The organism is Prosthecobacter algae (assembly GCF_039542385.1).
In the GTDB taxonomy this organism is placed as follows: domain Bacteria; phylum Verrucomicrobiota; class Verrucomicrobiia; order Verrucomicrobiales; family Verrucomicrobiaceae; genus Prosthecobacter; species Prosthecobacter algae.
Window position 1 is genome coordinate 342,660 of the sequence record NZ_BAABIA010000005.1, and the last position, 57,671, is coordinate 400,330.

Genomic DNA, 57,671 nt, shown 5'->3' on the forward strand with positions numbered 1-57,671 from the left:
ACTCTCCGTCCTCCCGTCACCGCCAGCTTCATTTTCACTTTTGACGTTCTTTTTGTTATGCCAGCCCCCCTTCCCTCCAAACGACTCGCCGGCCTCCTCGTACCAGTCTTTGCCATGCGGCGCACCCATGACATGGGCATTGGCGATACCCGTGCCGTTCTCGAAACCATTGATTTCTGCGCCTCCCATCAGTTCGCCATTTTGCAGTTGCTGCCCATCCATGAAACCGTAGGCGACCACAGTCCCTACAACCCCATCACCTCCCGCGCCCTCTCCCCCGCCCTGCTTACCCTGGAGCCCGATGACGTCCCTGGGCTGACGCAGGAAATATTGGATACCCTGGCCCCGCCCTCCTGGCTGGCCCAGCTCCGCGAAGGCCCCGTCAAACATCTCTCTGTGCATCCTCTGAAGCTGCAAGTCCTCCAGGAGGCCGCACGGAACTTCGAAACCATGACGGAGATCCCTCCGGAGTTGCAGCAAAACTATGCGGATTTTCAGGCCCAGGCCGCTGACTGGCTGCCTGGCTACACGCTGTTCCGCACCCTTGTCCAGGAATACGGCGGCAATGCCCACTGGGAACAGTGGCGACCCGAGCACCACACCCCGGCCAGTGCCGAGCAATGGCTGGCGGCTCACCCCGAACGGGAACGCCTGGAGGCGTGGCGTCGCAGCTTCACCTTCATCCAGTGGGTGGCCTGGCGGCAGTGGCGCGCAGTGCGGCAGCATGCCGATGAACGTGGCGTGCAGCTCATGGGCGAGATGTCCTTCGGCGTCTCCAAAAGCAGCGCCGATGTCTGGCTGCATCCCGCACTCTTTGACCGTGATTGGAGCATGGGCACGCGGCCGGTCTCCTACTTTGACACCAACAAAGATTCCGAACGCTGGGGCCAGAATTGGGGCCTGCCGCCCTATCGCTGGGAGAACCACCGCTCTGAAAATTTCGCCTGGCTGCGCGGGCGGCTCAGTTCGGAGTCCCAGTTCTTCCACCTCTGCCGCCTAGACCATCTGCGGGGCTACTTTCGCGGCTACATGTTCCCCTGGCAGGGCGGGGCACAGCATGCGGAATTTGCCACCCTGACGGAAGAGGAAGTGAAGGCCCGCACCAAAGGACTGCTGCCCCGCTTTGTCCCAGGCCCGGACGAGCAGGAAAACACAGCCCAGATGAATGACCTCCAAGGGCGCGAGATCATCTCCATCATGCAGGAAGCCGCGGGCCCCATGGCACTGGTGGCGGAGCTGATGGGCATGATGGCCCCCTACATGCGCCAGGCGCTGGATGACCTGCAAATGCCCAACCTCACCTTCCCACTTTTGGAAAAGGATGAAGACGGCCACCTGCTGCACCAGGAGTCCTTTCGTGAACTCAGCCTGGTGGCCTATGGCAACCATGACCATGCCCCCATCGCCGCTGTTTACTCCCGCCTTCACGAAGGCCTCAGCACAGGCGATGCTGCCCCGTCGGATGACCTGACCAACCTCCTCGCCTTTGCCAAGTGGGATGCTCCCGCACCCGAGGAGCTAAACAGCGAGCTTCTTTCCGCCCTGCAAAAGGCTTTGTTTGAGACTCCCTGCCGACTGGCCGTCCTCATGTGCATGGACCTGCTGGGAACCGCTCAGCGCTTCAATCTGCCCGGTAGCTACGGCAGCCTCACCTGGTGTGAAAGGCTGGAACTTCCCTGGCCTGAGCTGGAGCGCCACCCCGTCTACGGCCCCCGCATTCAGGAGGCCGAACGCTGGGTGCAGGAATCTGGCCGAGCCCCTGCCGTATAATTTTTGCACCTCTGGCGATTTTTTCCCCAGGGGATGCATGCAGGAATGCCCTTCCCTGCGAAGTGTGAGAAGGGCGGTCAGGAGACTGGCCACCCTTTATGGAATTTGCCCTCCAGCCATATTCTGACCATGTCCCCGGCATCTCATACTCCCATCCCCAGCGCGGTCAAAAAAACCGCCAATTCTCCGCCCCCAAATCCCAACCTCAACAGGCAGACTGGCAAGGAGCATTCGGCCTCCTCCCTCAGCGCCCCGCCTTTGGTCCTGGTGGTGGATGATCAGGCGCGCAACGTGCAGATGGTGAAAAAGGTGCTGTCCAGCGACGGCTTTCAGGTCGTCACCGCAGAGAGCGGGGAGGAGGCCCTGCGCTGCATCAGCAACCATTGGCCGGATCTCATCCTGCTGGATGTCGTCATGCCTGAGATGGACGGCTTTGAAGTCTGCGAGCAGATCAAAAGCAACCCTGCCACCCAGAACATCCCCATCATTTTCCTCTCCGGAGACACCGGGCACCAGTCCGTCATGACCGGCTTTGCCAAGGGTGGCATTGACTACATCTCCAAGCCTTTCAACAAGTCCGAGCTCCTTGCCCGGGTTCGCACGCATGTGGAGCTGCACCGCAGCCAAGTGCGCAACCTCATGCAGGTGCAGGAACGCCGCCGCACTCTGGACCTCATCGCCCACGAGTGGCACAAGCCGCTTCAGCGCATCTCCCTCTTCCTCTCCACCGTTTACCGCGACATGGAGGAGGCCGACCGGCCCGGCAGCATGCTGGCCCTCAGCAAAGAAGCCATGCGGGAAACTCACCGAATGCTGAGCTCCGTCGAAGGCTTTCTGCACCAGGAATCCTCCGCCGCAGGCGCTTTCCAGGAGGGAACCGCCCCGCTTGGCCTAACCACCGATGATTTAAAATCCATGGTGGGCAAATGGTACGTCACGGCGAAGCGCAAGCTGGTGGAGCTGATCCTCACCGCCCCTGTGAAACCGCTGCCTGTGGCCGGCCTCTCCTTTGCCATCAACCAGATCGTGGATGCCGTGCTTTCCAATGCGGTCAACTTTACCCCTCAGGCAGGCCGCATCGAGGTCCGCATCGCCGAGAAAAACGGCCATATCGTGCTGCGCGTGAAGGACAACGGCCCAGGCTTTTCAGACGAATACCTGCGCCGCCAGTTCCAGCCCTACATGCATCACAGAGACGGCAGCACCCAGGCCAGCCTGGGCGTGGGCCTTGCCTCGGCCAAACGCATTGCCGACCGGATCAAGGCCACAATGACCATCGGCAACCGCACCCGTGGTGCAGGCGGCTACGTCACCGTGACCTTTCCCAGCAGCGCTGTGAAACTCGCGGACTTGGAGACTCTGGAAGAGATCCCTTCCAACGATCTGTAAAGGGGGCTTGGCTTGCTCGATTGGGCGAGCCCTCGCTTTCGGATTCAACTCCCAAAGGGGTCCCTCTCAATTGGGCGGGGCCACCTGCACTCCCGTTGCATGACCGATCTCGGGCAGCTTGGCCCCTGCCTGGTAAGGCCATAGCGCGTGGCATTTGCGGCAATAAAACTTCTTCTCGAAAAGGCCGAAGTTACTCGCCCACTCCAGCAGCAGCGGTGTGATGAAATACTTGCGGGTAAACTGCGGATATTCCACCGCCAGGGAACCGCACTCCGGGCAACTGAAGATATGACGGCAGACCGGCTCATGCGTGCCCTGCATGTCCTGAATCAGGTTCACGGCGCGTGCATAGTCCGCATCATGGACTTGGACGATGGAAAAGGCCTTCGGTTTGGTGAAGAAAATGAAGCGCTGGATGTCTTGTTCGTCGTGGGTGCGGGCCGTGATACCATTGCGGCTCAGCGCCTCCGCCAGGTTTTCCGCCTCATACATGCTGTCCAGTGTCGCCAGATTGATATAGTTCATAAGCGTGGGGTCTAGTTCACTGTATTCGCAGGGCTAGCCCTCGGTGCGTCTGACCATTTTAGAGACGGCCAGGAGGAGAGGTGCAAACGATACGCATTTCACAAGATGCACGGTTTTCCCCGTGCATTTCGTCACTGGCACCCTCGGGTGGCAAAATGCGAAAGGATGTAACTCGTTGAAAATCAACAAATTTTCAACCGTGGCACAGCGGGTATGGGGTTTGCAATACAGGGAAGCAGCTCTGTGCACACCCATTTGAGCAACCCCTGAAACCCCTTTTGCCCACGCCCCCTATGAAAATCGCCCCCACCTCCTCCTTCACGAACCTGGATGACGAAGCCCTCATGGCCTGCCTGGCCAACAAAGAGCCAAACGCCCTGTGGGTGATCCATGAGCGTTACCACTCCATTTTGAAGTCCATCATCATCTCCGTTATCCATGATGAAACCGAAGCTGACGATGTTCTTCAGGAAGTGTTCATCCAGATCTGGACCCACGCCGCCAACTACTCTGTCGCCAAAGGCAAAGCCGCCGGCTGGCTCATCACCCTGGCACGCCGCCGCGCCATTGACCGCCTCCGCCAGCGCCACTCCTACCAGCTCGCCACCGAGCGGCTGGAAAAGGCCTCCCGGCCTTCGAACGCCTACGAGATCGAAAGCGCCCAGCACGACATTGAGAATCACGACATCCGCAATTACCTCAACAGCCTCCTGCAGACCCTGCCGGTGGCCCAGAAGGAAGTGGTGGTCCTCGCCCACCTGCATGGCATGAGCCAGCGCCAGATCGCCTCCGCCATCAGCCTGCCGCTGGGCACGGTGAAAACCCGCCTGGAACTGGGCATGCGCAAGCTCTGCCACATCGCTGGTGGCACCCAGCACAAGGTGATGTAATCACACTTCTTGTTAGTTTTTTCTGACCGGATCCTGGGAAACTGTCCCGGGACCCGGTCAGTTGTTTGGGCCTACCTCCACCAAATAATCAAAGGCACGCCGGGCGCGGACCAGCGTCTCGGCCACGGATTCGTTGGCGTTCCCCGCCAACTCCAGGATCAGGGAGCCTTTGAACTGATGCGTCTTCAGCTCTCCCAGCAGCCAGCGCCAGTCGATGACTCCTTCACCAGGATTGAGATGCGCGTCATAGTTGCCGCGGTTGTCGTTCGCATGCAGCATTTTCAGGTGGCCGGACAGCTTGTGGACCACGGTTCCCAGTTCCCCGGCCAGGTTCGCATGGCCTGTGTCTAGACAGGTGCCCACATTGCACTCCCGGATCTGGCCCAGGAGGTAGAGCATGTCGCTCGTGTGGCCAAAAAGCAGATGCGGCAGCATGTTTTCCAGCAGCAGGTTGACCCCCAGATCCTGGCATTTGCGGGCCACCATATTCAGGGAGTCTGCCGCATGGTTCATGTGCTGGAGGAATTCCTCCTGCGGCGGCCGCCCCTCCCTTTCAGGGCCAGGATGCAGCACAATGTTGCGCACCCCCATGGCCGCTGCCGCCGTGCAGGCCACCAGCAGCTCATTCACCGCGCCACGCCGGGTAGGCTCATGCAGGGAGGTGATGTCGATGTGGTCCGCAAACGGGGCGTGGAAGGAAAACGGGTGCAGGTCCAGCGCTCGCATCCGCTCGCCAGCCTCCCTCACCATGTCATGCTGGTGGTAGTCCAGATGTTTGGGGAAGGAGCAGATTTCAATCTGCCGGAAGCCGCTCTCGGCAATGCCGTCGAGCACTTCGAAAATGCTGCGCTGATAAAAGCAGCCGGTGGAAAGTCCGATGGGCCATTGGTTCATAACATGGGGTGGGTGAGCAGGGTTTGGCGCAGTGGTGCCAGGCAGGCCCCGGCATCGCAGGGCGAGTGGCAAAAGCCTTTCTCCCGGGTGGATACGCAATTGAAATCAATGAGCTCGTCCAAGCCGGTGGCCCTCAGGCCAGCAAAGACGCGCGTGTAAAAATCTGCCCGGATAGCGGCGCTGTAATCGCGCCAGTCCACGCCCCAGCCAAAGGCAGGGTTCTCAAACTTCGACCGGATGAGACCCGCTATGTGACGCGGATGCCACCCACGCGCCAGCAGGCTGCGGGTGATGAGCTGCATGCCCGCAGGCTTCAGCAGCCGGTCATTGGGATCCTCCAGTAGGCTACGCATGCACGTCGGCAGCGTGTGGACAGGCGTCTGGTCATACGTTTCAAGCCAGCGGTCCTTGGCATCATGATGGTCGGAGTAAAAGAACTCATGAAAACGGCGCAGAGGCGAGGCCAGATACTCATCCAGCAGGCGGGAAGTGCCGTGGGACTGCTCCGGAATCCGCACACAGGCTCGCCGGGCCAGGTCCCTCACCTCAGACTCCACCTGGCGCACCTGCAGGGCCAGCTTCACATCCATCTCATGCAGCGGCACCACCCGCACCAGCGGGATCTGATCCCGCACCTGCGGATCATCCGTCAGGCCCTGCATCCAGGGTTTCAGGTAATAGGTGAAGGGCTGGCGGATCATCCGCGAATACAGCGGGTCCCCATACTCGGAGATATCCACCGAGACGATCTCGCGCCGGCCTGAATGGCTAGGGCCCACATGCACGGCCGTGATCTCCACCGGGATGTCCATCAAAGGTGCCGCATCCTGCTTGATCCTCTGCGCCATGTACTCCATCACCAGCGATTGCCCGGCAAAGGCGCTCTGCGCGAGAGCCCCAATCTGCCCCGCAAACGGCTCCGGCACAGAAGCCACGCAGGCATCTCGCCACTCCGGTGCCGGATCCAGCAGGCTGAAACGCTGCGCCAGTTCGCTGTGACGTTCTATCCGCCAGACAAAATGATGCCCCTGCCCGGTGATGATGTGCAGTGGCCGGATGCCCCAGTGCAGCAGCAAGCACTCAATCACGCGCACCACCGGTTCCTGAATCTCAAAGGCCCGCTCTGGGTCCACATGGGCTTCCGCTGGTGAATCAAAGTTCACATATTCGATGTCCAGATGGAAAAGCAGTGACTTGGAATCCGAAAGAGAACGCGCCATGTCCAGGTCCCGCTCCAAAAACCAATCCAGCTCCGCCGGGGCACGCAACTGCGAACGCCGGAACTGGCAGCCGTCCGAATGCGTCAAATACGTGGCCGTCACCTGGTCCAGTGTCTCGCCGCCGAGAAACTCGATCAGCCGCTGCCGGATGGCGTCGTCCCGATAAAATGGTGTCATCCAGTTTAATCGTTCGGGCAACGGTCCGCGCGTGCGGTGATGACACCTGAACCCCGGAAAAAACGCGGGGCCAAAGGCAACAGCGAAAGCGAAGTCTCATGAACCCAAATCACCACCATGAACACCACTTCCCCCTGCGAAACCTGCGGCAATGTTTACGACAAAGCCTTCACAGTCACCCTCCAGGGCAAGACGCACACTTTTGACAGCTTCGAGTGTGCCATCCAGGCACTCGCCCCTGTCTGTGGCCATTGCGACTGCCGGATCATTGGCCACGGGGTCGAATCGGACGAGCAGATCTTTTGCTGCGTCCATTGCGCCACCAAGGCTGGCGAAAAAGGGCTCAAAGACCGCCAATAAAACCACGAGCATAACGGGGGTGGCTTGAGCTCATCTGGCACACTCCACGTTGCACTTTGCGAATTGCTACCATTGCAAAACGCCAAAATAACTGGACCTTGGTCCCTGAGTCTTACGCAAACTCGTGCCTCCGCCACCTCACCCGCACTGGCATGCAACGTGCATGGTGATCGCCATACGCGATCACGGTTGATTGTTCCCAGTGAAAGCAGCCCTCTCCCACTCCCTCATGTCTTCTGCTTCCAAAAACGATCCCACTTCGCCCCGATCCACCATCATGGTCGTGGATGACCAGCCCCAAAACGTCAAGCTGGTGAGCGATCTCCTGACCGTGGCGATGGGGTATGAAGTCATCGAAGCGGAAAGCGGCTACCAAGCGCTGGAACTGCTGAAAAAAACCGTGCCCGACCTCATCCTTCTGGACGTGCTGATGCCCGAACAAGACGGCGTAGAGACCTGTAAAATCATCAAGGAGAATCCCACTCTCACCGACATTCCCATCATCTTCCTCTCAGCGGCTGATGACAAAAACCTCATCGTCCAGGCCCTGGAAAGCGGCGGCGTGGACTATGTGACCAAGCCCTTCAGCCGGGCCGAACTGCTCACCCGCGTGCGCACCCATCTGGCCCTGAAAAAGGCCCATGATTCCCTCAAGGCCCTGGCCGAGGACAAGGACGAGTTACTGGGCATCCTTACCCATGACCTGAAGAACCACCTCGGTGGCATGCAGATGAGCGCCCAGCTCCTGCACGACCGGCTGGAGCGCCACCCCACCGATGACAAGTGCGAGCACCTCGTGGGCAACATCCTCCTCAACACCACCCAGATGCTGGCTTTCGTGAAGGAATTCCTGGCCAACAGCCTCACCGAACGGATGATCCAGTTCAATGCGGAGCCGGTCAACCTCGCCCAGGCCGCCAACCAGGCCGTGCGGCAGTATCAGCTCGCTGCCGAGCGCAAGGAGATCGAATTCGTCTGCCAGCTCAACACGCCCAGCAGCACCATCGAGGCCGATCCCACCGCCCTCAAGCAGGTCCTCGACAACCTGCTTTCCAATGCCATCAAATTCTCGGCCTCCGGTAAAAAGATTTTCGTCTCCGTCTCCCCCATGAAGGGCGACTGTGTGGAGTGCTGCATCCGCGATGAGGGACCCGGATTTACCGATGAGGACAAGCAACACATGTTCCGCCGCTATGCTCGTCTCACAGCCAGGCCCACCGCCGGGGAGCCGAGCACCGGCCTGGGCCTCAGCATTGTCAAAAAGCTGGTCGAAGCCATGCACGGCCATCTCCTGCTCGACTCCACCCTCGGCGAAGGCGCCACCTTCACCGTTCGGCTCCCCAAAAGCCGCCCAACCAAACGCCCGAACCACGAGCTCCGCCCCTGACCCCTTACCGACATGGATTTCCTAGTGATTGATGATGAAAAGAGCATCCGTGACGCCACGTGCATGCTCATAGATGACGAGGGCCACTACGCTGAGCCCGTGGTGAACACCGCCGGTGCCCTGGCCCGCCTGAAGGAGGAAAAGTACGACGCCATTTTGCTGGACCTCAACCTGGGGCCTGAAAACGGCCTGGATCTGCTGGATCTTCTGGTGAAGCACCACCCCCAGATCCCCGTCGTCATGTTCACCGCCCAGGGCACCGTCAAGATGGCCGTGGAGGCCGTGCGCCGCGGGGCCCTAGACTTCCTGGAAAAACCCTTCACCCGTGAGGAGTTCCGCGCCGTGCTCGCCCGCCTGGCCCGCTTTCGTCAGATGAGCCAGCGCATCGAAACCCTTGAAAAAGAGGTCAAGGAAGTGCGCCAGCAAAGTGGGCCTGAACCGCGTTTTGACTTTGAAACACCCGTCATGAAATCCGTCATGGATGTGCTCATGCGCGCCGCCCGCGCACCCGCTGCCATCCTGATTCTCGGGGAAAGCGGCACGGGCAAAAGCGTGGTCGCCAAGGCCATCCATCAGCAGAGCCACCTCAAGGACAAACCCTTCGTCACCGTCAGTTGCCCTGCCCTGTCCAAAGAACTGCTGCAGAGCGACCTCTTCGGCCATGTCAAAGGTGCCTTCACCGGTGCCATCCGCGACACCTGGGGCAAGATCAAGCAAGCCGAGGGCGGCACCCTCTTCCTCGACGAAATCGGCGAACTGCCGCTGGAGATCCAGCCCCAGCTTCTGCGCCTGCTCCAGGAACGTGAGTATGAGCGTGTGGGTGAAACCGTGACACGCAAGGCTGATGTCCGCATCATCGCCGCCACCAACCGCGACCTGAAGGAAAGCGTGCGCAACCGCACCTTCCGCGAAGACCTCTTCTTCCGCCTGAACGTCATCTCCGTCGAGATGCCGCCCCTCCGGCATCGCCAAAGCGACCTCCTGCGCATCGCTGAATATTACACCGAACACTTCGCCTCCCAAGTAGGGCGCAAGCTCCACGGCATCTCAGAGGCAGCCAAACGCCGCATCGCCAGCTACGGCTGGCCCGGCAACCTGCGTGAACTGCGCAACGCCATCGAGCGGGCCGTCATCCTGGCCAATACCGACCAACTGGAGGCCGATGACTTCCCCACCGAAGTGCATGGCGGGTCCTCCGTTTCCTCATCGCCAGCTTCCCTCGGCTCCAATGGGGGCAGCATGAACTTCGGTGCCTGGGAGGGCATGACCCTCCAACAGATCGAAGAAGCCTGCATCAAGCACACCCTCGAGACTGCCTCCAGCCTGGCTGAAGCGGCTGTCATCTTGGGCATTGATCAGGCCACCCTCTACCGGAAACGGAAAAAGATGGGGCTGGACGCCAAAGCCGTCCATTGAGTTCCTCGGTGGTGAGCCTCATCGTTCAAACATGAGGCTCAATGGCCACCACACCATCTTCCATCCCCCTCTTCATCAAGACCTGACAAGGTCAGTCATCAAAGCAGAGGGCCAGCCTGCCACCCTCGAAAGAGTTACGCAGGCTGGCCCAATGACTGAGTCAGAAGCGAAGGCCGGAGGGCCCGAACTTAGCGTGATGAAGAGGCCGCCTTTTTACGGGCTGGGACATCATCTTCCTCCTCCTCATCGGAGGCTTCATTGTCGCACTGGCTCAGGAGGACGGTGGCCACGCTGGTGAGTTCTTCATCAGCGGCGCCTTCTTCCTCAAGGGTTTCGGTGAGCAGGGCAATGTCATCGGCATGGCCCAGTTGCTCGGCAAAGGTGCGGGCATTGCCATAGCCCGCGATTTCATAGTGCTCCACCCGCTGGCAGCCTGAGATGATGCCCAGGTCCCGCAGGATGTCGTCACCTTCCTCCTCGAGCATGCCTTCGCATTCTTCGAGCAGGCCCTCCATGCCTTTGCACTTTTCGCTTTCGCGTTTTTCATCGTGGCTGGCGAGGATGTCATTGAGACGCTCCACGTGTTTTTTGGTGACTTCCAGGTGGGCCTTGAGGGCCTCCTTGAGTTCTTTGGATGACGCAGCCTTGATGACTTTGGGCAGAGCGGTTTTGATCTGCATCTCAGCGCTGTGCAGGTCCTGCAGTTCGTGAATGTAAAGCGTTTGAAGTGATTCGAGTTTCATGATGTGTTTTTTGGTTAGGCTTGAGGAAAAATCAGAGTTCCTCAAAAATCTTTTCCACCTCCGCCCGGTTCTTGCCCAGGCGCTGCTGCACCCGGCCATAGAGTTCGTCCTCCTTGCCTTCGACATAGAGGAGATCGTCGTCGGTCAGCTCGGCATACTTCTGCTTGAGCTTGCCCTTGGCTTCGTTCCAGGTGCCTTTGACCCGCAGCTTATTGGCTTGGTAATGGGTGGCGTCGGCGACCTTGTCACCGAGTTCCGCTGCAGCCGCTTTGGTTTCTTGGGCGGCTTCTTTGCTTTCCTGGCGGATGACGGCGCGTTCCTCACGGTCGCAGGCTGCAAGACCGAGGGCCAGGGCGAGAAGGGTGAATGTTGTTTTCATGGTGATGGCGATTGGGTGGGGTGGCTGTAGATGACTGCTGCAATCAGCGAGCCGTGAGGCCTTTTGCATAAGCGGTGCCACCATCTCACATCCCCGTCCTTCCATTCTGCCATCAGCAACGGGCTGCTTTCTGAACCGTACTTTTTGTTAGTCTGTCCAAGCATACATTACCATGCCTAGGTTGCACTCTGCGTGGCGCTTTGCATGTGACAGTGCATGGCAGGAAATGAGGGACCAAGATGTGCAGGAGAGAATTTGGTCGGCTGTAAAAAGCCATCCCAATCCCCCCGATTCTTATGAATGCCCATTCTCCAAACTGGCCCCCCGAGCCCGCTCCCAGTGCCCGGTCATCCCCGCTCTTCCCGGCTGCCCAGAAAGCCACCAGCCAGCAGGCGGCCTCCATTCCTGCCGCAGGGCTCACCGCCATTTTCCAGAACCTCATCAAGGTCACTCATGACGGCGAGCACGGCTTCCAGCATGCGGCCGCCCAGGTGCATGACCGCGCCCTGCGCGATGAATTTCACAAATATGCACGTGAGCGCCGCAGCATGGCCAGTGAACTGACGCAGCTCATGAACCTTGTGGGCGAAAACACCGCCGTCCCTTCGGGTTCCGCAACGGCGGTATTCCATCGTACCTGGATGAGTCTGCGCACCGTCCTCTCCGGAGAGCCGAACGACCAGGCCATCCTTGATGAAGTCGAACGCGGCGAAGAGGCGGCTGAAGAGGCCTTTCATGAGGTGCTGGATCCTACCGACCTACTTCCGGAAGCCGTTCGGTCAGGCATTGAGACCCTGGCCCAAAAAGTTCATCGCGCCCATGAGCGGGTGCGTCGTCTGCGGGACAGCGGCCTATACCAGCGGCCGCACCGCGGAGTTTAAAGCCCGCGCCGAAGTGCACTGGGCAGGATGCCAAGACGGTCGCGATATTTCACCACCGTGCGGCGGGACATGCGAATGCCACGCTCCGCCAGGCGTTCGACGATCTCCTTGTCATGCAGAGGATGGCCACGGTCCTCGGCCTGGATGATCTCCTTCAACGCTGCCTCCACTGTGCGGCCGCTCACGGCCTCACCGGAGAAGGTGGCCATGCCGGAGGTGAAAAAGGAGCGCAGTTCAAAAACACCGTGCGGCGTGTTGGCAAATTTGCCCGCCACCGTTCGGCTGACGGTGCTTTCATGCACGCCGATCTCGTTGGCAATGTCGGCCATGGTCATGGGCTTCAGGTAAGACGGCCCGATCTCAAAGAAGTCCTCCTGCCGGGCCACGATATGCTCCGCCACTTTCTGAATGGTCTGCTGCCGCTGCTGCAGCATTTCGATGAAAAAGCGGCCGCGCTTGATGTGGTCGCGGATGAAGTCGCGGACGTCCTTTTTGCCAGCGGATTCCGCCATCATGCTTTTGTAAAACTGGCTGATGCGGAGGGACGGCGTCACTTCCTTGTGGATCGTCACCGTCCATTTCCCCGCCTGCTTTTCGATGGTCATTTCCGGCTGCACATGGAAGCCGATGGCCGGGGTTTCATCGAAGTCTCTCGCTGGTCTCGGGTTCAGGGCTGTGATGCGCATGGCCGCGTCCTGCACATCGTCCAGCTCCACATCGAAATGCGCGGCGATCTCTTCGAACTTGCGGCGGGAAAGAAGCAGAAAGCACTCGTCCAGAATATGGTACTCAAGGGTCTTGGTCCGCTTTTCCCGCTCCAATTGCACCATGAGGCACTGACGCAGATCGGAAGCGCCCAGGCCGGGAGGGTCCAGCGTCAGCAGCATGTCCTGGGCAAATTCCAGTTCCTCCAGCGGCCGGTTCTCTTCATCCGCGATCTCGGCCAGAGGCTTCTTCAGCCAGCCATTGTCATTCAAGTGGCCCAGCAGGCGCAGGATGTCGCCCTTTTCCTCTTCATCAAAACGCATGCCCAGAAGCTGGCCTTCGACATGTTCGGCCAGGGTCACCGGTTTGGTGAGGGACTCCATGACGAACTGGCGGCGCTCTTCGTCCTCAGGAGTTACCACACCGCGTGTCGGTGCAGGATTCCACTCTTCATCCCGGCGGGCCAGCTTGCTCAGTTCCTCATCCCAGGCATCCTCCACGGGGTCCTCGGCAGTGGACTCCAGGCTGGCATCAATGCCGCCTTCCAGTTCCAGGACAGGGTTCTGCTGCATCTCCTGGCGGACCAGAAGGTCCAGCTCATGGGTGGGCGTTTGCAGAACCGCGAGCTTCTGCCGGAGTTCCAGCGACAGATGCTGCGAAAGTTCGGGGGCTTGCAGGAGGGTGTTTGAAGACACAACGCGGGAGAGGTGAATCGAAGGGACGGGGACCAGACGATGGCAATTTTTCTTGGGAGATCAAAAGCGCATCCAATTGACCACTTTTGCAAGAACCATGCCTGCCGGATAAACCTTTGGCAGGGGTAGCATACAGGCATCGGCATGTGACCTGCACCTCTTTCTTTTGCAAACTGCAAGAGCTGGACGAATGCATCCTGCAAATTCAGGGGATGTTTATGAGAAGCCAGACGGCACAGGTCTTGCAGCACCCTTTTGCACCCTCTCCTCCCATGACTTTCAAGATCACCTGCGAATTGGACTACACGGTCACCTCTCCTCTGACCTTCCTGCTGAACATCCGCGCCCAAAAGAACGCGCGTCAAAAGGTCCTCGAAGAAAAGTTCCACCTCACCCCGACGATGCCGCATGTGAAGCATGCAGATGAGGTGACGGGCAACCGCTTTGACCAAATCACCGCCCAGGTTCCCGGCATTTATCAGGTGCGCTATGAAGCCCTGGTGGAGAACAGCCCTGAAATCCTGTCCCGAAAAGACCTCGTTGATACGGAAGTACACGAGTTTTCACTCGAGGTCCTGGCCTGCCTGTACGCCAGCCGCTACTGCCAGTCCGACCGGCTGGGCAACCTGGCGGCCCAGCAATTCGGCCATTGCGAAACCCCGATTGAACGAGTGCTTGCTGTCATCGCCTGGATCTCGGAGCACATCGCGTATGTCAGCGGTTCCACCAATGCCAGCACCTCCGCCGTGGATTCCCTGGTGGAGCGCCAGGGCGTGTGCCGTGACTTCGCCCATCTGGGCATCGCCATGTGCCGGGCCATGAATATCCCTGCCCGGTATTTTACCGCCTATGCCCACGAACTGAACCCGCCCGACTTCCATGCCTGTTTTGAGACTTGGGTAGGTGGTCGCTGGCTGCTGTGGGATGCCACCGGTCTAGCCTCTCCCGACGGCGTGGTACACATCGGCACGGGCAGAGATGCCGCCGAAGTATCCGTCTGCACTTCCTTTGGCAATTTGCAATTGGAGCGCCAGAACATCACCTGCGAGGCGATGGATGAAAACTACCAAAAACTGACGGCGGAACAACTTCAGCAGGTCTTCATCTCCCACGCGTAACTTGGTTAACCCACAAGGTGGGCCTGCTCCCGCACCACCCCCTCTCCCATGAGACGTTACCACATCGAGCACCGCACCATTTACCGTTACTCGGAGCCGGTGCGCTTTGGCCTGCACCGGATGGTGCTGCGGCCGCGTGAAGGGCATGATGTGCAGGTGGTGAAGCATGACCTGGAGGTCTATCCTCCGGCGCACTTTTTCTGGCTGACCGACCTTTTTGGCAACAGCATCGCCCTGGCCGAAATGCCAGACATGGCCGACCGGTTAGAAATCATCAACAAGGTGATCATCGAGCGCGTAGGCGGCCCGGAAGACGCGGCACCACGCCAGATCACCCGTCCCTCCCTAGTCACCCTGCCTGTGGCCTACCCGCAAATCGAACAACCAGTTGTCAGCGGGTACTTGCAATCGGTGTATCCGGAGGATCAGCCGGTCATCAGCCAGTGGGTGGCCACTCAAATGGAAAGCCTGCCCGCAGGCTCAGCCGCTGAGGCTGTGGCCCATCTCAACCGCTGCATCCATGCCCAGATCCGCTATCGGCGGCGTGAAGAACGTGGTGTGCAGACCCCGGCCAACACACTGACCTACGCCACCGGATCTTGCCGGGACATGGCCACTCTGTTGATGGAAGCCTGCCGTTCCCTGGGGCTGGCCGCCCGCTTTGCCAGTGGCTATCTGGATGCAGCCGCGGCTACCGCAGGTCGCGGATCCACCCATGCATGGGTGGAAGTCTATTTTCCAGATAACGGCTGGTGCGGTTTTGATCCCACTGTGGGGGATGCCCTGTCACCCCGGCATGTGACCCTCGGCGTCAGTGCCCACCCGCGCGGGGTCATGCCCATCAGTGGCATCTATGAAGGGGCGCCCGGCTGCTACCTGGGTATGGAAGTGGCCGTCACCATCCGCCAAAGCCTGGACGATGCCAGCCCGCCCGAAGTCTTGGTTCCGAGCGGCATTTCATAAAAAACCACCCCTGGCACTGAAAGCACCAGGGGTGGGAAAAGGTCATGCCATACAGGCGATGACTCGGGGGATGAAAATCCGTGAGCCGTTACACCTCTTCGATGTAGCGGCGGATCGCTTCTTTCGTCTCACCCGTGCGCTGCTGCAGGCGGCCGAGAAGTTCATCCTCCTTGCCTTCTTCAAAGAGAAGGTCGTTGTCGGTCAGCTCGGCATATTTCTGCTTCAGCTTACCTTTGGTTTCGTTCCAGGTGCCTTTGATTTTGAGCTTTGTCATAATATGGAAGGGTTGTTCAGAGGCGGCTTCCCGCCCCTCATCTTCCTTTGCGCAAACTGTGCCACGCATGCGCAGGCAACCCCGTGCCTAGGGCCAGGGAGTCGTATCCGCCAAACGGTGATTCATCTGCACGATGCCACCTTTGCCAAATGCACAGCCATGGCTAACGCCCAGGCAAAACTGCCAGAGCTGCCTCCAGGGCCTCGATCCGCACTGGTTTGATGAGGTGAGTCACAAAACCGGCATTCCGGCTACGCACCAAATCCTGCTCCATGCCAAAGCCGCTGACGGCAATGCCCTTCAGAGGCAGTTGGGTCGCGAGCTCTTCCATCAGTTCGTATCCCGTACCATCCGGCAGGCCGAGATCGGAAATCAAAAGGTCAAAGGACTGGTCTGCCGCCAGCACCCGGGCCTCAGCCAGGGAGCCCGCCGTGCTCACCTCATGACGGCGACGGCGCAGGAGGGAGGAAAGGGCGATGCGCGTAGGCTCATGGTCCTCCACCAACAGGATGCGCAGAGGAGACAGAGAGGCGGCGGGCGCAGCAGACACATCCTGAGCGGGCAGTGACGGCAGCGTGAGGGGGCCTCCATCGGTGACACGGGGTAGCTTCACGACAAAGGTAGCCCCCTGGCCACGCCCAGCGCTGGTGGCGGAAATCTGGCCCTGATGCAGATCCACCAACATGCGGGTGATGGCCAGCCCCAGCCCGAGACCGCCAAAGTGCTGGGAGCCACCTTTGGCCGCATGATCTCCCTGAGAGAAGGCATCAAATATCCGGTGGATCTCATCCTCCGTCATCCCGATGCCCGTATCGCTCACCTCCACACAGACGGAGCGCCCTTCATCCTCCAACCGCGTGACGATGCGGATGCTTCCCTGAGCAGCCGTGAACTTGACTGCATTGTTCAACAAATTCCACAGCACTTGCTGCAGGCGCACGGCATCCGCTAGCACAGGCAGTGGCGTGGGCACCAGATCCAGATCCATCCGCACCTGCTTGCCATCCGCCTCGCCGCGAATGGTGGCCAGGGCATCGCGGATGATGTCGTTTAAATCCATCGGATGCAGGTCCAGCGCCAGCTTACCCCGTGTGATGCGGGTAATGTCCAGCAGGTCATCAATGAGCCGGGCTTCCAGATCCACATTTTTGCGGATGGTTTCAAAATCCGCGCGGGCGCTTTCCGGGATGTCCCGGCTCTTGCTGCCCTCACTGGCCAAAAGCAGCACCGGACTGAGCGGGGTGCGCAGCTCATGGGAGAGACGCGCCAGGAAATCATCCTTGGCACGCACCGCCTCCAAGGCACGGTCGCGGGCCTGTTCCAAATCATGCTCCGCCTGCTTGCGCATGGTGATGTCCGTCAGCACGGAGACGATGCCCACCACGTCCCCGTCTGCGCTTCTCTCCGGCACGAAGATCACGTGGCCCCAGCGCGGGCCCAGCGCCTCGTAAGGGATCGCCATTTCGAATTCCACACGCTCGCCCCGGAAGGCACGCTCGATCATCGGCAAAGCACTGCGGTAGGCGTTGTCGCTGACGACGTCACGGGCATGTTTGCCGATCACTTCCTGCGGCTCAAAGCCATACCGTTCCGCATAGGGCCGGTTGACAAACTTGTAGCGATGCTGCTGGTCAAACTGGGCCAGCAAAACGGGCGCGTGATCTGTCACCAGCCGCAGTTGCTCCTCACTGGCGCGCAGGGCATTTTCGGCCTCGCGGCTGTCCGTAATGTCCTGAGTGATGATGAGTCCCGCGATGACATCCCCCAACCCGTTGCGAATACCGACGACGCTGTTGCGCACCCAAACATAGGTGCCATCCGGCAGGATATCCCGCTTCTCGATGATGAAGGAGGCCCCGCCTTTGATCATGGCCTCAAAAACTGCCATGTTCTGGGTCCGGTCTTCGGGATGGGTAATGGCATGGACATTCATGCCCAGCAGCTCATCACGGGTGCGGGCGACGATCTCGCAGTAAGCATCATTGACCATCGTGATGCCGCCTTCGAGATTGGTCTGCACAATGCCGGAGCCCGCCTGGGCAAAAATGGCGGACAGCCGGGCTTCACGTTCGCGTAGGATGGTGTCCGTCAGCTTGATGTCTTCGATGTCCGTGTTGGACCCGTACCATTTGATGATTTTTCCGGCCTCATCCATCACTGGCATCGCCCGGGTCTTGAACCAGCGGTACTGCCCGTCTGCACGGCGGATGCGCACCTCCACATCGACGATGCTGCGGGTGTGGGCGGCCTCGTTCCAGGCTTTTTCCAGCACCTGCCGGTCCTCGGGGTGGACGGCCTCTGTCCAGCCATGGCCGCGCTGCTCTTCCTCCCGCCTGCCAGTGTAGGTACACCATTGCGGACTCACAAAATCCCAGCTCCCGTCCGCTACGCTAGTCCAGACCAAGTGGGGCATCGCCTCGGCCATGTCTCGCCAGCGCCGCTCGCTGGCCCGCAGCGCGGTTTCCACCCGTTTCACCTGCTCCAGCTCACGGTGGAGGGAGGTGTACAGCTCGGCATTGTCAATCGCGATGGCAGCCTGCGCGGCCATGCCCATGAGGAGGCCTTCAGTCGCCTCAGTAAACATACCAGGTTCATCATGGCCGAAGAACATGCCGCCGATGACCTGCCCGGAGCTTGAGACGACAGGCACCGCGAGGTAGCTCCTCACCGGCAACTGACCCGCCGGCATGCCATGATAGAGCGCGTTTTTGCCATACCTTGGATCTGCCAATACGTCGTCCACCCTCACCACACCTTCACCACGGAAGGTTTGGGCAAAGAACTCCGCGTTACTTGCCATCGGGAACTTGGAGAAGGCCTCTCTGGGAATACCTGAAAGGGTATAAAGGGTGTAAGCCTCACCCTTCTCGTTAGTCACGTTGTAAAAGAACGCCCCAAACTGCGCCCCGCTGATTTCACGGCTGGCATCTGTGACGGTCTGCACGATTTTCTCCAGGTTCCTTTCGGCCACCAGCGAGCTGCTGACGTGGTTCAGCACGGCCAGGATCTGGGATTGCTGGCGCAGCGCCTCTTCCGTCTTCTTGAAGGTCGAAATGTCGAGGTTGATCCCCGCCCACTGCACGATCTCCCCCTTCGGATTGCGAATGGGAATGCCACGCGAAAGCACCGGATGCCACTGACCGTCCACGCCTTTGTACCGCAACTCTTTTTCCCAGATGCCTCCCTGACGGCAAATCTCCTGCCACTCTGCCAGGGTGGACTCCGCATCATCAGGATGCAGCACCGCACTCCAGCCATCATTGGCGCACTGTTCTTGGGTGATGCCAACCAGTTTGAGGAAGGATTCGCTGGTGTAAACGCTCCGGCCTTCGGCATCGCACACCCAGATGCCATAATTGATGGACTCGCCGATGCTGCGGTAGAGCTGCTCCCGCCGCACGAGCTCCAGCTCGTTCTTTCTCCGCTCCGTGATATCGCGGCCAATCTTGGAAGCCCCAATGATGCGCCCTTCGGCATCCTTGATGGGAGAGATGGTCAACGAGATATCCACCAAGCCGCCATCTTTGCGCTGCCGGACCGTCTCATAATGATGAATGTATTCGCCACGGCGGATGCGCTGCAGAATGGTCGGCTCCTCATCCTGCCGCTCTGCGGGAACGAGCAGGGTGATCGGTTGGCCGATCATCTCATCTGCCGAATAACCAAACATGCGCTGCGCTCCCAAGTTCCAACTCGTGATGATGCCATCCAGATTTTTGCTGATGATGGCATCGTCCGAAGAGGTGACGATAGAGGCCAGCCGCTGACGTGCCTCCGAAGACTTGAGCTGCTCCAGCACGAGGGCGGCGGAATGTGTGACGATGCGGATGAACTTCAGCTCATCCTCATCGAAATGCGTGCGCACCCGGCTAGCAAAGGAGAGGGTGCCCAAAAGTTCGCCCCCCGCGATCAGCGGATTGCAGGCATAAGTCTGGATGCCGAGGCCGCGCACTAGGTTCGCCTTGTCGTAATCGCTGTTCTGGATGTCATTCGCGACGATGCTCTGGCAAGTCTGGGCTACCGTGCCGCAGACCGCCTGGCCAAAGTTCAGTCGATGCATGGCCCGGGCCGTCTCTTCATCAATGCCCGCACAGGAATGCAGCTCCAGCGCATCACCCGCAGGCGTGACCATGAAGTTAAAATAAGTATCCGCGCGCAGGTGCGTGGTCACCTTGGCAAAGAGTTCCCGCACCACCGTTTCCGGATTCCGGGCGCCGAGAAGCTGGGCCAGTGTTTCCGAAAGGAGCTGCATTCGCTCGCCACGGATTTGCACGTCCAGCGCGGCTCGCGCCTGCTCCACCAGCGGCCTCACCCGGCTGACGACGTTGTCCAAGAGCCGCAACTCATCCTCGCGCCAGTTCCGTGGCCGGGCTGAACCGACCGCCAGGAGTGTGCGCACGGGGCCCGAATTGGAAAAAGGGGCCACGGCAAAGGATCGCAGGCCGAGGGGCTCAAAGCGCGAGGCAAACTCGCAGGTCAGCTCATGCTCCGCTACATCCCCCACAGCGACCACCTGGCAGGTGATCTTTTGCCACAAGTCTAGAGAGGCAAAATCCTCTGGATGAAAGCGTCCTGCCAGCCGGGGTGCCCCCTCATGAGTCCAATCCTCCATGACGGTGAGCCACTCGAAACTGTCTGCCACCTCCACAAACCAGCAACGGTCACACTCGAGATGCTGGCCGACTTTTTCAGACGCCACCCGCAGGAGGTCCCGGGGATCATTCAGCAGACTGAGCTGCTGGCTGAGGGCGCTGAGAAAGGTGGCGTGGCGGACATCACGCTGGCGGTCCTCCAGTTCCAGTTTCAGGGCGCTGGCCGTCGCGCGAGATTCCGTGACATCCTGAAAGATATTGATGGCACCGATGATGCGGCCCTGGTCATCCCACAGCGGGTCAATGCTGACGCTGGCCGTGAAGCGGGTGCCATCTGGGCGCTCCACCTCCGCCTCCATATTGCGGAAGCTTTTCCCATGGAGCACTGCCTCCGCCATTGGGCTTTGCTCCGGTGCGATGGCGGATCCATCCTCCAGCAGGATGCGATGAAAGCCGCAGAAACGCGTCTCAGGATCGTTGAGATTGGGCGTGCGTTTCCAAAGTTCCGCCGCACGGGGATTGAAAAAGGTGATCTGCCCTTTCTGATCGCAGGTGTAAACACCGGCGGGCAGCAGCGTGAGCATGTGCTGCAGGCGCTCTTCCGCTTGGCTGGCCTGGCGGGCCGACTCCTGGCGGGACTGCGCCAGGGACAGGTGCGTGCTGACGCGAGCCAGCAGTTCACGGCTGTCGAAAGGCTTGATCAGGTAATCATCGGCCCCGGCATCCAGCCCTTCCACACGCGCCTCCTCGCCGGCCCGCGCCGAAAGGAGGATCACGGGTATCATCCGAGTAGCCGGGTCCTGGCGCAGGGCTTGCAGAAGTCCAAACCCATCCAGCCCCGGCATCATGACATCCGATAGCACCAGATCGGGCCGCCAAGTTTGCACGGTGGCCAGCGCCGCCTGCCCATCGGCCACGGTCTGCACCTCAAACCGAGTGGCAAGCAGATGACTCACGTATTCCCGCATGTCGGCATTGTCATCTGCCAGCAGGATACGCTTCCGTGAACTGCCCAAAACAGACCCTGAGGCGGGTGCCGCAGGCAGGTCGGTCGGCAGCCAGCGTTCCGTCTCGGCCAGGAAAGCCCCGTCTGAGCGATGGGCATGAGGTTTGACACCAGGCCGGACTTGCTCAGGTGGCAGATGATCCCGGCCACGGGGGAGGCGCACGGTGAAGGTGCTACCCAGGCCCGGCTGGCTTTCCACGGTCACGGTGCCGCCGTGCAACTTCACCAGTTCCGCCACCAGGGCCAGGCCGATGCCGGTCCCCTCATGACTGCGGCCCTCCGTTCCCTGGACGCGGAAAAAGCGCTCGAACAGGCTGGACTGGGCGGACTGGGGGATGCCCGCCCCCGTATCTGCCACGGCCAGTTCGACCATTTCCGGCCCATCTCGCAGGCTGATGCGGATGCTGCCTTCCAGCGTGAACTTGAAGGCATTTGAAATCAGGTTCAGGACGATCTTTTCCCACAAATCCCGGTCCACAAACACTGGTTCGCGAAGTGGCGGGCACTCCACGCGAAAATCGAGCCCGGCTCTTTTCATCGCCGGGGCAAAGCTTTCCGCCAAGTCGGCCGTCACAGCCGCGAGATCCAGCGGTTCAAACGCCGCCTCCAGTCGGCCAGCCTCCAGGCGGGAGAAATCCAGCAGCGTGTTGACCAGCTTCAGTAGCCGCAGACCGTTGCGATGCGCCACCGAAAGGAGTTCCCGGCCATTGCCGGCTGCCGCCTCCCCTGCCTGGCCCAAAAGATCCTCCAGGGGCCCCAGCATGAGGGTGAGCGGGGTGCGAAACTCATGGCTGACGTTGCTGAAAAAGACCGTTTTGGCGCGGTCTATGGCCGCCAGTTCCTCCGCCCTGCGGATCTGGCGTTCATAAGCGCGGACATTGGAAAGTGCGGCTGAAATCTGGCCTGCCAGCAATTCCAAAAAACCCTGGTAGGGAGCATCAAAGGGACGATAAGGATTCAACCCCACCACAAGATGGCCGGCAGGCTGGTCCGTCCCTTGTTCCAGAATGGGGATGATAGCGGCCCGGGATGACGGCTTGTCCCAAGCACTGCCCGGCAGGTCCTCAAAACGTGTATGCAGATCCTCCAGGCACTGGATGCCGGGGCTGGTCGTGCGGCAGGCCAGCGGCCAGACATTGTCCTCACCCCCAAAACGAAGGCTGGCCGGGGCGGCCCGATGCCCGGGCGACACCCCATGGCAGCAGGATAGCTGGGTCTCCTCGCCACAGGGCTGGGCGAGGTAGATGAGGGCAAAGGGGAGATCCTTCGGCTCCTGCTGGATGCAATGCTGAAAGGCAGCACAGAGATCTCCTTCCGTGGTGACTCCCGTAAGACCGGTGGCCAGATCGCGCAGCAGGCTCAGCCGCCGCTCGCTGATGATCCTCTCCGTCTCCTCCGTGACCACGCACAGCATCCCCCCAACATTTTCATCATCCCCAGGGATGGGGCTGTAGGAAAAGGTGTGGTACGTTTCTTCCGAAAAACCGCTGCGCTCTAGGAACAGTTGCAGCCCTTCATCCCAGGTGGCCACTCCGCTGCGGACCACGGATTCCGCACGCGGTCCCACATCCTGCCAGATTTCCTTCCAGACGATGGTCGCAGGCTCCCCGAGCCAGTCTTTTTTCAACCCCAGAGTGGGGAGGTAGGCATCATTGCAGAAAAACCAAAAGTCCGGCCCCCAGCCCATCCACATGGCAAAACGGGAATTCAGCATCAGGCTGATGGTCGTCTTCAGGCTCTGCGGCCAGGAGTCCAGAGGCCCCAGAGGGTGCTGCGACCAGTCAAACTCACGCATGCGCCGCCCCATTTCGCCGCCTCCCTTCAACCAGGAGCCGGAAACAGGCGAAGCTGGAGCATGGGGAGGGTCCGTCTTCATGCAACGGGGCCTGGCACGGGAGAGCCCTTGGGCAGGGTGAAAAAGAATCGCAGCCCGCCACCTTGCACGACCTCGCAACCGCAACGCCCCCCCTGCAACTCCACCAACCGGCGTGCGATGGGCAGGTCCAGGCTCTTGGCGCTGTGGCCCTGGTGCAGCTTCTCAAAAGGCCACCACAGGGCCTGGCGCTGTTCTTCCTTCAGTTCAGGCCCCTGGTCCTGCACACTGAATTCGTAGCTGTCGGGCAGCTCCTTCCACTGCATTTCGACGGTTCCGCCCTGGGGGCTTCGCTGCACGGACTGTTGCAGCAGATTGGCCCAGACGACCTGAAGCCAAGCCGGCACACAGGCCACCAGTGGCCAAATCTTGGGCTCCTGCATGCGCACCCCCATCTTCATGGCAGCGCGCTCCACCGTCTGGCGTCCAGCCCAGGCTACTTGGCCCACATCCGCCATCTCCATGGGCTGGGGCTCCACCGTGGCACGGGCCACCTGACTGGTACGCTCGATCAGTTTCAGGACCAACTGGGTGGAATCGTAAAGAGGCGTGGTTAGGGCGGCATCTTCTTCCGAATGATCTGCGAGGATTTCCTTCAGCAGCTCTGCCGTGGTAAAAATGCCGCTCAGGGGAGTGCGCAGGTCATGGCTGATGCGCCGTGCAAAGGTCATCAAATCACCTCGCAGGCGGGCATTTTCCTGCAGCAGCTCATGCCTTTGTAGGGCCGCGTGGAAAACTTGGGCCATCAAGGGACCATGCCAGTCTTCCTGAGGAATGACAGTCAGGGCACTGCTGTGAAGGGTGGTGGAAAGGGCCACGACCGGCCCGTGGGCCAGCCCGTTTTCCTGGCCTGCTGTCAGCGCCAACTCCAGTTCCTCCATCGTCGGCTCAATGAGGACGCGCAGGCTACCTGCTGAGGTTGGCCTGTGCAGAAGGACCTCGTCCACACTTGCGACCTCCTCCACCAGCATGTGCGGATAAGCCCGCTCGATCCCTTCCCGTGCAGCCTGGCGGGCCACGGCATTTCGCTCGGAGAACAGGAAGTAGGCAGTCGGCATCGGGATCGGTAAACTTTGGTTCGGTTCTATTCGGCTGCGGGCTCCTTTTTGCGCTTCATCATCGTGCAGAAGGCGACAAAGCCACCTGAATGGCCGCCTCCAAAGTTTGCACCTGGATAGGCTTGGTCAAGTGGGCCACAAAACCCGCTTCGGTGCTGCGGTCGATATCACGGTCCATGCCATAGCCAGTCAGGGCGATGCCTTTCATGCTGTGGCGGCCTGCCAGCTCCTGCATGAGGTCATAGCCGTTGCCATCGGGCAGGCCGATGTCGGAGATCAGCAGATCAAAACTTTCGCCCTTGGAGATCTGGCGCGCCTCCTCCAGGCTAGCGGCTGTGATGACTGTATAATGCCGTCTTTTCAGCAGATGCGCCAGGGCCGTGCGGGTGGGTTCGTGATCCTCGACCAGGAGAATCCGAACGGAAGCTCCAGTTCTGACTTCTGCCGTTTCCCCCGGATCTGGGGTGTTCAAAGTGAGGCAAATGTCCGGCACGAGCGGTAGACGGATGACAAAAACGGCCCCCTCCCCAGGGCCTTCGCTGCAGGCCTGGATCTGGCCAAAGTGGCTCTGCACCAGCATCTGACTGATGGCGAGTCCAAGCCCCAAGCCGCCAAAACGATGAGAGCCGCCGTCCCCGGCGTGGTCTCCCTGGGCAAAGGCATCAAACACCCGCTCCAGTTCAGCGGGCGTCATGCCGATGCCCGTATCCACAATGCCTATTTCGATGACGTCATCCTCCAGGATCGTGCGTGTGGTCACGGTAATGCAGCCACCTTCGGGGGTGAATTTGACCGCGTTTTTCAACACGTTCCAAAACACCTGCTGCAAGCGCACGGCATCTCCCAGAACAGTGTGGCCCGTAGCCTTCAGTTGCTGGCGCAGGGAGAGATGCTTGGCATGGATCTCGACGGCCACATTGGTCATCGCATCCGTCAGCACGGCATGAATGTCCACCGGCAGCCGGTCGAGCGCCATCTTGCCGCGGCTGATCCGGGTGATGTTCAGCAGGTCGTCAATCAGACGAGCCTCCAGATCCACATTTTTACGGATGGTCTCAAAGACGGACCGCACATGCTCTGGCAGGGACTCATCATCCGCCGCGTCGCTGGAGAGCAGCAGGATGGGATTCAGGGGGGTGCGCAGTTCATGCGACAGCGCCGCCAGGAAATCATCTTTCGCCCGCGAGGCCGCCAGGGCTTCATCACGGGCGTGTTCCAGTTCCATTTCGGCCGTCTTGCGGGCCGTCGTATCAGACATCACCCCGATCAACCCATGCACCGTACCATCATGCCCGCGCTCAGGCACATAAACGACGCTCATCCAGCGCAGGCCCAGGGTTTGAAAGGGGATTTCGATTTCAAACTCCACCCGTTCTCCTAACAGCACGCGGTCCAGATAAGGGAGGATGATCTCAAAGGCCTGCTTTCCCATGATGTCCTGGATGTGGTGGCCCACCACCTCCTCTGGTTCACGGCCAAAGCGGCTGGCATAGTGTCGATTGACGAACTTGTAGCGGTAGTCGCGGTCACACAACACCAGCAGGACGGCGGCATGGTCGGTGACGACACGGAGCTGGTTCTCGCTCTGCCGTAGCCGGGTCTCAGCATGCAGGCGGTCGCTCATCTCCTTTTCCAGCCGCTGCACGTGGATCTGCAGTTCCGCGTTTTTTTGGGCCAGCTCATGCCGCTGGGTTTCCAATTCGCGCTGGATGGCGGCTTTTTCCGTCGCATTTTCCACGGCCCGCCGCAGTACGATCGCATTGGTGCCGCCTTTGGGCAGGAAATCATGGGCACCGCTGCGCAGGGCCTCGACGGCCAGTTCCACCTCATGATTGGAGGTGAGCATGACGATGCCAAAGGCGTTTTCACCATGGGTGCCGACAATCTTTTTCACCAAGCTCACGCCATCGCTATCGGGCAAATTGAAGTCCAGAAGCACACAGTCGGGCCGGTTCGACTGTAGATGCAGCAGGGCCTGGGCAGCCGTCGAAACTTCGCTGACGACATACGGGTTTTGCACGCCACGCGTCAGATACCGGCGGAAGATCACACAGTCGGTCAGCGAATCATCCACAATCAGGATATGGAGCGGCGTGGAGGCGAGCATGGCTACTGGGCGGGGGGGACGGGGCTTGGTCAGACTAAGGAGACGGCTTCGTCCGGCTTTTCCAGAACCGTGCCAGTACGGACGGGGGAAGGCAGGCGTACGGCCTCCACCCAATAGTCCACCAGCAGCTCGACAGCCCGCTTGAAGGCCGCGTAGTCCGTCTGTTTCACGTGGTAGGAATTGGCCCCGTGCTCATAGCACCACTCGATGTCATGCGGGCTGCTGGAGGTGGAAAAGATGACCACCGGCGTGCGCTTCATCCGGGGGTGTTGCCGCACGGCGCGCAGCACCTCTTTGCCGTTGAGGCCGGGCAGGTTTAGGTCCAGAACGATGAGAGCCGGCAGTTCTGGAAGCGGCTTTTGCGGCAACAGCGGGGCATTGAGGAGGGCAAGCACCTGCTCTGCACTGGCACAACGCTGCATCTTCACCGTGATCTCCGGGCGAGCACGCCTGACGATGCGCTCCAAGGCCGCATAATCTTCATCGCTGTCCTCAACGATGAGGAAAGATGGATGGGGGGATTCGCTCATGGCACGTTGGGGTCCTGTTCAAGGGTGAAATAGAAGGTGGTTCCACTGCCAGATTTGGATTCAAGCCAGATGCGGCCGCCGTGCCTTTCGATGATTTTTTGAACAATCGTCAGGCCTGCTCCGACACCACCACCATACTCCTCACGACCGTGGAGTCGTTTGAAGATTTGGAAAACGAGCTGCCGATGCTCCTCGGCGATGCCGATGCCATTGTCCCTGACGTAAAAAACTGGCGGGCTGTCCAATTCCCCCGCCTGCCAGCCGATCTCAATCTCGGACTGCGGCTTGTCATTGTACTTGATGGCATTGCTGATGAGGTTGGACATCACCTCGCTGAGGCGGTCCGCATCGCCATTCACTTCAGGCAGAGGCCGTGGCACGGTGATGCGCGCTCCGCTTTCCTGAATTCGGGCGATGAGCATGTCCTGAGCATCCTGGACGATGGTGTTCATATCCACCCGCCGACCGTGGATCTCTCCACGGGAGAGCCTGGAATAGTAAAGCAGGGAGTCCAGCAGGGTCTCCATGCGCTCTGTGAGCCGCATCATCGTGCGCAGGTAGCTGATGCCCTGCTCATCCAACTGGTCGGCAAAGTCCTCAAGAAGAAAATTGGAATAGTTGCTGATGCCACGCAAGGGTTCCTTCAAATCATGTGAGGCAACGTAGGCGAAGGAGTCGAGCTGGCGGTTGCGCTCATCCAGTTCGGAGTTCAGCCGCACCAACTGTTCGGCCCGACGCACCTCCGTTTCCAAGATTGTCTGCCGCAGGATGCGGGCGGCATCGGTTTCGCAGGCCAGCCAGGGCCTGGATTTCCCCCGCACCTCCTCCTCCCAGAGCTCAAAGGATTTTCGCGGGGTAAGGCGATCGCCATGCGGGCCGGTTTCCACAGCTTTGGTCGGATCGCCCGCCCAGTTCATGGTCTGCTTTTCCTCAGGCCTGAACCAGAGGAGGTAAGCCGGTGCCTGCCGGGAAAGACGCGCGGCCAGCACCCCGCTGGCCACTGAAGCCTGGCCTGCCCAGCCGGGAAAGTGCTTGGCTACATGGTCGGTGGACCAGACGGCCGGCTCCACCTTCTCCGCCAGCAGCAATGCTAGAGCATGGACGTCCTTTTCATCCGGCGTATCGCCCCGCAAGTACACCGTGTCATTGAGCAGCAGCGCAGCACCGCCCGCCTCAATCCCAGCGAAGGTGTGGCCGGGACTCTGGATCAGCACGGGATGAAATTCCGCCTGCATGGCCATCGCATCGGCGAGCACACGATGCTCCCGGTGCAGCCGCAGCTTGTACTCATGCTGCTCATCTCTTTCCTTGTTGCTGACCTGGAGCGAGAGCATGTGGGCCAGGAACTCGCAGGCCATGCGGGTGGTGTGGGAAACGTAACGCGGCGAGTAATGGTGGCAGGCGAACAGGCCCCACAGCTCATCCGCAATGACAATGGAAATGGACATGGAGGCCCCCACGCCCATGTTTTGCAAATACTCTGCGTGAATGGGGGACATGGAGCGGCTGACGCAGTAGCTCATGTCCAGCGGGGCACCTGTATCTGGCCGCAGGGCAGGGACCAAGCCCACGGGCTGATACCTGACATCGGGATTCAGCCGGAGCTGGGACTTCACAAATAGGGCCCGTGCCTGCTTGGGAATGTCTGAAGCGGGATAATGCAGCCCCAAGTAGGACCCCAGATCCTCACGCTTCGATTCGGCGATGACGTGACCGGAGGCATCGTCGGCAAAGCGGTACACCATGATGCGGTCAAACCCTGTGAACTGTCTCACATGCTCGGACGCCCGCTGGCAGAACTCCACCACGGAGCTGGTGCCCTGAAGCTGATTGAGCGTGTGCTTTAGCGAGACATAGACCTCTTCATGCACCATCGAGCCTTGGTCCGGCCACAGCTCCAGTTCCAAGATCAGCACGCCCTGGTACCTGTGCACCAGAGCTTCAAAAACGAGTCCGCTGGGGATGATTTTCAGGGGCGGCAGGTAATGCGGTGCTGCCTCTAGCTGCTTGCCCAAAACATGCTTCTGCAAGTAGGCCAGATCCGCCTCGGCGATAAGCGAGTGCAGGGATCCATTCAGGATCTCCTCCAAAGACAGACCAAAACGTTCTGGGACGTTGGCGCTTACCTGCAAGACCCGCAGCGAAGGCTCCTCCAGCACCAGAATGAGGGCATGGGGCTGGATCGAACCCGGGATGTGGATGGGCTCGCGGTCGCAGTTGGTCAGGTCAACTTGGTCGGACATAGGAATCTATGAAGGAAGCCAGCGTGCAAAGACATCAAACGTTTGCCGCGCAGCCTGCACCGCTGCGGGATGATCCTGAGGATGGCGGGTGGACCAAGCCTCCGCCCAAGTGCCAAATTCGCGCCAGCGCCCCACGGTCTCCGGACCGTAACCAGCAAAGAAACTGCCGCCTTGATCGGGCGGAATGTCCAGATGCTGGCCTAACAGGCGGGTGATCACCTGACCACCGAGGGTGGATCCCTCCAGCACATACAGGCAACCGACGGCAGCGGCGGGGCAGTGAATGTCTGGGAGGTCCACACAACGGGAAAGCGCGGCGACATCCTGCGGCACCAGGCCGAGGGCAGCCAGGTCCTCCACCAGCCAAGGGGTCTTTCGCCTCCCCTCATAGTCCCAACCCTCAGCCGACCAGTCCATGGCTGTGGCGAGGCGCTGTTCCAGCGGCTCATAAAGCGTGAAAAAGCCTTCCAGCAGCTTCAGGTAGCTGGTCCGGGATTCAAAATGACGCACGATGTCCAACTGCGTTTCCAGCGCAGCATGAACTTCGGCCGTCTGAGTTTTGAGCAGGTGTAGAAAAGCCATGGGGCGCGAAACACTTCGTTCAGTCATCGGCTGGTCTCACGGAGAGCTTCCAGAAGCGGCTCCATCTGGCACCAGGGATAGGAAGGGGTGTTCATGCAGGGGGGAGAAGAAAGTTCGTGAACCTATCGGATTTCGGCCTTTTGGCGACCTTACAAAAGTTGGGAAATTTCCCCAGGGCTAAAAAACCCTGGGTAAAAAACAAAAAAACCGTGCCTCCACATCCGCCCAAAATGCTGGAAACGAAGAAACGGCGATGAATTCGCTTCCCGCCCTCGGCCACGGCACTCCCTACCCCCTGGGGGCCACCTTCAAGAATGGAGGGGTCAATTTCGCCCTCTTCTCTGCTCATGCTCAAAAAGTCGAACTATGTCTTTTCGATTCAGCCGAGGGGGGACAGGAAACCCGGATCGAGCTGCCGGAGTGTACCAACCAGATCTGGCATGGCTTTGTCCCCGGACTCGCCCCCGGGCAACTTTACGGCTATCGCGTACACGGCCCCTATGAGCCTGAGAAAGGTCACCGGTTCAACCCCCACAAACTGCTACTGGACCCTTATGCCAAGGCCATTGGCCGTCCGTTGAAGGCCTGGGATCCCTGCCTCTTTGGCTATGACTTGGAAGATGACTCCCAAGACCTGTCCTTCAATGAACAGGACTCAGCCACCCACGCACCGCTGGGCATGGTAATCGACTCCACCTTCGACTGGGAGGGCGACGCTTCTCCAGAGACCCCGTGGCACCGCACCATCATTTACGAGCTGCACGTCAAGGGCTTCACCCAAAAGCTCAACAGTCTCCCAGAGCATCTGCGCGGCACTTATGCCGGGCTGGCCTCCGACGAAGCCATGGATTACCTGCGCAAGCTGGGCGTGACCGCCGTGGAGCTGCTGCCCATCCACCATCACCTGGACGACTCCTTCCTACAGGCGCGCGGCCTAACGAACTATTGGGGATACAACACGCTGTCCTATTTCGCCTTTGAACCCTCCTACGCCTCCACCCAGGATCCGCACGCGGCCATGCGCGAATTCAAGGGCATGGTGAAACGTCTGCACGAAGCCGGAATCGAGGTCATCCTCGACGTGGTTTACAACCACACGGCCGAAAGCAGCGAACGCGGGCCCACCCTCTCCTTTCGTGGCATTGACAATGCTTCCTACTATCGTCTCTCCCAAGAGCACCCGCGCTACTACGAAGACTTCACCGGCTGTGGCAACACCCTGACGATGGAGAACCCCTCCGGCCTGCGCCTGCTGATGGATAGCCTGCGCTACTGGGTCACAGAAATGCATGTGGACGGCTTCCGTTTTGACCTCGCCAGCGCCCTCGCACGTGAGCTTTTTGGCTGGAACAAGCTGAGCTCCTTTTTTGATGCCATCGGCCAGGACCCGGTGCTCTCGACCGTCAAACTCATCGCCGAGCCCTGGGACATCGGCATGGGCGGCTATCAGGTGGGGAACTTCCCAACCGGCTGGGCGGAGTGGAATGGCCGCTACCGCGATGAGGTGCGCCGCTGCTGGAAGGGCAATGACCGCGCCAATGAACTGTCCAAGCGGCTGAGCGGCAGCGCGGATCTCTACAACCACAGCGGCCGCGGCCCCCATGCCAGCGTCAACTTCATCACCGCCCACGACGGCTTCTGCCTGCGCGACCTGGTGAGCTACAACGACAAGCACAACGAAGCCAACCTGGAGGAAAGCCGCGACGGGGCCAACGACAACGAAAGCTGGAACTGCGGTCATGAGGGTGAGACCGACGACGCCAACATCCAGAGCCTGCGCCTGCGCCAGGCTAAGAATCTGATGGCCACCCTCTTCCTCTCCCAAGGCGTGCCGATGATGCTGGCTGGCGACGAACGCTGGCACACCCAGCAGGGCAACAACAACGCCTACTGCCAGGACAACGACATCTCCTGGCTGTCCTGGGAGCTGGACTCCACCGCCGAAGAGATGGCGACTTTTACGCGCGAACTCATCGCCCTCCGGCAGGAGCAACCCGTGCTGTCGCGGAAGAACTTTCTCACCGGCCAAGCACTTGAAGAAGGTCAGCCCAAAGACGTCATCTGGTGGAATCCTGAGGGGCGGGAGATGAGCGACGACGACTGGGATGCAGGCTTCACCCGCTGTTTTGGCATGTGGCTGCCTGGCAGGGCACTGCGCGAAATCGGCCGCGACCACCAGCCCCGCACCAGCGACTCCGTCTTTGTCCTCATCAATGCGCACTATGAGGATGTCCACTTCACCATGCCAGCGCCGGATGAAGGCCCCTGGCATCTGCGCCTGACCACCGGACCCCTGAAACCGGACAAGCGCGCCCGCAAGGCCCTGCGCTTTCCCGTGTCCTCACGCTCCCTGGCCGTATTCATTTCGAAACGGGCCACTGATTGAAGACCCATTCAGCTCCACAGATTCCTGTCCAGGGTGCGGTAGTTCACGGCTTCCAGGATGCTGTCCGCGTCGATCTTGTCGGCCTCTTTCAAGTCGGCCAAGGTACGGGCCACCTTCAGGATGCGATCATGGGCACGGGCGCTGAAATTCATCTGGCCCATGGCGTGTTCCATGAGGCCGCTGCATTCAGGATCCAGCTCGCAGTGCTTCTTGATCAGGCGCGGGGTCATCGCGCTGTTGGTGTGGATGCCCTTCAACCCTTTGAACCGTGCGGCCTGGATGGCACGGGCCTTTTCCACCCGGCTGCGAATGCTTTCCGAAGACTCCCCAGGCTGGGTGCTGGTGAGCGCCTTGAAGTCCACAATGGGCACCTCCACATGCAGATCAATGCGGTCCAAAAGCGGGCCGCTGATGCGCTGGCGATACTTCTGCACCATCACCGAACTGCACCGGCAGTCGCGCCGAGTGTCCCCATAAAAGCCACACTGGCAGGGATTTGAGCGGCGGTGATTCCAAGCAGAAATCAAATGCTTCTCTGTGTTTTAAGATACTTCAACACTGTGTAGGCCGCCCATTTCTCCCCTCCCCCCGCAGAGAAAATTGAAGAAGGGCTGGTGGAGGGAGAGGCTCTTCATGCACGGGGTTTCATATGGCCTTCGCCGGAGCAAGCCTTGACTGCGCAAAAATTGCAACTTCACGATGGCTACTCACACCGTGCAATCAGTCGCATCTCTCACTGGAGTCGTAGCCGATTTCCCTTACCGCGTCCACACGCTCTCAGGCAAAAGGCCGGTTAACCAGGACATCGCTCCGTGGCGGGCAAGGCGTTTGGGCGTTGAGCAGACGTAGGCGAACTTAGCCCTTTCCCAACCATGCGGTTCTGTCCCTTCTCTATCCTCCTTCGCGGCTTCGGCACAGGGGATAAAGACCGGGTAGGGCCCTTGAACACACGGGGTTTTCATAGCCGAGAAGCTGGTTACAATTCGTTTTCGCGTATAGCTTGGACGGTCAAGGCTATTTGTTGGCGCGTACGTTCATTAGAAAGGATCCCGAGGAATTCTCTTTTCAAACGTTCATAACACGCTCTAACCCCAATGGTCTTTGCCTAACATCCAAAGTTGTTTCCAATAGGGGATCTTTTTCTTGCCAAATTTAGCGTAAAGAGCCGGCAGGAAAAACAAATTGAGCAAAGTGGAAGTGATTAGACCGCCAAGGATCACGAGGGCCATGGGACGTTCGATTTCGTTGCCAGGAACATCCCCTTTAAGCACGAGCGGAAGCAGGGCCAGGGCGGCAGTGGAGGCAGTCATGAGGATGGGGATGAGGCGTTCTTCAGAACCCTTCAAAATCAAATCCATGCCAAAGGGGTGTTTCTCCTCCTGTTCCAGGTGCCGGTAGTGGCTGACGAGCAGGATGCCGTTGCGAGCAGCAATACCAAGAACGGTGACAAAACCTACCAGGGAACCAAGAGAGAGAATGCCCCCGCTCAACCAAACGGCCAGCACGCCACCGATGAGGGCAAAGGGCAGAGTCAGACTGATGAGAACCACCAGACGCGGAGACTGGAAGTCCGCCAGGAGGAGAACCAGGATGCCCGCAAAAGATGCCAGGGAGAGCCAAGCCAGGCGGCTTTGGGCAGCTTGCCGTTCGGCCCATTCCCCTAAAATTTCAGGATGGTAGCCTGCAGCAAACGCCATTCCATGCACCTTCTGTTCGATGTCACGGGCCACTTCACCGAGCGCGCGTCCAGTAACATTGCACGTGACATCAATGCGGCGGGAGGCCCCTTCTCTTTTGATCCCATTGGGAGTTGGCACAATGGCGAGATCGGCAATGTCGGCGAGCTTCACATGACCTCCGGATGGAGTTTCAAGAAGCAGTTCACGGAGGGTGGTGTAGTCGGCCCGAACTGTGGGCACACTCCAGACAGCGACATCATGCACCCGTTGGTCCTGGTAAACTTCGCCGACTTTGCGGCCACTGATGAGCGTGCTGACCGCTGTCCGGACTTGTCCGGCAGTCAGACCATGCAGTGCGGCTGACTCAGGCCGCAGTTTTATGGTGACCTGGGGGACAAGGGTCTGAGCTTCGATCTTGAGGGCGCTAACGCCGGGGACCTCTTTGAGCAGGTCTGAAACTTCGGTAGCGTGGCTTCGCAGCTGATCCAAGTCAGGCCCGAAAATACGGACAACAATGCTCGCGCTGGCCCCTGTAAGCACCTCCTTGATACGCTCACGCAAGAAGGTGAGCAGATCCCTGGTCAAGCCTGGATAACCATCCACCACGGACTGCACTTTCTGGATGGTGGTGTCGTAATCGGCGGCAGGATCCAAACTGATCCACAGCTCGGTGAAATCAGGCCCCACGACCTCGTCCGCCACTTCGGCACGTCCGATGTGGGCTCCGTGATTGAGCACCCCAGGCACGGCTAGAAGATCCGTGGCGGCAGCTTTGGTGATACGAGTGCTGGCCTCCACCGAGGTATTTGGTTTTTCCAACCAATGCATGAGGAAATCACGCTCTTTAAAGTTAGGCAAAAATTCTTCTTTCAGTTGCGTATGCCAAACCCATCCCGAGCCGACAAAGGCTAGGGCCAGAAGTGACACGGCGATGAAAGGCCGCCGTGAAAAAGCAGGCAGGAGGACTCGGTACCCCCTCTTCAAGCTGCGGGTAAGCCAGGGATCCCTGTGATCATTGTTCCTCACTTTAAGAAGCATCAAGCTCAAGGCCGGGGTCAGCGTCAAAGCGACTGCCAGCGAGGCGGTGATGGCCAATATGTAGGAGAGCGCGAGGGGTCTGAAAAAGGTGCCCGCCAGACCAGGCAGGAAAAAAACCGGGACAAAGACCAGCACGATGATCACGCTGGCATAGACCACGGCACTGCGGACTTCGATGGAGGCATCGAGCACGACCTTGAGCCTGGGCAAAGGGTTGACCAGCTGTTGGTTTTGGCGAAGACGCCTCAAAATGTTTTCAACATCGATGATGGCATCATCCACCACCTCACCCAATGCGATGATGAGTCCGGCCAGGATCATGGTGTTGATCGTCTCCCCCCGCCAGCGCAGAAGGATGAGCGCAATGGCAAGAGAAAGAGGAATGGCCGTGATGCTGATGATGGTGGTGCGCCAATCACCAAGAAACAGTGCCAGGACGATAACAACGAGCAGACACCCAAGCCATAAAGCTTCTGTCAGGTGGTCAATGGACAACTGGATGAAGGTGGCAGGCCGAAAGATGGCGCTGTCGATGACAACACCGGGCAGGGCAGGCTTCATCTCATTAAGCGCCTTTTCCACGCCTTCGGTCACGTCCAAAGTGTTACCCCACGGCTGTTTTTCCACGATGAGCAGGATGCCCGATCCATCGTTAATGACAGCATCACCAATCGGAGCAGGGTTGCCTATTTTCACTTCCGCCACATCTCCCAGGCGAATGGGAGCCCCATTGCGGAATTCGACGACCGTACGAGCCAATTCGTCGGGTGTGGTGATAAGCGACAGTTGGGTAACACTCAGACGCAGGTTTGGCGTATCCACAAAACCTCCTGGTGTGATTACAGCGGCATCTGCGGCTGCCCGTGTCACCGCATCCAGGGTAACTCCAGCAGCGCGGAGACGCTGAGGATCAACAAGGACCTGAAACTGTTTGTCACGCTGCCCCCAGATAGCCACATTGGCGACGCCCTTCACCGACATGAGGCGGGGGCGGATGGTCCATCTGGAGAGCTCGCTGAGCTCCATCTGATCCAATGTTTTTGAAGTGAGTCCTACCTTCAATACTCGACTCAGCGATGAATAAGGAGCCATAAGCACCGGCGGTTTCACGACCGCAGGAAGGCGGTTTTGAGCAAGATTCAACCGCTCCTGCACCATTTGACGGGCCTCCAGAATATCCGTGCCAGCATCGAAGATCATGACCACCGAAGAGAGGCCAAGAACAGATTTTGAACGGATCGTTTTTAAAAATGGCAGGCCATTCAGGGAGTTTTCCAGGGGCACCGTGACCAAGCCGTCCACTTCTTCCGTGGAAAGACCCGGTGCTTCCGTCTGCACTTCAACCAAAGGCGGAGCGAATTCTGGAAACACATCCAGAGGTGCGTTTTTGGTGGCATTGATACCTACCAACATCAGGGTCAGCGCCGCCGCTACGACAAGCACGCGCATGTTCAGTGCCCAAGAGACAATGGAGTTCAGCATGGTTGGATAACAAAGGTTATTTGCCTGTCATAAACTCGGTGCCGAAGAGTTCTGCAGCCCCGTCTGTGACCACCTGGGAGCCGACAGGGGGACCACTGCTCAAAACGGCATCATTACCAGCCAGTCGTGCCACCTGGACTCGTCTGCGCGTGTACCGGTGGCCTTCCATTTTCTCATACACCCACTGCCCCCCATGGATGTCATGGAGCACCGCATTGAAAGGCAGAACAAGGCTTTCTATTTTACTTTCCACCGTAGGAATCTCGACAGCGACACGTTCCCCAGCGCGCAGCTTGAGATCCGCGGGAAACTCATAATACCAATCCAGCGTATTGGTCTGTGCATTCGCGGTGGCCGGCCCCACGATGGGTGTGGCCGTGTGGCGCTGCAGCGGCGAAGCCAGAGAATGCAGGCTGGCGCTACTAGCAGCATCCAAGAGAGAGGCTTCCCCACTGTAGACCGCCACACGCACCCATAGACGCCGGGGCCCGGAATCCTTGCCTACCGCAGAGCCGAGAATGCCACGCTGAGCGTGTGCCGTGACCAAGGCTGCTTCCGCCAGGGCCAAGGCTGACTTGGCTTCATCCACTGAACGCACACTGCCAGCTTCCGCATTCAAAACCTTTTGAGCACGCTCCAACGCAATCCTGGCCGCATCCAGCTGAACCTTTGCCTGAAGGATTCGTCCATCCGCCGCAGCTTGAAGATCCGCGAGGCGCAAGACCTCGTCCAGCGTTCCTCCCAGAACCGGGGCCACCGGCTGGTTTGACGAAGCAAGAGGCATCACCACTTCGCCTGAAAATAGGCGCACGGCAGCAAGGGTGCGCTTTTCTACCGATGCCGTTTTTAACCTCAATCTTTGCTCCGCCTCCGGTTTTAGGGTCACTATGACGAGATCATTTTCTTTGGTGACGGCGGCAGGGGCACCGCTGGCGTCAGCGGCATGTAGGCGCATCGCAAGAAACAAGAGGCTGAGAAGAACTGGAACCTTCATAACATAAAGGAGGTTAACGGAGAGGAGACTGCATGGCATCTTCTAGAGCACCAGCTGCAGCTTGTGACTCAAGCGTGGCGGCCATAAGGGCGAGGTTGGCGTTGCTGGCTTCAAGCTGGCGCCGCGTCCTTTCGAGGGCAGAAACCTCACCAACTTCCACCATTCGGTCGGTCGTTCCTGCCGCTGCAGACGCTTCTTGGGCCAAGGTGGCTGCTGTACGGACCTTGGCACGCGAGGCCTGATAGGCAGCCAATGCGATATCTAGCTCGCCCTGGATCATCCGCTGCTGAGCGAGGAACTTCACTTCAGCCGTCTTACGTCTGGCTTCCGCCTGGGCGATAGGGCCGCGGTTGCGGTTGAGCGGCAGGTCCACATTCAGACCTATCTGCCAACGGTTCTGCCCTTGGTTGTAGTCATAACCTGGAGTGACGCGCAAGTCTGGATACTGGCGGGCAATTTCCAACCGGAGAGCGGACTCTGAAGCGGCGTAGTCAGACAAGAGCGCCAGGAGATCGGCCCGCTGAGTCAATGCACGACGACGACCCGTAGTGACGTCCATATTCGGCAACTTTTTAAAATGGGTGAAATCCAAAATTGCCGCACGGATCTCATTCAAAGGTAGTCCTACGGCAACTGCGAGCTTTGCCTCCCCCGTGGCGGCGAGACGTTGGGAATCCTGCAGGTTTAATCGCGTGCGGTTCAGGGAGAGTCTTGCCTGAGTCAGTTCAAAAGGCGACACATCGCCCGCCTCCATCTGCGCGGTGAGCTTGTTGATGGCTTCATTGTGAAGCTTCTGTTCGGTCTCCAGCAGACGGATGTTTTCACGTGCGCTGTGCAATTCCAGCATCGCTGCACGCACCCGTGATCGTGCCATCCAGGCACGCGAAGCAACCCTCCACCGGGCGGCTTCCGCCATGGCCAGAGCCTGCTCCGTCCGGCGGCTGCGCTTGCCCGCAGTTTCAATAGGGATGGCAATGCTCTGGGCAGCAAACCAAGGAGTCACCCCCACCATGCTGCTGGCGAACTGCGAGCCAAGCGTGAGGGATGGGTTCGGTCTCTGGGCTGCCGTTTGGATGGCCGCAGCAGCCTCGTCAGCCTCCGCACGGGCCAGCGCAACATCGGGATTGTAATAGACTGCGGCGAGGGCCAGAGAATCCACATTCCAAGAGCCCTGCCCTGCTTTCTGCTCCTGCAGGAAACTCCGCAGCCCGGCATCATTCAAGGAACGTCCGACAAAATCTGCGTCGCCTGTGTCTGGAGACAAAGGCCGAGCTTGATAGCTCACGCAAGAACCCAGGAGAAAAGGCAGGATGATCTTCAGAACGAGATTTTTCATGACCAAAAAAATCGGAAACAACGAAACCCTACCTAACACACTAGTCTGCCGGGTGATCTGAAAAGACGATGAAATATCGTTCATATTCTGTCTGCGGCCGGGATCAGAAGCTCCCCTTGGCAGCCCAGCAAAAATGGCGGCAATCGCATCAAGCTTCCAACGTTCCATACAATGGCTCAGGCAGAAGGCAGCCGTAACAACATGCAGGTACGTCCATCGGGCGTGGAGTCCATGACCAAAGTTCCTCCATGGGCCTGAACAATTGAATAAGCGATGCTTAAGCCAAGCCCGCTGCCCTCCACATCGGTTCCATGCGCAGCATCGCCCCTGAAGAAACGTTCGAAGACCCGCTCCTGGAGTTCTGGAGGCAGCAGCAAACCGGTATTCACGATCTGGAAGACAGCCTGATCCTTTTGAGACTCCAATGAGAGCGTGATAGCACCGCCCTTGTGGTTATGCTTCACTGCATTGTCCGCAAGATTGAGCAGCAATTGACGGAGACGCATCCGGTCCCCACGTAGCACCACTGGGTCGCACCTGAGAAGGGTGACCGCAATGTCCGAAGCCATGGCCAGCGTCATCGCATCTTCCGTAAGATCCTGCACCAGCGCATCAAAGGCCACGGTCTCATGGGCGATGGTCAGCAGACCTGCATCCGCCTTGGCGAGGAAAGCCAAATGTCCCACAATGCCCGAAAGTCGCTGAACCTCTTCAAGCATGGAGGTGATGCGTTCACGGTGGTGAACCGGGGTGGAGGCATCCCCCAGCATCTGCTCCATCGTTCCGTGCATGATGGTCAGCGGTGTTTTCAATTCATGAGAGGCATGCAAGGTGAACTCGCGCGCTTGTGTAAACGACACTCCCAGGCGGCTTTTCATACTGTTAAAAACAGCCGTCATGCGGTCAATTTCGTCCCCATTGCCACTGCGAGGCACCGACTCTGAAAGATTTGAGGTGTCAGTCTTCTCCAGCACCTCTGTCAATGCCTCGATGGGACGCAGAGCCCGCCGGATCATGAGAGTTCCAATAAAAATCCCGACCAAGGCCGCTGGAAACCCTCCGAAAAAGATGATCTCGATACTCTCCACCAAAGGACTCTCTTTTTTGACACCGTCGATTCCGCCGCTCATGACAACGTCATAGAGCTCCTGAAATTCAAACCAGCTCCAGAAACCGACGATGAAGAGGGACAGGGCCAACGTCACCGAATAACAAAGCAAGATGCGGCGGCGAAGAGTCATGGCTGGATGCGTAGCGCATAGCCGAGACCACGCACAGTTTGAATCAGAGCGGGGATGTGTCCACGGTCAATCTTGTCACGCAGGCGACGGACATAGACATCCACAAGATTGGTTCCTGGATCGAAATCATACTCCCAAACACTGCCTATAATGTCGCGACGGCTCACCACACGCCCCTCAGCACGCAAAAGACATTCCAGAAGGAGATTTTCCCGCGAGGAAAGATCGATGCGCTTCCCTGCACGCCGGACCTCCCGGCTCGCAGTATCAAACGTCAGGTCTGCCAGAGCCAGCAGACTCGGTTTGGGCGGGGTGTTTCTCCTCATCAAGGAACGTAGCCGGGCCAGCAGTTCCGACATGGCGTACGGTTTGGCAAGATAATCGTCAGCACCTGCGTCCAACCCCTCCACGCGTTGCTCCACCTCTCCACGAGCAGAGAGCATGAGAATCGGCGTTTTATTCTCCTGCGCACGCAGTGCGCGAACAAGGTTGAGGCCGTCGATTTTTGGCAGCATGACGTCCACAATCAAGGCATCAAAACCACCTTTGACCGCCTCGTTCAGTCCGGTAGCGCCATCTTGCACCCAAACGACTTCAAAACCTTCCTGTCTCAAAGCGGACTCCAGAAGGGTGGCAGTCTTGCGTTCATCCTCGACAATCAAAAGTCGCATAGCCGTCAACTCTTCACCAGCCGTCATGGAGGAAACAAATGAAAGGGCTGTCATTTTTGGATCTCCTCAAATGGAAACCAAAGTTGTCCGGCGGAAAAGACTGAAAGCAATGCCCAAATATCGAAGGCCCTGACAGGATACCCTGCTAACCCCGGGGTTATTTACCGGCTAGAGGACATTGCCTGAAGGGCCTCCGTGACAGCGCTTCACTTGGCCACGACCGTAAACGTCGAGCGATGGCGCAGGGCCTCATACTCGATGGATTGGTAGCTTCCTGCAGCTTTTTCCAGATAAATCACCTCAATGACGTAGGACCCGGACCAAGGGGTGGGAATGGCAAGAGTTCCGTCCTGGTTCGTCTCCAGTTCACGAGACCACAAATTGGGAGCGTGGACATTGACTTTCGCCTTCGCCAGAGGTTGGCCGTTGAAGCTCACAAGCACACTTTTTCCCTCTTTATCTGCTGGCGTGATGTCCAGTTTCAGTTCTGGCTTGGGCAGTGCCGAACCCGGAACCCAGGCGCGGGCATAAAACATGGGCTTGACGATGCCGATGCCGCTTTTCCGCCAGTCCTTGACCTCATAGTCGAGCTTTTGGGTGAGGAATCCACTGACTGGAGAGGTGGCAGAAACCAGGAAGTGATCCTGGTTTGTTTGGGCTTCGACTGATTCCTTGCCCCCTCGGGTCCCCGTTACAAAGGTTTCCCGCCGGATCATTTCATCCAGCCGGCCGCCTTTGATTTCACGCACATCTTCCTGGTATTCTCCAAAGAAGATTTTGGCGGAAAGGCCATCAGCGGCGGCCTCAATCCACAAGTAATGCGCCGAGACCGGCCCGGAGAAGATGGCAGCCGCAACCGCAGCAATCTGAAGTATCTTTTTCATTTTTTGTTATCCTCGGATCAGAAGGTCAAGGTGGCACCCACATAGGCCGTACGGCAGACGCCTGGGAAAATGCCGCGCTGAGAGCCGGTACGGCGCTGTGTTCCGTAGCTTTCATCGAAGAGGTTGTTCACGCCAGCCTTGAGAGACAAACGGTCGTTCACCTTCCAAAGAGCCTTCACGTCGAGGGTGGTGTAGGCATTGAGCTGGCCCACGGTGCCAATGGCGTTTTCGTCAAAAGTATTGGCGGCATCGGCAAACTGATCACCGATGTAGCGGCCCTGGACGACAAAGCTGAAACGGTCTTTGTAATCATACTGAATCCCAAAGATGCCGACCGTGCGAGCCACATAGGGCACTTCATTGCCATCGAAGGGGCCATCCTGGATTTTGGAATCCACCAAGGTGCCACCAAGTTGCAAAGTCACTTCGTGGGCCCCCTCATAAAGGCCGCGACCTTTAATGGCGTTGACCAGCTGGAAGAACTCAATTTCAAAGTTGGTCTCCAGACCAAACGTGCGGGTGTTGAAATTGCTGACTGTACCGGAGGACACCACGACCTGGTCTTGAAAATTCGTGTAAAAGATGCCAACATCCGAGGTCAGCCATGAGACAGGCTTGCCACGCACACCGATCTCATACGTCCATGAATTGGATGCTCCCAGCGATGCCGAGGAATTCTGAATCGTCGGATTGAAGGAGTCTCCGAAAGAAGGTGGAGCAAACGAACGGCTCACATTACCGTAGGCGACAAAAGGCTCCGTGATCTCATAGAGCAATCCCAGGCTCGGCAGCCAGACGTCGTAGCTTTGCTCTTCTTCGCCTGTGCCCTTGAAAATATCCTCCCGGGTCTGATCAATGTGTTCTTAGCGGACCCCTGGAGTGATGGCAAACTTGTCCGTGATCTGGAAACGATTTTCGAGCCAGCCAGCATACACGGTGGTGGTAAGGTAATCAGAGGACTTGAGCACGGAATTGTCCTCACGAGCACGTCCTGAATTGCCGGTCTTAGTGCGGCGTTTGGCATCGTCTCTGTAGAAGCGGCCCCCAAGGGTCAGTTCATTGTCTTTGAAAGAACCGAGCTCGTATTTGAGCGAGTACTTAGGCTCAAAGCCAATGACAGCAAAGTCGCGCAGGGCCTGTTCATTGTTATTGGCCAGGGCATTGCTGGTGCTGTTGGCATTGGCGTAGTTTTGCAGGTACCAGTCGCGGCTGAAATAAGAGGCATAAAAAAGCAGCTCCAAGCGGTTGTTTTCATCGAACTGGCTGATGGTGCGAATGTCGCCTGCAACACGGTTGCCGTAGAAATTATCATTTGGCTTGGAGCTGAAACTAGGGTCATGAGCAAACTCGGATGGCAGGAGGCCTCCAGGGGTTTCAGACATCTCGTCATAGTACGCGAAATGACCGATGACACGATGGATGTCGTTGATCTGATAGGCCAGACGAATGTCCAGATCATCAATTTCGAAGCCCAGATTGTCTCGGAAACCAGAACCGCCGGAGTGCATATACTCCACGGAGTACTGGAGACGGTCGATGGTGCCGTTCACCGCAATATTGCCGAGATAGGAACCGTTGCTGTCATAGCGAGTATCCAGGGTAACGCTCATCGGCTCGGAGGAGATGTCCCGCGAGAGAAAATTCACCACGCCGCCTACCGTATGCGGGCCATGGCGCAAGGCGGCACCGCCTTTGATGACCTCAATGCCACCAACACGCTCTGCTGGGACACCATAATAACCCGCATTTTCAGAATACATGGAGGGCTGCACCGGCACACCGTCATGTAGCAGCAGGGTAAACTGGCTGCGCTGTGGGTTCAGACCACGAATGCCAACATTGGGTTTGGTGCCACGGCCATCTTCATCAATGTATTGCACAGACGGAATACGGACGAGAATTTCCCCCAGATTTCCTGGGGCCTGAAGGGCCAGCTGCTCAGGCGTGACGACTTCAACACTGCCAGACTGCTTCAGCCTGCGCTGCTCCAGCTTTTGCTTGAGATCAGCAGCCATAGGCGAGGCCGTGACGACCACTTAAGAAAGCGTTTCGGAATTCGTGGGAGCCGTTGCGGTCTGGGCTTCAACCAGAGATGCCAAGGACAAAGCCATGGCGGCGGAGAAGACGGCCACTCCATGAAGGGAGGGGCCTTTTGACCGTAACGTCTTTGAGGATGGACAGAGTCGAGAACTTGATTTCACGGTGAGGGAGCAATTCATATTATGCGGACCGCGCCTTATTGCACTTGGGTATCAAGATCAATAAACCAGTGAGACACTCCCCAAAACATGACGGATTTTTCATCTACATGAAAAATCCGTCATCCTCCCTTTGTTCGAACAGGCCTCCAGGGATTCGGCATGACAATCCGTTGTCAAAGAACCCGGCCATTGCCCTAACTTCGCTGAAGTGGGGCCCATGAAAAGTCGAATGACGGTTATTTCATTTAGATGAAGGAGCTGTCATTTGATCTCAGGTTCTCCGCGTGCCCATGAGAAGCCTCTCGCTAACGAGGGGGCTAACCGACAATAAATCACCATGGAAGATGAGTCTGACCAGCACGATGTAATCAATCAAATATTACAGCAAACAGATGCTGGCAAGGGACGACAAAAACAGTATCTGCGCTCTCTGGTGACAGCCATGGTGATGAGTCATCGCCCCATGACTGCGCAGGAGCTGGCCGAGATGCCCAACCTGCGAGGAATGAGCATGTCGACACTTTATCGGCTGATTGCATAACTGGATACGAATGAACTGCTGAGACATATAACACACCGTTTAAGAGCCGATTTGCTCGCGCTCAATTTTCCCGGGAAACGATACAGCTACCTGATTTGCAAAGATTGTGGCCAGACCCTTGAACTGCCTCTCCCAGGAACCACGCTGAAAATAGAGAAGAATCTCACCGTGCTCACCCAGTGGAGCCAAGTTAAGGTGGAGCTGGACATTTCTGGCCTATGTCCACGATGTGCGCAGAGGCGCACTCAACCTTGCGAGACCTAACATAGAGTCTGTCGTGATGACGATTTCTTCATGCAGATGACAGGGGTGTCATTTGTCGGCGGCAGACGGCTGCTTATGACGTTCAAACGTGAATCCCTTATCTCACACCAAATGGCACAGCGCCGCCAGCCCTTCAGTATCATTAGTTATTCCCTTTTATAATGAGGAAGAAAGTGTCCAATCCGTACTCACCGAGGCCTGTCTGGCCATGGAAGCGCTGGGATGCACCTATGAAATCATCGCTGTGGACGATGGCAGCCAGGATGCCACTCGCCTGCAATCTGCGGCCCTGACGCAGAGATGGCCCGCCTTGCGAGTGCTTGCCTTTGATAAAAACCGGGGTCAGGCGGCAGCGCTGCTTGATGGATTGAGAGAAGCGCAGGGGGAGACTCTTCTCACCATGGATGGAGATGGGCAAAATGACCCTGGAGACATCGCCAGGCTGTTGCATGTTTTGAACACAACTCACGCCGACATGGTGGCTGGCGTGCGGGCCAAACGGCAAGACGGCTGGCTCCGCCGACGGATGTCGCGGATTGCCAATTCTGTCAGGCAAAGGATTTTGCATGATGGAGTCAGAGACACAGGCTGCGCCTTGAAAGCCTTTCGTCGCGAGGTTTGTGGGGCCTTCATTCCAATCCGCACGCTTTACTCGTTCATGCCGGCACTGACCGTGGCGGCTGGCTTCCGCGTGGTAGAACTGGAGGTCAATCATCGGATCCGACAAACGGGAGTTTCCAAGTATGGCCTGGGGGTGATGCTCTGGCGACCTCTGGTAGACATGTTGGGCGTATGGTGGTTCACACAGCGAAGATTCCAGGAAATCAGGCCCAGCGGCTTCACTTCCACCCCGCTTTGCCCATGATAAATCTTCTGAAACACAGTTCCTGGCTGCTGTTCGCCGCAGCGATGTTTTTCACCCTGCTCGGTCAAAGAGGTCTGAATGAACCCGATGAGGGCCGTTATGCGGAAATTGCTCGGGAGATGAGCCTGGATGGAGACTGGTTAATCCCACACATGAATGGGTTGCCGCATTTCCAAAAACCACCTGTCATCTACTGGTTCACGGCTTTGAGCCTGCAGATCTTTGGACACAATGAATGGGCAGCCCGCTTACCTTCTGCCCTCATGGCTTTGGGCACCGTTACTTTGGTCTTTATGCTTGCCCGTCTTCTCCTTCCAGGCAGGAATGGGGGTGAAAACGCTGCGCTTGTCCTAACCACTCTGGCCGGTTTTTTTGCCATGAGCCGCCTGCTCACCCCGGACATGACCATGACTTTCTGGATTACTGCAGCCATCACAGCGGCAGTCCATCAAAGACACTGGCTGTTTTTCATTCTCATGGGGACAGGCTTCCTGACCAAAGGTCCTATGGCCCTTGTCGTGCCTATCAGTGCGATTTTAGGGTGGCAGGTCTTCTGCAAGCCCCACGAAAGGCTGCACCTGCAATGGTGGCGAGGGCTGGCCCTTACTCTGGCCATCAGCCTCTGTTGGTTCGTCATGCTTTCAATCCAGGATCCATCGCTTTTCGAGTATTTCTGGCGTTATGAGCTTATGGAACGCTTCGGGTCAGCCAACCATGGGAGGGCGAAACCCTTCTGGTTTTTCCTCGTCGTCCTCCCGCTCGCCACCCTGCCTTGGATCCTCACATTGCCACTGCGGCGCATCTGGAAAAAGTGCTGCTCATGGCATTTCAATGCGTGGCAAGGTCTGCTGTTAGGCTGGACGATCCCCCCGCTGATCATCCTCTCATTCAGCGGATCCAAACTGCCAACTTACGTCCTCCCATTGATGCCGGCCTTCGCATTAACAGTCGCAGCGACTTCGCCAGACTTGCGCAGAAGTTGGTCCCTTGCTTTGCCCACAGCAGCCTGTCTGCTTTTGGGAGACTTCGTGGTAGCTCAATGCAACGAGCACCTCGGCGTGCAAGCCTCCAGCAGGGAGCTTGCCCAATTGCTCCGAACTCAGGAAACCGATGAGGATGAAGCAATTCTTTTTGCATGTGAAACACGGACCGAAGGCCTGGCCTTTTATACTGAGCATCTGATGAACATCACCCGTCGAGAAGCGGACTGTGTGATGCAACCGACGCCTGTCCAAGCAGAACACATTTACCCTTCCCTTTCGGATTGCATCCAGCGCCTAACAGACGGACCTCCAGCACACGGCATTGTAAAGACCACACGCTTTGAAAAAATGTTCGACCAGAAAAAGTGGCGAATCATCGGCCGCTCTGGGGCCTTTTGTTTAGTGGCTAACCACCCTATCCACACATCTGCAAAAAAACCGTTTCCGCACAATCATATCGCGCCACCAAATCCATCTGCTGACTAAAGAAAAGGGTCCCGGAGAATCCGAGGCCCTTCTCTTTCCTCACGCGGCTAGGCCAACGCTGGTGTCCAAAGGATCGGCCACATCGGGAACGTTCAATATCGCGCTCACCTCGCCCTCGCTGAGGGTGTCAGCTGGCAGGCGGTGCTCCTCCTTGGGCATTTCAAGATGGGCCGCAGGACCTGCCAAAAGTCAGGCCTCCCGGAACAGGCCGCGAACCGCCGCCAGACGGCCTATCTGGCCTACTACCTCAGCAAGTCCGACCAAACCCGGCCCGGACAAGTCGCTGATCTCACACACGTCCACTAGGACAATCTGCCGCTCCACGGGTGTCTGCACGCGGCCTGCTCTATCACCCTTCAACACACTGGCCGCTGGGTTGTATCCGTCAAACGCAGGCCCATCCCTCGGATCTTGACAGGCCCGGTTTGAGGTTTTGAATGCAACGATATAGCCGGGCAAGTCGCGCGTCTAACTGGGTTCGTGTGCCGAGAACTAGGTGAAAGATCCTGAGCCAAAATCCTTTTCAACGGTTGCTCAGGACGAGTGCTGGATGGTGGAGGGGCCGTGCATTGACGCGTTCGGAGTGTAAGCTTGCAAGCTCAGTTGGGCCTCTGCACCGAGACGCCTGCTACGGAGTTTAATTCTTGTTAGGCTTGCATGGGTGACGTGCCTGCTATGGGTTGTTAGGCCTGCGGCTTCACGCAGATCATTTTCTTTCTCTGGCGCTTTTACAAAGCACGCAGATACCGCTGGCCAGAGGCTCGCATCATGGTCGCATGACTCTCGTCCACCAAGATCAGGGTGGTGGTCTCTGCATCATCATCCTTGGTTTTCAGAGTGACTTGCAACACCTTGGGATCCTCCGTGGGTTCCCATCGCCCCGTGGCCTCTGCGGCGGCCTTGATCAGGCATGTGCCGTCCTCCTCAAGCGTCACGACCCCATACCGCACGCCATAATCCGGACTCGTGTAATAACCCCAGTTCTTCGCGAGCTTGTGCTTGTTCATGAAACGCACGGGAGACAGCTTCTCCTGGGACGGTTTCACATTCCCAGATTCAATGCTCGTCTTCATCTGGCCAATCTTCACTACCGTGGTCAGATCCTTCCCCGCGCTCCCCTTTAGCAGGTCATTCAGTCGTTCAATGGCCGCATCCTGGTGCGGCCTCAGAGCCGCCGCCCGCGCCCGCTCATACTGCTGAAACAGCTTCGCCACCGCCCAATGAGGTTTGGTCACTTCGGTCCCTTCCAGCCGTAATCGCACTTGGGCAGAGATCTGAGCAGCGCTCTCCGCATCATTCTGGGCCGTCAGCTTCGCCGCCACCGCTGTGCATTCCTTTTCCAGCGTCTTGTCCAGCAAGGAAATGGCACGCCCCCCAGCCACACGGAAATCCGAATCTATCTTTTCAGGCGTCCCTGGTGCCACGGTCTGGCCTAAGAGTCCGTGAGCAAAGGAAGTAAAGAATGCAATCAGGGGAACAAATCTCATCCCTCAGAAGAAGCACAACCTCACCCCCGGTCAAGCAGACTAACAAGATCGCCATCGATCATACTTGCCGACGGGCGTTGGGGCTCAACTCGCCCGCCACTTATTATGACTTTGCCCACAACCTGGAGGGCCAAGGACTGGTTCTGTGAGGTTCTGGGTTCATGTGCGGCGGAAGTTTTTATGAGGTCACAGAGAGCGCCGCAGCAGGCAGGGCTGAGTGCTTTTAAAGATCGGCCACCTTTACCGGATCGAAGCGCGGCTGCGAGAAAGCCGCGCTGGGCCAAGGCTGCGACAGGCCGTGCGTGCCGCCGAAAGCCGACCCATCATCGAACGTCTGCACCAAGCTCTAAGCAAGATCAAACTCAGCCGCCGTCACTTGCCCAAAAGTGCTTGTGGCCGGGCCATGGACTATGCCCTGACGAACTGGCCCATGCTGGAGGTGCATGCGAAAGACGGTCGCGTGGAGATCGACTACAACCCGGTGAAAAACTCGATCCGCCCCACCGCCATCGGCAAAAAAGAACTGGCTGTTCATCGGCGATGCAGACGCAGGCCAGCACAGTGCCATCCTCTACACGATCATCGAATCCTGCCGAGCACGCGGCCTGGATCCCTGGGCGTATTTGCGCGATGTGCTGACCCGTCTGCCAACCATGCCCAACCGACAGGTCAAAGACAGCACGCGTTGCAACCTGGGCAGAGGCCCGAAAGACGAAACAAGGAGCCGCGTAGCTATCAGCACACCTCCGTCAACCTGCTTCAGTAGGTGCTTCGGGTGACGCTTACTTTCCTCAGTCATAAGGGCCATAGCTTATGCCTACGGCACTTGCACACTACGACCTCTTCACGGGGCTTCGTTTGACGGATACAAAAAAACCGGGTCGATTGGTTAGATGTAAAGCCGCCATATCTTGGCCTTCTTTAGATCCATGTTGTGCCATAATTGTGATCTTTGGCTTCTGGGATTAGCGCTCAAAGCTGGGTTGCGTCCCGGGACGATGCATCACCCAGCAGTTGTCCTTCTCAGCCACCATCGTAAGTCCATTCGCTGCGGCAAACTTGCTTACCGCCCCATGGACTAAGTCTTTGTTTCTACACGTGCCCATTAGGAAGCCGCCAGGACTAATTTTGCCATAGAGTTGCTGTAGCATGTCACTCAATTGCGCTATGTCGTTTTGAGCCTCTACGAAGACAAAATCAAATTTGGACCCTAACCCGTGAATATCTTTTTGTTCACTGGGCATGACCATGTTACAACGTGAACGCGCAAATTCGGTCTCTTGACGAGTATGAGCGTAGGTCTCCATCATTGACCTCTTTTGACTTCCCTGCGCAGTACCAGGCATGCTATCGGATCCGAGGCTATTGACGCATGTAATCTCCACCTGACCATTTCCTCGAAGCAACTGCGAAGATACTCTTCCACGAATATCTCCCACAATTAGCCCTTTCTTTGGACTGCACCCCTCTGTGTCATCAAGTAAATGAAGACGGTTAAGCAAGACCTCAACGCGCCCTAGACGCGGAGGTAGAGCAACTTGCCCTCGGTAGTAAAATTCAATTGCAGAAACAACATCAGAAGGTCTGATCAACGTCATGCATTTAGGGACGACTTCTCCGCGCACAGGAATGGGAGATGGACACTGGCCCGGGCTGAAGTTCGTCTTACCGCAGGCGGAGGATGCACAGCATCTCAACTGACCTACTGTGCTCAAGACCCGATGCATCGGATAGTTGATGTAATGAGGCGACTCGCGTCCACCGCCGATAACAACACAAGGGCGGATGGCGAAACCTGACACCGGATTTGCGGGAATCGCTGCAGCTAGGTGCATAATTGAAGTGATTGGACACACAATACCCTCAGCGTGGTAAATGAGTTGTATGAGCTCACGCAGCGATGTAGCACCAACCAAATTAACGACGTTGTTTAACGGAGGGTGCCAACTTGTCCTACTACCTGCTTGCACAAATTGAATTTTTCCGCGCAACGAATTGACCACTTCCTGATAGCATTCCGTTGGCCAGGCCTTTGCTGGCACACCGGGCTTCCAACCCGCGACTATGAGCCAGTAACGAGGGGGAAGGCCAGGAAGCGGAGACCTCATTTCCTTTCCGCTTAGTACAACGTCGCCTGAAAACTTGCTCACACGATAAGGTTCAGTCAAACCTAAAACCGCCCTCATATTACGAATGTATTGCTCGAGATAGTGCACAGGAACCTGACTCATTTGGTGATAAGGCGGACAAAAATCCTTCTCCATAATTAGGTCCTCATTGCCGTTCGAACCGAATCCTTCAACGCTATCATTATAGTACCAAAGTGCTTCTCGGGTGGTGTTTATGCGAAGCGTCCATCCCGTGGCTCGCTTGATCTCACGAACGACACCTGTGAAAACAACTTCATCTCCCAAAAAACCAGGGGCGCGCAGAACGATCTTCTTCTGAGTAATATTAATCATTCGACACAAAAGCGAAAACATTTTCGAATTTAAATCGGGCGTTAAGTCAAAATTACCCCGCCGCCATTTCAGTTCCTTTCTTCTGTTATGTCATCAAGCTCTTTGGAAAGCATTTCAAAAAACTTTACAGGGAATAGTAGCCCGCATGTATTGTAGCCCAAATAAATTATGCGAACCATTTGGGTTTCTTTTGAAATTCGAAACTCCCATTTGTCAAAGTGTTTACTAATGTGTTCTCCGCGAACTTTATGATTTTTATTATCGGTTGCGTATTCAATTATGGTGTCGCATAACTTTGTTGATGCATCCACACATTCATGAATGTCACCAAAGCTAAAGATAAGACAATCTGAGGTAGGTAGGAAACTTGGCCGGCTGGCTGCGATTTTTAAGAAAACACAGCGCTTCGATGACTTAATTGCCCAGTCGTATGTTATTTCAGATATCATCTCCTTCTGAGTTATCAGAGGCGCACCATATATCTTTTTCGAAAAGAAGAATTCTATAAGTCGTTTCATCTTTTGACGCATTTTTTATGACCAATCAAACGGACCGGTTTCTTGGTAAGACCACACAGTAGTCCTATTATTTCCTAGCCACCAAGGTGTCTCAAAAGAAATTGCGAAATTTCTAGCCCACTTCAGCCCAGAATAGTCGCAACTACCATTGTGGCAGGTGTAGCAACCAAAAATACCTATCGCTCCACTGAGTCTTGCTGAAATACTCGTTTCTAACGCAAATGGTCCTGTAGTGACAGAGAATCCACCTCCAATGTCGACGGTTGGTTCTGCAGAACCCGATAAGCATATTTTTGTCTTTTCACTACTGTCACAGGAATTTTTAACCATCGATACCGATCCCTCAAGCTTGAATTCAAACCCAAATTTAGCACCGATCCAAAAGCTTGCCGAGCTGCCACCAAATTGCCCCGACGCCCCCCATGGAGAGACTGAGACACCCAGTTTTCCCTCCGTTTTGGCCGTCTCCCACTCCAAGATTCCCGAACCTCCTCCAGGGCATAAGGTGCAGCAACTTTTTCTTTCTGCACTTATAGCTGCATACGAGAGACTCCATCCTAATTTATTTAGTATTTTACCACTCTTTTTTACTGATAACGGAACCTTCGTCTGTTTCCCGGTTATGGGGCCAAAGCAATCCGCGTCAGGAACTTCTTCAATCTCTAATCCAAGGTAATCTAACGCATTTACTGACCTATTAAGGGCGTATGTATAAATATTAACACCCCCACTCTCTCCTATCGGGTCTCTACTTAACCACCGACCTAGTCCTGGTGAATAATAACGGTAGCCATAATTGTAGTACCCTACGCTTAAATCCAGAAACTGCCCTTTAAATCCGAAGTCCCATTCATAATGACTTGCGGTGCGTGAAATGAAGTCGGAAGTCAGGACGCTGCGTAAGCCAAAGGCGCTGAACTGATAGCGCTCCATCACCGCGCCTTCGTTGCTCACAACCGAGGTAGGATCGTAGTAGTCCATCAGACACCACAGACGCTCGTCGAGATCAGCCCCCCCACTGTCCCGGTCTCGTAAAATCAACTCGTCACGATGTCCAGGCCGTGCTCCCCACACATACTGGGCTGCCACAGACGTGCTGCTGCTGGCTTCTGCCAGCCATGAAATGTCTCCCTGGAAGCTGAGCGGGCGCAATGGCTGCCGCCGCAAAGAAGTTCCGCAGGGGCCCCAGCTGTCGCCATTGTAGAACAGCCCGGCGCCATTGTTATAGAGCGCTGCCCGCTGTTCTTCATTCAACTCCTGCAAGAAGAATGCCATTTCATCGATGACTCCATTAAAACCTGCCATGGTTTCCACGCTCTCGATGCTGGTAACCCTGCTGGAAGTCGAAGATTCGGGAATCGATTCGTAACCCAGGCAGAACGGATTGCCGGCGTCGTTTGCATACTCGCCAGCACCGAGACTTTGGCTGCCGGTGGCCAGGTTGAAGTTAATGCTGACCCCCATGGTTTGGCTGGCAATAATCCAGGCCTGCAGGTGGTACCATTCACCAGTGGAGAAGCTCTGGTAAATACGAACCTCTTTGGTCCAGCCGCCACCGCTAACACTCAATTGGAAGAGGATGCTGCCTGATTCTTCAAGCAAAATTTGATATTCGTCAGGCTTGCTTACCAACACCTGGGTTCCTGCCAACGTCTCAGGTTTGAACCAGAAAGAAAAGAACAGGGGATAGTAAGAGCCCGGATTGAAGTCTATTGAAGAGGGGGCGCTGAACCAACCGCTGCCAGAGCCATACTCGTTGATTCTTCGCCCCCCGAGGCACATCCCGCTGACTGACCCGGCTGTGCCATGCGGGTTAAAGTTCCCGGCACTGCTTCCCCCCATGATATTGATCAGTCCGTCCCCTGAGCTCGGCTCGTTGCAACGATAGTATGCTGAGGGCTCCGGAGGGTCCTCCAAGTCGCTGCTTGAAGATGCGGGTGTTTCATAGCTTGAAGAATACGGTCCCGTGCTCAGGCTTGACGAATACGGCCAGCCGTAGCTGCTGCTGGAAGGTATCCCCACCGAGCTTGAGGATGACTCGACGGAGCTGCTGCTGGACCATACCCCTTCGCTGGAAGACGACTCAGCCGGCCCGGCCACTCTTTCCTCAATGCATTTCCATTGGTCGTTGTAGTAGTAGTGGCGCAGCTCTGCCGCACCCAGCTTCATCACCCGCCTGGACAGGCCATCGTAGGCATGTTGTGAAATGGGGGTGCCGTTCTCCTGCTTCACAGTCATCAGGCGGTTCCAAGCATCCCATACGAGTGCCTGCGGTGTGCTCCAGGACCCGGCTGCATCTGGCGGAATCAGAAGGGTGTTACCTGCGGGGTCATAGAGTATGCCTTCGCTGTTGCCGTCAATCTGGGTGATCTGGTTGTCGCGATTATGAACTCGGGTTTGGTCCAGGAGCACATCGCCATCCTCCATTTGCCGCCAGCGCCGCCAGTTGCCGGTTGCGTCATAATCCCAGTTTTCTGCCCTCGCAGGAATACCTCCGATTGCAGTCTGGTTGATGTTAAGCGTCCCTAACGCCCCGCTTTTGACTTGTGATAATCCGTCATAGATCCAGGCCTGATCCTGCCCTCCAAGCAGTGCAGCTAGGTTGCGCCTCCACGTCCGGTTGCTCACCCGGTTAAAGCCATACTGGATGCGGTCCAGCACATTGGCATCGCCCTCCCCTTGAAGCCAGCGCATGTCCACGGTGCGGCCAAAGCGGTCGTAGCCATTGTAAGCGTCTCCCGCGTCACCGGCCGGGGCCAGGGCGGCTTTGCGGTAGCTCAGGCGGACTGAGGGCTGCGGATAGGCGATCTCCACGCAGCGGCCAGAACCTATGTAGGTATAGCGGCAGGTGTCTTCATCTTCACTGGCGGATTTCAGGGCACGGACTCGGCTAAGTTTGTCATCGACCTCGCCATCAGGACCGTAGTCATAGTCAAGGAGGCGCAGGCCGTCCGGGTAAATCATGTATTGTCGTCGGGCAGAGTTACTCCAGCCCGTCTCGTTTTTGTAGAGGACTGATGGCGTCTCAGGAGTGACCGGCCCGGAATGCGCCTGCCTATCTGCGGACAGGTTGGCCAGCTCATCATATTCAAAGGCGACTTCATTGAGCAGACTCCCTTGTCCGGGCACGGGGTCATTGTAACTGGTGACCGAGGCTCTGAGGAGCCGTTTGCTGTCATAAGCCGTCTGAAGACGGCGAACGGTGTCGTTGATGCCTGCGGCCAAAGCCGTAGCCCGGTCCTGGGTAGGTCGGCCCATTTGATCGTAATCATAGGCATGCACAGTGCCGTTAGGATCTTTCATCTCAATGATTTGTCCCTGACGGTTGTAACCGTATTGGATGCGCTGAGCACCCGAACTCAATTCCCCGCAAGCATACACCACTCCTGCCCCACTAGGAAAGATTTTAATTCGCAGCAAGTCGCTACGCGCCACTTTGGAATCAGCCAGAGTCGTACCAAATTCCCACCGGGTGACTTGGTCCCCTGTTTCTGCATTGCGCAATGTCAGGCGGGACAAGCCGCCATCCGGAGCGTAGGCGTATTGCGTGGTCCGGTTGGCATCGGGACTGTCTGCGCCCAAACCTGCCTTGAAGTTTTCCACAAGCCGGATTCGGCGGCCAGCCGCATCATTCTGCCAACGGGTTTCGATGCCGTCAGCCGTCACCGTAGTATTGGCTTCGCCATCTTCTTTGTAGTGGGTCGAACTGACCAGAACAACATCCGACCGGGCCGGCACTACATCCGGGCGGCTGAGCAGCATACCACCGTTCGTCCCGTAGTCTGCTGTCGCCACTGGTCTGCCCGCCCCGTCGAACCATTGGGCTTGATAGCTTCGCCGAGCTTTCGGTGACGGACCTTCAGGACCATGCAACGGTCCGTTCCCTATAGCGTCATCGAAGCGCTGCCACGACGTGGTCATGATCTCCTCCGATGCCTCGTTCCAGGTAGTGCGTATCTGTTCGACAACAACCAAATCCTCCAGTTCTGCTTCCACCCCGCGACTAAAGGCTCCGGTGCCAAATCCGAACATGGAAGCCCCTCCTGAACCGGGGCCATACCAGGAGAACTGGAAAGTCGTCGTGACCCCCGGTTCTCCGGCTTCCGGAAAGACTTCCTCTGAGGCCAGAGGATGAATGGACACGCCGTCCACCGTGTGGGTGACATAAGTGACTTTTCGGGTCATCACGTACACCCCGTCCTCACCTTTCTGGACGCCTTCCGACTCCAGATAACCAGCCACGGCCCCGTTTGTCGGGTTGGTCATGCCGTAGTAGGTTTTGATTTTGATCAGTCCCTGGTTGCTCTTGAGGTTGACCACCAGGTTGGGATTTTCTTCGTCTGGCTCTACGACGCCGGCGACGGCCGAAGGCCAGGCTCGAAGGTCCAGACGTCCTTCATCATTGTAATGAAAGTAGTTACACCATTGTTTTGCTCCGGCCTCTATCCGGTTGAGGATGGAACGACCTGCCCGGTTGGCAAATATGGTAATGATGGTGCCATCCGGATTGGTCTCGGTCGTTTTGGAGTACCAGGAATTGTAGTCTTCGTAGCCTGGATCGTCAGGGTTGGTCTGGTAGGCAAACAGGTAGGTGCGTCGTCCTCCGCGAAGGTCCTCCCGCACTACCCTTCGCGAAGCGTCGTAGCGGAAATGCTTGTCGGCGTAGGCTGCCCATTCGGTATCTGAAGAGCTCAGCGGATCGAGGCCCGAGGCAACCATTCGTGCGTAGCTCTCTGGCCCGAGTTCGTATTTGAGACCATGGGTGCAGCCGCCGGGTGCATTGGTCGTGTAGTAACGGTATGCTTGTCGGCGCAGCGTCTGCCAGGCTGAGGACAAGGTATTGTATTCACGGATGGTCACCTGCTGCAAATCGCGGCTTAATCCCCCGGCCTGCCCCTCGCTATAATACCGGTAGATGACCTGGCGAACTGGAACTCCGTTGATCTCCAGCGTGACACGCTCCAACTGGCCTGCATTGGGTCCGGCTTCATCGCCGAGATAGCTGTAAACAAAGTCGTTGTTTTGAGACCCGTCCGTCTGGTTCATTCGCACCATCTGGAAGAGCTCGTTGTACTGCATGGCGATTACCAGGCCACCGGCATCCACAAAACTTTGCAGCCTCCCTTGCAGCATTGCCGGGATTTCTACGCTGGTGTCAAAATACACGAAGCTCTGGCCTTCGGGTGTCGTCAAAACATAACGATGATTAATTTCATCGTGAACCAGGCTGTTCTTGAATCCGAACATGGGCAGCCATCCACCAAGACCATCGGGCTGGAACCACAGGCTGGAATTTGCCCCCCGTGTGGCAATTATGCAGTCACCGTTTTCACCGGCGTCGAATACCAGATTGGAAAGCTGGCGGACCAGCCAGAGATTGCCGTTCTGGGCCGGGCTTTCTCCTGCCAGCAGATTGCCGTATGATCGTGAATGCGCCCATCCGGCGAAGCCCCAGGTAGAAAGGTCAGTTTCCTCCAGGACTATCTGTCCGTTTGAATAACGAACAGGCCCCTGCGAAACCGGACAGGTTTCTTCGTCCCCCTCTGCCGGGCACTCGCAAGGAGGAGTGATGGTACCGCTATAGCTTTCGCTTGCCCAAGAATGAAAAGACGACGAGGAATCGTCTTCCGACGACGACGACCCCATGCTTGACGAACTGGGGAACATCAAGCTCGAAGAAAACGGCGGAATCGATTCAATTGAGCTGCTCGAACTGCTATCGGAACCGCTCGAGCTGGAACTCGAACTATAGCTGACGCTTTCCTCGACAGAAGATGAACTAGGATCCTCGCTGGAATTGCTAGAACGGAAGCTCGAACTGGAACTCTCGCTTTGGAGCTCTGAAGAGGAGCTCTGTGAGGCGGAGCTCATATCTTCGGAACTGAAGGGGATCGAACTTGATGAACTGGAACTCGACCCAGGTTCCTCAGAGCTCGGTTCCGAGGACGAAGATGTGCTGGGGGGCGCATAGGCCAGATACCTCATCACCTCACGGCCCAGATTGTCGTAGGTTAGAAGGGTTATCGCCTCACTTCCCGGTTTGATCTCCTTGATGAGATTGCCGTCTGAATCATACCATTTTTGTCCAACCAAGGCCACCCAGTTGCTGCCGTCTTCAGGATCTACCGCATACTTCTCCTCCCGGTAAATCCGGCCTTGATTGTCAAAATACCATCTCTGACGCCCGGTCAGATTTTCAGGCGCTACGGCCGTGTGATAGGTATCCACACCGGTGACACGGTCCAGGTTGTCGTAAAGGTTCCTCGAAATGAACAGATGACTGCCATCGCTGGTTAGCGTGTCCACTCTCCGCCCGCGAAAGTCATAGGTGTGTTCAACACTGCGGTCATTCTCAGAGTCGCTGTCTACAGGCTTT

40 protein-coding genes and 1 pseudogene (1 of these 41 only partly in view) are annotated in these 57,671 nt (G+C 57.6%); 15 read left to right on the forward strand and 26 right to left on the reverse strand.

Annotation, left to right across the window (positions count from 1 at the left end):
• The first annotated feature begins 57 nt into the window (after window positions 1–57).
• Both ABEB25_RS13750 and ABEB25_RS13755 read left to right on the forward strand, forming a co-directional pair.
• Window positions 58–1,770 carry a 4-alpha-glucanotransferase gene (locus ABEB25_RS13750; RefSeq protein ID WP_345736989.1) on the forward strand — a complete coding sequence of 571 codons (1,713 nt, stop codon included), beginning with the start codon at window positions 58–60 and terminating at the stop codon, window positions 1,768–1,770.
• 129 nt (window positions 1,771–1,899) lie between these two features.
• The gene (locus ABEB25_RS13755; RefSeq protein ID WP_345736990.1) at window positions 1,900–3,159 is read left to right on the forward strand and encodes an ATP-binding response regulator; all 1,260 of its coding nucleotides are present in this window, start codon (window positions 1,900–1,902) and stop codon (window positions 3,157–3,159) included.
• Window positions 3,160–3,225: 66 nt separating this feature from the next.
• Here ABEB25_RS13755 and ABEB25_RS13760 read toward each other — a convergent pair whose 3' ends face one another.
• Window positions 3,226–3,684, reverse strand: a complete 459-nt coding sequence (locus tag ABEB25_RS13760; RefSeq protein WP_345736991.1) for a putative signal transducing protein — start codon at window positions 3,682–3,684, stop codon at window positions 3,226–3,228.
• A gap of 293 nt (window positions 3,685–3,977) precedes the next feature.
• Between ABEB25_RS13760 and ABEB25_RS13765 the strand changes: the two genes are divergently transcribed.
• A complete protein-coding gene (locus ABEB25_RS13765; RefSeq protein ID WP_345736992.1) occupies window positions 3,978–4,574 on the forward strand; it encodes an RNA polymerase sigma factor in 597 nt (198 codons plus the stop codon).
• Between the two features lie 57 nt (window positions 4,575–4,631).
• Here the strand turns inward: ABEB25_RS13765 and ABEB25_RS13770 are convergent, their stop codons facing one another.
• Window positions 4,632–5,468, reverse strand: coding sequence for a sugar phosphate isomerase/epimerase family protein (locus tag ABEB25_RS13770; protein ID WP_345736993.1), 837 nt, complete (start codon window positions 5,466–5,468; stop codon window positions 4,632–4,634).
• Window positions 5,465–6,865, reverse strand: a complete 1,401-nt coding sequence (locus tag ABEB25_RS13775; protein ID WP_345736994.1) for a hypothetical protein — start codon at window positions 6,863–6,865, stop codon at window positions 5,465–5,467. Before ABEB25_RS13775 ends, ABEB25_RS13770 begins: the two co-directional genes overlap by 4 nt.
• Before the next feature lie 117 nt (window positions 6,866–6,982).
• Between ABEB25_RS13775 and ABEB25_RS13780 the strand changes: the two genes are divergently transcribed.
• The 3 genes from ABEB25_RS13780 (at window position 6,983) to ABEB25_RS13790 (ending at window position 10,028) form a co-directional block, all read left to right on the forward strand.
• Window positions 6,983–7,225 carry a hypothetical protein gene (locus tag ABEB25_RS13780; protein WP_345736995.1) on the forward strand — a complete coding sequence of 81 codons (243 nt, stop codon included), beginning with the start codon at window positions 6,983–6,985 and terminating at the stop codon, window positions 7,223–7,225.
• Between the two features lie 229 nt (window positions 7,226–7,454).
• Window positions 7,455–8,612 carry a hybrid sensor histidine kinase/response regulator gene (locus ABEB25_RS13785; protein WP_345736996.1) on the forward strand — a complete coding sequence of 386 codons (1,158 nt, stop codon included), beginning with the start codon at window positions 7,455–7,457 and terminating at the stop codon, window positions 8,610–8,612.
• Window positions 8,613–8,624: 12 nt separating this feature from the next.
• Window positions 8,625–10,028 carry a sigma-54-dependent transcriptional regulator gene (locus ABEB25_RS13790; protein WP_345736997.1) on the forward strand — a complete coding sequence of 468 codons (1,404 nt, stop codon included), beginning with the start codon at window positions 8,625–8,627 and terminating at the stop codon, window positions 10,026–10,028.
• A gap of 188 nt (window positions 10,029–10,216) precedes the next feature.
• Here ABEB25_RS13790 and ABEB25_RS13795 read toward each other — a convergent pair whose 3' ends face one another.
• Window positions 10,217–10,771: a ferritin-like domain-containing protein gene (locus tag ABEB25_RS13795; protein WP_345736998.1), complete on the reverse strand. Its 555-nt coding sequence runs from the start codon at window positions 10,769–10,771 to the stop codon at window positions 10,217–10,219.
• A gap of 31 nt (window positions 10,772–10,802) precedes the next feature.
• The gene (locus tag ABEB25_RS13800) at window positions 10,803–10,979 is read right to left on the reverse strand and encodes a CsbD family protein (RefSeq protein ID WP_345737166.1); all 177 of its coding nucleotides are present in this window, start codon (window positions 10,977–10,979) and stop codon (window positions 10,803–10,805) included.
• A gap of 467 nt (window positions 10,980–11,446) precedes the next feature.
• Between ABEB25_RS13800 and ABEB25_RS13805 the strand changes: the two genes are divergently transcribed.
• Entirely contained in the window at window positions 11,447–12,031 is a 585-nt protein-coding gene (locus ABEB25_RS13805; protein ID WP_345736999.1) for a PA2169 family four-helix-bundle protein, read from the forward strand.
• Here the strand turns inward: ABEB25_RS13805 and rpoN are convergent.
• The gene (rpoN, locus tag ABEB25_RS13810) at window positions 12,028–13,431 is read right to left on the reverse strand and encodes an RNA polymerase factor sigma-54 (protein ID WP_345737000.1); all 1,404 of its coding nucleotides are present in this window, start codon (window positions 13,429–13,431) and stop codon (window positions 12,028–12,030) included. The genes ABEB25_RS13805 and rpoN overlap by 4 nt on opposite strands.
• A gap of 272 nt (window positions 13,432–13,703) precedes the next feature.
• On the opposite strand from rpoN, the gene ABEB25_RS13815 reads away from it, so the two are divergent.
• Both ABEB25_RS13815 and ABEB25_RS13820 read left to right on the forward strand, forming a co-directional pair.
• Window positions 13,704–14,549: a transglutaminase-like domain-containing protein gene (locus ABEB25_RS13815; protein WP_345737001.1), complete on the forward strand. Its 846-nt coding sequence runs from the start codon at window positions 13,704–13,706 to the stop codon at window positions 14,547–14,549.
• Between the two features lie 48 nt (window positions 14,550–14,597).
• Window positions 14,598–15,512, forward strand: coding sequence for a transglutaminase family protein (locus ABEB25_RS13820; protein ID WP_345737002.1), 915 nt, complete (start codon window positions 14,598–14,600; stop codon window positions 15,510–15,512).
• An 88-nt stretch (window positions 15,513–15,600) separates the two neighbouring features.
• On the opposite strand, the gene ABEB25_RS13825 is transcribed toward ABEB25_RS13820, so the two are convergent.
• The 7 genes from ABEB25_RS13825 to ABEB25_RS13855 form a co-directional block, all read right to left on the reverse strand.
• Complete coding sequence (locus ABEB25_RS13825; RefSeq protein WP_345737003.1) at window positions 15,601–15,786, reverse strand: CsbD family protein; 186 nt, start codon at window positions 15,784–15,786, stop codon at window positions 15,601–15,603.
• Window positions 15,787–15,949: 163 nt separating this feature from the next.
• Window positions 15,950–23,260 (reverse strand): PAS domain S-box protein, encoded by a 7,311-nt coding sequence (locus ABEB25_RS13830; RefSeq protein WP_345737004.1) that lies wholly within the window; start codon window positions 23,258–23,260, stop codon window positions 15,950–15,952.
• A complete protein-coding gene (locus ABEB25_RS13835) occupies window positions 23,257–24,315 on the reverse strand; it encodes a sensor histidine kinase (protein ID WP_345737005.1) in 1,059 nt (352 codons plus the stop codon). Before ABEB25_RS13835 ends, ABEB25_RS13830 begins: the two co-directional genes overlap by 4 nt.
• Before the next feature lie 58 nt (window positions 24,316–24,373).
• Entirely contained in the window at window positions 24,374–26,422 is a 2,049-nt protein-coding gene (locus ABEB25_RS13840; protein WP_345737006.1) for a hybrid sensor histidine kinase/response regulator, read from the reverse strand.
• Window positions 26,423–26,451: 29 nt separating this feature from the next.
• A complete protein-coding gene (locus tag ABEB25_RS13845) occupies window positions 26,452–26,952 on the reverse strand; it encodes a response regulator (protein WP_345737007.1) in 501 nt (166 codons plus the stop codon).
• Entirely contained in the window at window positions 26,949–29,195 is a 2,247-nt protein-coding gene (locus tag ABEB25_RS13850) for an ATP-binding protein (protein ID WP_345737008.1), read from the reverse strand. Before ABEB25_RS13850 ends, ABEB25_RS13845 begins: the two co-directional genes overlap by 4 nt.
• Window positions 29,196–29,201: 6 nt before the next feature.
• Window positions 29,202–29,777 carry a biliverdin-producing heme oxygenase gene (locus ABEB25_RS13855; protein WP_345737009.1) on the reverse strand — a complete coding sequence of 192 codons (576 nt, stop codon included), beginning with the start codon at window positions 29,775–29,777 and terminating at the stop codon, window positions 29,202–29,204.
• 253 nt (window positions 29,778–30,030) lie between these two features.
• Here ABEB25_RS13855 and glgX point away from each other — a divergent pair, with 253 nt between their 5' ends.
• Window positions 30,031–32,163 carry a glycogen debranching protein GlgX gene (gene glgX, locus ABEB25_RS13860; protein ID WP_345737010.1) on the forward strand — a complete coding sequence of 711 codons (2,133 nt, stop codon included), beginning with the start codon at window positions 30,031–30,033 and terminating at the stop codon, window positions 32,161–32,163.
• Between the two features lie 8 nt (window positions 32,164–32,171).
• Here the strand turns inward: glgX and ABEB25_RS13865 are convergent, their stop codons facing one another.
• From ABEB25_RS13865 to ABEB25_RS13905, 9 genes are all read right to left on the reverse strand, one after another.
• Complete coding sequence (locus tag ABEB25_RS13865; RefSeq protein WP_345737011.1) at window positions 32,172–32,690, reverse strand: magnesium chelatase subunit ChlI family protein; 519 nt, start codon at window positions 32,688–32,690, stop codon at window positions 32,172–32,174.
• 558 nt (window positions 32,691–33,248) lie between these two features.
• A complete protein-coding gene (locus tag ABEB25_RS13870; RefSeq protein WP_345737012.1) occupies window positions 33,249–36,362 on the reverse strand; it encodes an efflux RND transporter permease subunit in 3,114 nt (1,037 codons plus the stop codon).
• A gap of 16 nt (window positions 36,363–36,378) precedes the next feature.
• The gene (locus tag ABEB25_RS13875; RefSeq protein WP_345737013.1) at window positions 36,379–37,356 is read right to left on the reverse strand and encodes an efflux RND transporter periplasmic adaptor subunit; all 978 of its coding nucleotides are present in this window, start codon (window positions 37,354–37,356) and stop codon (window positions 36,379–36,381) included.
• A gap of 13 nt (window positions 37,357–37,369) precedes the next feature.
• Complete coding sequence (locus tag ABEB25_RS13880) at window positions 37,370–38,692, reverse strand: TolC family protein (protein WP_345737014.1); 1,323 nt, start codon at window positions 38,690–38,692, stop codon at window positions 37,370–37,372.
• A gap of 176 nt (window positions 38,693–38,868) precedes the next feature.
• A complete protein-coding gene (locus tag ABEB25_RS13885; protein ID WP_345737015.1) occupies window positions 38,869–39,933 on the reverse strand; it encodes a HAMP domain-containing sensor histidine kinase in 1,065 nt (354 codons plus the stop codon).
• The gene (locus ABEB25_RS13890; protein ID WP_345737016.1) at window positions 39,930–40,658 is read right to left on the reverse strand and encodes a response regulator transcription factor; all 729 of its coding nucleotides are present in this window, start codon (window positions 40,656–40,658) and stop codon (window positions 39,930–39,932) included. The genes ABEB25_RS13885 and ABEB25_RS13890 overlap by 4 nt, the downstream gene beginning before the upstream one ends.
• A 152-nt stretch (window positions 40,659–40,810) precedes the next feature.
• Window positions 40,811–41,488 (reverse strand): hypothetical protein, encoded by a 678-nt coding sequence (locus tag ABEB25_RS13895; RefSeq protein WP_345737017.1) that lies wholly within the window; start codon window positions 41,486–41,488, stop codon window positions 40,811–40,813.
• Window positions 41,489–41,505: 17 nt separating this feature from the next.
• Window positions 41,506–42,345 (reverse strand): TonB-dependent receptor domain-containing protein, encoded by an 840-nt coding sequence (locus ABEB25_RS13900; protein ID WP_345737167.1) that lies wholly within the window; start codon window positions 42,343–42,345, stop codon window positions 41,506–41,508.
• Window positions 42,346–42,351: 6 nt separating this feature from the next.
• A complete protein-coding gene (locus tag ABEB25_RS13905) occupies window positions 42,352–43,503 on the reverse strand; it encodes a TonB-dependent receptor family protein (protein ID WP_345737018.1) in 1,152 nt (383 codons plus the stop codon).
• Window positions 43,504–44,026: 523 nt separating this feature from the next.
• Between ABEB25_RS13905 and ABEB25_RS13910 the strand changes: the two genes are divergently transcribed.
• The 3 genes from ABEB25_RS13910 (at window position 44,027) to ABEB25_RS13920 (ending at window position 46,828) form a co-directional block, all read left to right on the forward strand.
• Entirely contained in the window at window positions 44,027–44,230 is a 204-nt protein-coding gene (locus ABEB25_RS13910) for a hypothetical protein (protein WP_345737019.1), read from the forward strand.
• A 352-nt stretch (window positions 44,231–44,582) separates the two neighbouring features.
• Complete coding sequence (locus ABEB25_RS13915) at window positions 44,583–45,359, forward strand: glycosyltransferase family 2 protein (protein ID WP_345737020.1); 777 nt, start codon at window positions 44,583–44,585, stop codon at window positions 45,357–45,359.
• Entirely contained in the window at window positions 45,356–46,828 is a 1,473-nt protein-coding gene (locus ABEB25_RS13920) for an ArnT family glycosyltransferase (RefSeq protein ID WP_345737021.1), read from the forward strand. The genes ABEB25_RS13915 and ABEB25_RS13920 overlap by 4 nt, the downstream gene beginning before the upstream one ends.
• Before the next feature lie 728 nt (window positions 46,829–47,556).
• Here ABEB25_RS13920 and ABEB25_RS13925 read toward each other — a convergent pair.
• Window positions 47,557–48,315 carry a hypothetical protein gene (locus tag ABEB25_RS13925; protein ID WP_345737022.1) on the reverse strand — a complete coding sequence of 253 codons (759 nt, stop codon included), beginning with the start codon at window positions 48,313–48,315 and terminating at the stop codon, window positions 47,557–47,559.
• A 217-nt stretch (window positions 48,316–48,532) separates the two neighbouring features.
• On the opposite strand from ABEB25_RS13925, the pseudogene ABEB25_RS13930 reads away from it, so the two are divergent.
• Window positions 48,533–48,781 (forward strand): annotated as a pseudogene (locus ABEB25_RS13930) (IS66 family transposase); the annotation flags it as partial.
• A gap of 139 nt (window positions 48,782–48,920) precedes the next feature.
• Window positions 48,921–49,094 (forward strand): transposase domain-containing protein, encoded by a 174-nt coding sequence (locus tag ABEB25_RS13935; protein ID WP_345737168.1) that lies wholly within the window; start codon window positions 48,921–48,923, stop codon window positions 49,092–49,094.
• A 186-nt stretch (window positions 49,095–49,280) separates the two neighbouring features.
• Here ABEB25_RS13935 and ABEB25_RS13940 read toward each other — a convergent pair whose 3' ends face one another.
• The 3 genes in view from ABEB25_RS13940 to ABEB25_RS13950 are tightly spaced (at most 47 nt apart) and all read right to left on the reverse strand, a layout consistent with a single transcriptional unit that may run on beyond the window.
• Window positions 49,281–50,798, reverse strand: a complete 1,518-nt coding sequence (locus ABEB25_RS13940; protein WP_345737023.1) for a glycosyltransferase family 9 protein — start codon at window positions 50,796–50,798, stop codon at window positions 49,281–49,283.
• Between the two features lie 47 nt (window positions 50,799–50,845).
• Window positions 50,846–51,295: a hypothetical protein gene (locus tag ABEB25_RS13945; protein ID WP_345737024.1), complete on the reverse strand. Its 450-nt coding sequence runs from the start codon at window positions 51,293–51,295 to the stop codon at window positions 50,846–50,848.
• A 15-nt stretch (window positions 51,296–51,310) separates the two neighbouring features.
• On the reverse strand, window positions 51,311–57,671 hold the 3' portion of the coding sequence (locus tag ABEB25_RS13950) for an RHS repeat-associated core domain-containing protein (RefSeq protein ID WP_345737025.1). Its footprint extends 1,139 nt past the window's final position; only the last 6,361 of its 7,500 coding nucleotides appear in the window; the start codon falls outside the window, past its right edge — the gene reads right to left on this strand; the stop codon is at window positions 51,311–51,313.

What these genes read in the sequence shown, in the direction of transcription:
- ABEB25_RS13750 (WP_345736989.1), top strand. Translation starts at nt 58, where the DNA reads ATGCCAGCCCCCCTTCCCTCCAAACGACTCGCCGGCCTCCTCGTACCA.
- ABEB25_RS13755 (WP_345736990.1), top strand. Translation starts at nt 1,900, where the DNA reads ATGTCCCCGGCATCTCATACTCCCATCCCCAGCGCGGTCAAAAAAACC.
- ABEB25_RS13760 (WP_345736991.1), bottom strand. Translation starts at nt 3,684, where the DNA reads ATGAACTATATCAATCTGGCGACACTGGACAGCATGTATGAGGCGGAA.
- ABEB25_RS13765 (WP_345736992.1), top strand. Translation starts at nt 3,978, where the DNA reads ATGAAAATCGCCCCCACCTCCTCCTTCACGAACCTGGATGACGAAGCC.
- ABEB25_RS13770 (WP_345736993.1), bottom strand. Translation starts at nt 5,468, where the DNA reads ATGAACCAATGGCCCATCGGACTTTCCACCGGCTGCTTTTATCAGCGC.
- ABEB25_RS13775 (WP_345736994.1), bottom strand. Translation starts at nt 6,865, where the DNA reads ATGACACCATTTTATCGGGACGACGCCATCCGGCAGCGGCTGATCGAG.
- ABEB25_RS13780 (WP_345736995.1), top strand. Translation starts at nt 6,983, where the DNA reads ATGAACACCACTTCCCCCTGCGAAACCTGCGGCAATGTTTACGACAAA.
- ABEB25_RS13785 (WP_345736996.1), top strand. Translation starts at nt 7,455, where the DNA reads ATGTCTTCTGCTTCCAAAAACGATCCCACTTCGCCCCGATCCACCATC.
- ABEB25_RS13790 (WP_345736997.1), top strand. Translation starts at nt 8,625, where the DNA reads ATGGATTTCCTAGTGATTGATGATGAAAAGAGCATCCGTGACGCCACG.
- ABEB25_RS13795 (WP_345736998.1), bottom strand. Translation starts at nt 10,771, where the DNA reads ATGAAACTCGAATCACTTCAAACGCTTTACATTCACGAACTGCAGGAC.
- ABEB25_RS13805 (WP_345736999.1), top strand. Translation starts at nt 11,447, where the DNA reads ATGAATGCCCATTCTCCAAACTGGCCCCCCGAGCCCGCTCCCAGTGCC.
- ABEB25_RS13815 (WP_345737001.1), top strand. Translation starts at nt 13,704, where the DNA reads ATGACTTTCAAGATCACCTGCGAATTGGACTACACGGTCACCTCTCCT.
- ABEB25_RS13820 (WP_345737002.1), top strand. Translation starts at nt 14,598, where the DNA reads ATGAGACGTTACCACATCGAGCACCGCACCATTTACCGTTACTCGGAG.
- ABEB25_RS13825 (WP_345737003.1), bottom strand. Translation starts at nt 15,786, where the DNA reads ATGACAAAGCTCAAAATCAAAGGCACCTGGAACGAAACCAAAGGTAAG.
- ABEB25_RS13830 (WP_345737004.1), bottom strand. Translation starts at nt 23,260, where the DNA reads ATGAAGACGGACCCTCCCCATGCTCCAGCTTCGCCTGTTTCCGGCTCC.
- ABEB25_RS13835 (WP_345737005.1), bottom strand. Translation starts at nt 24,315, where the DNA reads ATGCCGACTGCCTACTTCCTGTTCTCCGAGCGAAATGCCGTGGCCCGC.
- ABEB25_RS13840 (WP_345737006.1), bottom strand. Translation starts at nt 26,422, where the DNA reads ATGCTCGCCTCCACGCCGCTCCATATCCTGATTGTGGATGATTCGCTG.
- ABEB25_RS13845 (WP_345737007.1), bottom strand. Translation starts at nt 26,952, where the DNA reads ATGAGCGAATCCCCCCATCCATCTTTCCTCATCGTTGAGGACAGCGAT.
- ABEB25_RS13850 (WP_345737008.1), bottom strand. Translation starts at nt 29,195, where the DNA reads ATGTCCGACCAAGTTGACCTGACCAACTGCGACCGCGAGCCCATCCAC.
- ABEB25_RS13855 (WP_345737009.1), bottom strand. Translation starts at nt 29,777, where the DNA reads ATGGCTTTTCTACACCTGCTCAAAACTCAGACGGCCGAAGTTCATGCT.
- glgX (WP_345737010.1), top strand. Translation starts at nt 30,031, where the DNA reads ATGAATTCGCTTCCCGCCCTCGGCCACGGCACTCCCTACCCCCTGGGG.
- ABEB25_RS13870 (WP_345737012.1), bottom strand. Translation starts at nt 36,362, where the DNA reads ATGCTGAACTCCATTGTCTCTTGGGCACTGAACATGCGCGTGCTTGTC.
- ABEB25_RS13875 (WP_345737013.1), bottom strand. Translation starts at nt 37,356, where the DNA reads ATGAAGGTTCCAGTTCTTCTCAGCCTCTTGTTTCTTGCGATGCGCCTA.
- ABEB25_RS13880 (WP_345737014.1), bottom strand. Translation starts at nt 38,692, where the DNA reads ATGAAAAATCTCGTTCTGAAGATCATCCTGCCTTTTCTCCTGGGTTCT.
- ABEB25_RS13885 (WP_345737015.1), bottom strand. Translation starts at nt 39,933, where the DNA reads ATGACTCTTCGCCGCCGCATCTTGCTTTGTTATTCGGTGACGTTGGCC.
- ABEB25_RS13890 (WP_345737016.1), bottom strand. Translation starts at nt 40,658, where the DNA reads ATGACAGCCCTTTCATTTGTTTCCTCCATGACGGCTGGTGAAGAGTTG.
- ABEB25_RS13895 (WP_345737017.1), bottom strand. Translation starts at nt 41,488, where the DNA reads ATGAAAAAGATACTTCAGATTGCTGCGGTTGCGGCTGCCATCTTCTCC.
- ABEB25_RS13905 (WP_345737018.1), bottom strand. Translation starts at nt 43,503, where the DNA reads ATGGCTGCTGATCTCAAGCAAAAGCTGGAGCAGCGCAGGCTGAAGCAG.
- ABEB25_RS13910 (WP_345737019.1), top strand. Translation starts at nt 44,027, where the DNA reads ATGGAAGATGAGTCTGACCAGCACGATGTAATCAATCAAATATTACAG.
- ABEB25_RS13920 (WP_345737021.1), top strand. Translation starts at nt 45,356, where the DNA reads ATGATAAATCTTCTGAAACACAGTTCCTGGCTGCTGTTCGCCGCAGCG.
- ABEB25_RS13925 (WP_345737022.1), bottom strand. Translation starts at nt 48,315, where the DNA reads ATGAGATTTGTTCCCCTGATTGCATTCTTTACTTCCTTTGCTCACGGA.
- ABEB25_RS13940 (WP_345737023.1), bottom strand. Translation starts at nt 50,798, where the DNA reads ATGTTTTCGCTTTTGTGTCGAATGATTAATATTACTCAGAAGAAGATC.
- ABEB25_RS13945 (WP_345737024.1), bottom strand. Translation starts at nt 51,295, where the DNA reads ATGAAACGACTTATAGAATTCTTCTTTTCGAAAAAGATATATGGTGCG.